General features: G+C 72.1%; 54 protein-coding genes and 1 tRNA gene (2 of these 55 running past the window's edge). 23 read left to right on the forward strand and 32 right to left on the reverse strand.

What is annotated here, in order from left to right; translation table 11 throughout:
- Positions 1-69 carry the 5' end (the start) of a PH domain-containing protein gene (locus tag DFQ13_RS18455; protein WP_233438474.1) on the reverse strand. Its footprint begins 342 nt before the window's first position, so the window shows 69 of its 411 coding nt (coding positions 1-69); the start codon lies at positions 67-69; its stop codon lies off the left edge, out of view.
- 156 nt (positions 70-225) lie between these two features.
- On the reverse strand, positions 226-495 hold the full coding sequence (crgA, locus tag DFQ13_RS18460) for a cell division protein CrgA (protein WP_035289778.1): 270 nt from the start codon (positions 493-495) through the stop codon (positions 226-228).
- A gap of 190 nt (positions 496-685) precedes the next feature.
- On the opposite strand from crgA, the gene DFQ13_RS18465 reads away from it, so the two are divergent.
- The 3 genes from DFQ13_RS18465 to DFQ13_RS18470 are packed head-to-tail and all read left to right on the forward strand — an operon-like array spanning position 686 to position 2392.
- Complete coding sequence (locus tag DFQ13_RS18465; RefSeq protein ID WP_233438475.1) at positions 686-1558, forward strand: class E sortase; 873 nt, start codon at positions 686-688, stop codon at positions 1556-1558.
- On the forward strand, positions 1558-1713 hold the full coding sequence (locus tag DFQ13_RS33925; protein ID WP_181400039.1) for a hypothetical protein: 156 nt from the start codon (positions 1558-1560) through the stop codon (positions 1711-1713). The genes DFQ13_RS18465 and DFQ13_RS33925 overlap by 1 nt, the downstream gene beginning before the upstream one ends.
- A gap of 28 nt (positions 1714-1741) precedes the next feature.
- The gene (locus tag DFQ13_RS18470) at positions 1742-2392 is read left to right on the forward strand and encodes an aminodeoxychorismate/anthranilate synthase component II (protein WP_110080698.1); all 651 of its coding nucleotides are present in this window, start codon (positions 1742-1744) and stop codon (positions 2390-2392) included.
- A gap of 60 nt (positions 2393-2452) precedes the next feature.
- Here the strand turns inward: DFQ13_RS18470 and pknB are convergent, their stop codons facing one another.
- The 7 genes from pknB to DFQ13_RS18505 all read right to left on the reverse strand — a co-directional run bounded on the left by pknB (position 2453) and on the right by DFQ13_RS18505 (position 12185).
- Positions 2453-4450 (reverse strand): Stk1 family PASTA domain-containing Ser/Thr kinase, encoded by a 1998-nt coding sequence (pknB, locus tag DFQ13_RS18475; RefSeq protein ID WP_052022038.1) that lies wholly within the window; start codon positions 4448-4450, stop codon positions 2453-2455.
- Positions 4451-4514: 64 nt separating this feature from the next.
- Positions 4515-6002, reverse strand: a complete 1488-nt coding sequence (locus tag DFQ13_RS18480; protein ID WP_110080699.1) for a serine/threonine-protein kinase — start codon at positions 6000-6002, stop codon at positions 4515-4517.
- Positions 6003-6004: 2 nt separating this feature from the next.
- Positions 6005-7498 carry a peptidoglycan D,D-transpeptidase FtsI family protein gene (locus DFQ13_RS18485; RefSeq protein WP_035289767.1) on the reverse strand — a complete coding sequence of 498 codons (1494 nt, stop codon included), beginning with the start codon at positions 7496-7498 and terminating at the stop codon, positions 6005-6007.
- Entirely contained in the window at positions 7495-8964 is a 1470-nt protein-coding gene (locus tag DFQ13_RS18490) for an FtsW/RodA/SpoVE family cell cycle protein (protein ID WP_035289764.1), read from the reverse strand. Before DFQ13_RS18490 ends, DFQ13_RS18485 begins: the two co-directional genes overlap by 4 nt.
- The gene (locus DFQ13_RS18495) at positions 8964-10397 is read right to left on the reverse strand and encodes a PP2C family protein-serine/threonine phosphatase (RefSeq protein WP_110080700.1); all 1434 of its coding nucleotides are present in this window, start codon (positions 10395-10397) and stop codon (positions 8964-8966) included. The genes DFQ13_RS18490 and DFQ13_RS18495 overlap by 1 nt, the downstream gene beginning before the upstream one ends.
- Positions 10394-10852: an FHA domain-containing protein FhaB/FipA gene (locus tag DFQ13_RS18500; RefSeq protein WP_035289761.1), complete on the reverse strand. Its 459-nt coding sequence runs from the start codon at positions 10850-10852 to the stop codon at positions 10394-10396. The genes DFQ13_RS18495 and DFQ13_RS18500 overlap by 4 nt, the downstream gene beginning before the upstream one ends.
- Positions 10853-11015: 163 nt before the next feature.
- Positions 11016-12185 (reverse strand): DUF3662 and FHA domain-containing protein, encoded by a 1170-nt coding sequence (locus DFQ13_RS18505; protein WP_110080701.1) that lies wholly within the window; start codon positions 12183-12185, stop codon positions 11016-11018.
- 142 nt (positions 12186-12327) lie between these two features.
- Here DFQ13_RS18505 and DFQ13_RS18510 point away from each other — a divergent pair.
- The 3 genes from DFQ13_RS18510 to DFQ13_RS18525 all read left to right on the forward strand — a co-directional run bounded on the left by DFQ13_RS18510 (position 12328) and on the right by DFQ13_RS18525 (position 14565).
- Positions 12328-12410: transfer RNA gene (locus DFQ13_RS18510), tRNA-Leu, on the forward strand.
- Positions 12411-13262: 852 nt separating this feature from the next.
- Positions 13263-13886, forward strand: coding sequence for a hypothetical protein (locus DFQ13_RS18520; RefSeq protein ID WP_035290181.1), 624 nt, complete (start codon positions 13263-13265; stop codon positions 13884-13886).
- Between the two features lie 10 nt (positions 13887-13896).
- Entirely contained in the window at positions 13897-14565 is a 669-nt protein-coding gene (locus tag DFQ13_RS18525) for an NAD(P)H-binding protein (RefSeq protein WP_110080702.1), read from the forward strand.
- Here the strand turns inward: DFQ13_RS18525 and DFQ13_RS18530 are convergent.
- On the reverse strand, positions 14535-15854 hold the full coding sequence (locus DFQ13_RS18530) for a D-arabinono-1,4-lactone oxidase (RefSeq protein ID WP_110080703.1): 1320 nt from the start codon (positions 15852-15854) through the stop codon (positions 14535-14537). The two genes, DFQ13_RS18525 and DFQ13_RS18530, sit on opposite strands and share 31 nt — an antisense overlap.
- 50 nt (positions 15855-15904) lie before the next feature.
- Between DFQ13_RS18530 and DFQ13_RS18535 the strand changes: the two genes are divergently transcribed.
- Positions 15905-17143 (forward strand): alanine racemase, encoded by a 1239-nt coding sequence (locus DFQ13_RS18535; protein WP_110080704.1) that lies wholly within the window; start codon positions 15905-15907, stop codon positions 17141-17143.
- On the opposite strand, the gene DFQ13_RS18540 is transcribed toward DFQ13_RS18535, so the two are convergent.
- From DFQ13_RS18540 to DFQ13_RS18550, 3 genes are all read right to left on the reverse strand, one after another.
- Entirely contained in the window at positions 17140-17697 is a 558-nt protein-coding gene (locus DFQ13_RS18540) for a TetR/AcrR family transcriptional regulator (protein WP_110080705.1), read from the reverse strand. The two genes, DFQ13_RS18535 and DFQ13_RS18540, sit on opposite strands and share 4 nt — an antisense overlap.
- 437 nt (positions 17698-18134) lie before the next feature.
- On the reverse strand, positions 18135-18476 hold the full coding sequence (locus tag DFQ13_RS18545; protein WP_035290160.1) for a hypothetical protein: 342 nt from the start codon (positions 18474-18476) through the stop codon (positions 18135-18137).
- Positions 18477-18486: 10 nt separating this feature from the next.
- The gene (locus DFQ13_RS18550; protein ID WP_407643182.1) at positions 18487-18744 is read right to left on the reverse strand and encodes a hypothetical protein; all 258 of its coding nucleotides are present in this window, start codon (positions 18742-18744) and stop codon (positions 18487-18489) included.
- Positions 18745-18979: 235 nt separating this feature from the next.
- Here DFQ13_RS18550 and DFQ13_RS18555 point away from each other — a divergent pair, with 235 nt between their 5' ends.
- From DFQ13_RS18555 to DFQ13_RS18565, 3 genes are all read left to right on the forward strand, one after another.
- The gene (locus DFQ13_RS18555) at positions 18980-20350 is read left to right on the forward strand and encodes a helix-turn-helix transcriptional regulator (protein WP_084176430.1); all 1371 of its coding nucleotides are present in this window, start codon (positions 18980-18982) and stop codon (positions 20348-20350) included.
- Positions 20347-21255, forward strand: a complete 909-nt coding sequence (locus tag DFQ13_RS18560; protein ID WP_233427919.1) for a phosphotransferase family protein — start codon at positions 20347-20349, stop codon at positions 21253-21255. The genes DFQ13_RS18555 and DFQ13_RS18560 overlap by 4 nt, the downstream gene beginning before the upstream one ends.
- 101 nt (positions 21256-21356) lie before the next feature.
- On the forward strand, positions 21357-21653 hold the full coding sequence (locus tag DFQ13_RS18565; protein ID WP_084176431.1) for a hypothetical protein: 297 nt from the start codon (positions 21357-21359) through the stop codon (positions 21651-21653).
- Between the two features lie 237 nt (positions 21654-21890).
- Here the strand turns inward: DFQ13_RS18565 and DFQ13_RS18570 are convergent, their stop codons facing one another.
- The 5 genes from DFQ13_RS18570 to DFQ13_RS18590 all read right to left on the reverse strand — a co-directional run bounded on the left by DFQ13_RS18570 (position 21891) and on the right by DFQ13_RS18590 (position 25418).
- Positions 21891-22913 (reverse strand): copper resistance D family protein, encoded by a 1023-nt coding sequence (locus tag DFQ13_RS18570; RefSeq protein WP_035290164.1) that lies wholly within the window; start codon positions 22911-22913, stop codon positions 21891-21893.
- Positions 22910-23482 (reverse strand): copper resistance CopC family protein, encoded by a 573-nt coding sequence (locus tag DFQ13_RS18575; protein ID WP_035290167.1) that lies wholly within the window; start codon positions 23480-23482, stop codon positions 22910-22912. Before DFQ13_RS18575 ends, DFQ13_RS18570 begins: the two co-directional genes overlap by 4 nt.
- A 3-nt stretch (positions 23483-23485) precedes the next feature.
- On the reverse strand, positions 23486-24250 hold the full coding sequence (locus DFQ13_RS18580) for a YcnI family copper-binding membrane protein (RefSeq protein WP_110080706.1): 765 nt from the start codon (positions 24248-24250) through the stop codon (positions 23486-23488).
- A gap of 78 nt (positions 24251-24328) precedes the next feature.
- Positions 24329-24877 carry a hypothetical protein gene (locus tag DFQ13_RS18585; RefSeq protein WP_052022068.1) on the reverse strand — a complete coding sequence of 183 codons (549 nt, stop codon included), beginning with the start codon at positions 24875-24877 and terminating at the stop codon, positions 24329-24331.
- Positions 24878-24947: 70 nt separating this feature from the next.
- Positions 24948-25418: a DUF6474 family protein gene (locus tag DFQ13_RS18590; protein ID WP_035290170.1), complete on the reverse strand. Its 471-nt coding sequence runs from the start codon at positions 25416-25418 to the stop codon at positions 24948-24950.
- A 106-nt stretch (positions 25419-25524) separates the two neighbouring features.
- Here DFQ13_RS18590 and DFQ13_RS18595 point away from each other — a divergent pair, with 106 nt between their 5' ends.
- From DFQ13_RS18595 to DFQ13_RS18605, 3 genes are all read left to right on the forward strand, one after another.
- Positions 25525-27159 carry a TM0106 family RecB-like putative nuclease gene (locus tag DFQ13_RS18595; RefSeq protein WP_110080707.1) on the forward strand — a complete coding sequence of 545 codons (1635 nt, stop codon included), beginning with the start codon at positions 25525-25527 and terminating at the stop codon, positions 27157-27159.
- A gap of 84 nt (positions 27160-27243) precedes the next feature.
- Positions 27244-28329, forward strand: a complete 1086-nt coding sequence (locus DFQ13_RS18600) for an S-(hydroxymethyl)mycothiol dehydrogenase (protein WP_035290175.1) — start codon at positions 27244-27246, stop codon at positions 28327-28329.
- Positions 28329-28961, forward strand: coding sequence for an MBL fold metallo-hydrolase (locus tag DFQ13_RS18605; RefSeq protein ID WP_035290178.1), 633 nt, complete (start codon positions 28329-28331; stop codon positions 28959-28961). Before DFQ13_RS18600 ends, DFQ13_RS18605 begins: the two co-directional genes overlap by 1 nt.
- A gap of 519 nt (positions 28962-29480) precedes the next feature.
- Here DFQ13_RS18605 and DFQ13_RS18610 read toward each other — a convergent pair.
- On the reverse strand, positions 29481-30239 hold the full coding sequence (locus DFQ13_RS18610; RefSeq protein WP_110080708.1) for an SDR family NAD(P)-dependent oxidoreductase: 759 nt from the start codon (positions 30237-30239) through the stop codon (positions 29481-29483).
- 100 nt (positions 30240-30339) lie between these two features.
- On the reverse strand, positions 30340-31266 hold the full coding sequence (locus DFQ13_RS18615; protein WP_325050938.1) for an aldo/keto reductase: 927 nt from the start codon (positions 31264-31266) through the stop codon (positions 30340-30342).
- 135 nt (positions 31267-31401) lie between these two features.
- Between DFQ13_RS18615 and DFQ13_RS18620 the strand changes: the two genes are divergently transcribed.
- On the forward strand, positions 31402-32349 hold the full coding sequence (locus DFQ13_RS18620; protein WP_052021637.1) for an oxidoreductase: 948 nt from the start codon (positions 31402-31404) through the stop codon (positions 32347-32349).
- Positions 32350-32456: 107 nt separating this feature from the next.
- Positions 32457-34217 (forward strand): long-chain-acyl-CoA synthetase, encoded by a 1761-nt coding sequence (locus tag DFQ13_RS18625; protein WP_110080710.1) that lies wholly within the window; start codon positions 32457-32459, stop codon positions 34215-34217.
- Between the two features lie 54 nt (positions 34218-34271).
- On the opposite strand, the gene DFQ13_RS33930 is transcribed toward DFQ13_RS18625, so the two are convergent.
- Both DFQ13_RS33930 and DFQ13_RS33935 read right to left on the reverse strand, forming a co-directional pair.
- On the reverse strand, positions 34272-35096 hold the full coding sequence (locus DFQ13_RS33930) for a helix-turn-helix domain-containing protein (RefSeq protein ID WP_181400040.1): 825 nt from the start codon (positions 35094-35096) through the stop codon (positions 34272-34274).
- 50 nt (positions 35097-35146) lie between these two features.
- Positions 35147-35530 (reverse strand): hypothetical protein, encoded by a 384-nt coding sequence (locus DFQ13_RS33935; protein WP_161784500.1) that lies wholly within the window; start codon positions 35528-35530, stop codon positions 35147-35149.
- 215 nt (positions 35531-35745) lie between these two features.
- Here DFQ13_RS33935 and DFQ13_RS18635 point away from each other — a divergent pair, with 215 nt between their 5' ends.
- Genes DFQ13_RS18635 through DFQ13_RS18645 form a run of 3 tightly spaced genes read left to right on the forward strand, consistent with a single transcriptional unit; the run spans position 35746 to position 37346 of the window.
- The gene (locus tag DFQ13_RS18635; RefSeq protein WP_233438477.1) at positions 35746-36642 is read left to right on the forward strand and encodes a helix-turn-helix domain-containing protein; all 897 of its coding nucleotides are present in this window, start codon (positions 35746-35748) and stop codon (positions 36640-36642) included.
- A gap of 4 nt (positions 36643-36646) precedes the next feature.
- The gene (locus DFQ13_RS18640; RefSeq protein ID WP_110080712.1) at positions 36647-36808 is read left to right on the forward strand and encodes a DUF397 domain-containing protein; all 162 of its coding nucleotides are present in this window, start codon (positions 36647-36649) and stop codon (positions 36806-36808) included.
- Between the two features lie 4 nt (positions 36809-36812).
- Complete coding sequence (locus DFQ13_RS18645) at positions 36813-37346, forward strand: DUF1697 domain-containing protein (RefSeq protein WP_110080713.1); 534 nt, start codon at positions 36813-36815, stop codon at positions 37344-37346.
- 3 nt (positions 37347-37349) lie between these two features.
- On the opposite strand, the gene DFQ13_RS18650 is transcribed toward DFQ13_RS18645, so the two are convergent.
- Positions 37350-39152: a gamma-glutamyltransferase family protein gene (locus DFQ13_RS18650; protein WP_110080714.1), complete on the reverse strand. Its 1803-nt coding sequence runs from the start codon at positions 39150-39152 to the stop codon at positions 37350-37352.
- A gap of 130 nt (positions 39153-39282) precedes the next feature.
- Between DFQ13_RS18650 and DFQ13_RS35635 the strand changes: the two genes are divergently transcribed.
- Genes DFQ13_RS35635 through DFQ13_RS18670 form a run of 4 tightly spaced genes read left to right on the forward strand, consistent with a single transcriptional unit; the run spans position 39283 to position 43210 of the window.
- Positions 39283-40548, forward strand: a complete 1266-nt coding sequence (locus DFQ13_RS35635) for a hypothetical protein (protein WP_110080715.1) — start codon at positions 39283-39285, stop codon at positions 40546-40548.
- The gene (locus DFQ13_RS18660; RefSeq protein WP_110080716.1) at positions 40545-42470 is read left to right on the forward strand and encodes a glycosyltransferase; all 1926 of its coding nucleotides are present in this window, start codon (positions 40545-40547) and stop codon (positions 42468-42470) included. The genes DFQ13_RS35635 and DFQ13_RS18660 overlap by 4 nt, the downstream gene beginning before the upstream one ends.
- Before the next feature lie 57 nt (positions 42471-42527).
- On the forward strand, positions 42528-42764 hold the full coding sequence (locus tag DFQ13_RS18665; protein ID WP_146241271.1) for a hypothetical protein: 237 nt from the start codon (positions 42528-42530) through the stop codon (positions 42762-42764).
- Entirely contained in the window at positions 42761-43210 is a 450-nt protein-coding gene (locus tag DFQ13_RS18670) for an Imm1 family immunity protein (RefSeq protein WP_035286207.1), read from the forward strand. The genes DFQ13_RS18665 and DFQ13_RS18670 overlap by 4 nt, the downstream gene beginning before the upstream one ends.
- Here DFQ13_RS18670 and DFQ13_RS33940 read toward each other — a convergent pair.
- The 9 genes from DFQ13_RS33940 to DFQ13_RS18710 all read right to left on the reverse strand — a co-directional run bounded on the left by DFQ13_RS33940 (position 43199) and on the right by DFQ13_RS18710 (position 55634).
- A complete protein-coding gene (locus DFQ13_RS33940) occupies positions 43199-43357 on the reverse strand; it encodes a hypothetical protein (RefSeq protein ID WP_161784501.1) in 159 nt (52 codons plus the stop codon). The genes DFQ13_RS18670 and DFQ13_RS33940 overlap by 12 nt on opposite strands.
- A gap of 750 nt (positions 43358-44107) precedes the next feature.
- Complete coding sequence (locus tag DFQ13_RS35640) at positions 44108-44236, reverse strand: hypothetical protein (RefSeq protein ID WP_267897663.1); 129 nt, start codon at positions 44234-44236, stop codon at positions 44108-44110.
- 325 nt (positions 44237-44561) lie between these two features.
- On the reverse strand, positions 44562-48035 hold the full coding sequence (locus DFQ13_RS18680; protein WP_110080718.1) for a glycosyltransferase: 3474 nt from the start codon (positions 48033-48035) through the stop codon (positions 44562-44564).
- A gap of 16 nt (positions 48036-48051) precedes the next feature.
- Positions 48052-49383, reverse strand: coding sequence for an SHOCT domain-containing protein (locus DFQ13_RS18685; protein WP_110080719.1), 1332 nt, complete (start codon positions 49381-49383; stop codon positions 48052-48054).
- Positions 49384-49478: 95 nt separating this feature from the next.
- On the reverse strand, positions 49479-51410 hold the full coding sequence (locus DFQ13_RS18690) for a hypothetical protein (protein ID WP_146241272.1): 1932 nt from the start codon (positions 51408-51410) through the stop codon (positions 49479-49481).
- A 49-nt stretch (positions 51411-51459) separates the two neighbouring features.
- On the reverse strand, positions 51460-52395 hold the full coding sequence (locus DFQ13_RS18695) for a lysylphosphatidylglycerol synthase domain-containing protein (RefSeq protein ID WP_110080721.1): 936 nt from the start codon (positions 52393-52395) through the stop codon (positions 51460-51462).
- Positions 52388-53089: a class I SAM-dependent methyltransferase gene (locus tag DFQ13_RS18700; RefSeq protein WP_110080722.1), complete on the reverse strand. Its 702-nt coding sequence runs from the start codon at positions 53087-53089 to the stop codon at positions 52388-52390. Before DFQ13_RS18700 ends, DFQ13_RS18695 begins: the two co-directional genes overlap by 8 nt.
- Positions 53086-54021 carry a glycosyltransferase family 2 protein gene (locus tag DFQ13_RS18705; protein ID WP_110080723.1) on the reverse strand — a complete coding sequence of 312 codons (936 nt, stop codon included), beginning with the start codon at positions 54019-54021 and terminating at the stop codon, positions 53086-53088. Before DFQ13_RS18705 ends, DFQ13_RS18700 begins: the two co-directional genes overlap by 4 nt.
- Positions 54018-55634, reverse strand: coding sequence for a hypothetical protein (locus DFQ13_RS18710; protein ID WP_110080724.1), 1617 nt, complete (start codon positions 55632-55634; stop codon positions 54018-54020). Before DFQ13_RS18710 ends, DFQ13_RS18705 begins: the two co-directional genes overlap by 4 nt.
- A 180-nt stretch (positions 55635-55814) precedes the next feature.
- On the opposite strand from DFQ13_RS18710, the gene DFQ13_RS18715 reads away from it, so the two are divergent.
- Positions 55815-56394: the 5' end (the start) of an alginate O-acetyltransferase AlgX-related protein gene (locus tag DFQ13_RS18715; RefSeq protein ID WP_110080725.1), read on the forward strand. 734 nt of this gene lie beyond the right edge of the window; the window shows 580 of its 1314 coding nt (coding positions 1-580); it begins with the start codon at positions 55815-55817; its stop codon lies off the right edge, out of view.

Raw genomic sequence — 56394 nt, forward strand, 5'->3', positions numbered from 1 at the left:
GGCGACCAGGGCCGATGCCCAGGCGACACCGACGACGGCGGGGCGCGGGGACCAGTGCAGGGGGGTCACCCCTCCATGGTGCCGCATAGCTGTCCACAGGAGTTATCCACAATGGGGATGACTTACATCCGTGTGGTTCAATGACGTTGGGCCAAACGGCTCAACCCGTCCGTGCGAGGAGCGCACGACGGGGGAGTCCTGCTCCGCGGAGCGGGTGTCGGAGCGTCAGCGCCAGCGCATCGTCATGAGCAGGCCCGCGATCATCAGCGCGAAGCCGATGGCGAAGTTCCAGTTGCCCAGCTCGGCCATGAAGCCGATCTTCTCGCCCGCGATGTAGTTGACGACCAGCCAGGCGAGCCCGATCAGCATCACGCCCAGCATCACCACGACGTACACCGGGTGCGACGGGCCTGCCTGCTTCACCTTGACCGGCGTGCGCCGGTCGGTGGTGGGGGCGGTGTAGACGGCCTTCTTGCGGACCTTGGACTTGGGCATGTGTCCTCGCCTGACGTGGAGCGTTGGGTGCGGTGCGGTTCGTTCTGGCAGGTCGTTCCGGCAGGTTCGTTCAGCACAGGCGCAACTCCCGCCGGAGCAACACGTTAACGTAAACGGACAGGGCAGCGAATCACCAGTCGCCAACGATCTGACCCCGCCCGCGGGCAGGCCGTGCAGGGAGGAGCCCCGCGTGAGCACGGTGGACCACAGCGATCCCCCGGTTTCCGACACCCGCGTCGGCCCGGCGGGTGGCGGGAACCGGCGCGACCCGGTGCGCACCGCCGTGCGCGCGATCGGTGAGCTGCTGATCACCGCGGGCCTGGTGGTGCTGCTGTTCGTCGTCTACGAGGTGTACGTCACCGACATCACCTCGGCGGCCAAGCAGCGCGACGCGACCGCGGCCCTCGACCAGGAGTGGCAGCAGGGCACCCCCGAGGAGCAGCAGCAGCGCCAGGAGCACTACGACGGCCCGGAGGGCTCCGGCATCGCCAAGATGTACGTCCCCGCGTTCGGCGCCGACTACTCCTTCACCATCCTGCGGGGCACCACCGAGAAGACCCTTGAGGTCGGCCCCGGCCACTACACCGAGAGCGGCGACCCCGGCCTGCCCGGCAACTTCGCCGTCGCGGGCCACCGGGTCGGCAAGGGTGCCCCGTTCAACGACATCGACCTGCTGAACTCCTGCGACGCGATCGTGGTGGAGACGCGTTTCAGCTGGTTCGTCTACCGGGTGCTGCCCAAGGCCGACGAGGTGGCGGACTGGGCGAGCCGGGCGGCGGACCCCCGGTGCACCGGGGTCGGCCCGCTCGGCGCCCCCTACGACCGGGTCGTCGGCCAGGAGATCGTCTCGCCCACCCAGGGCTCGGTGATCCTGCCGGTGCCCAACCGCGACGACGTGACCGACAACGCGGGCGCGACCGCGTCGCTGATGACGCTGACCACCTGCCACCCCCGCTTCTCCGACCGCGAACGGCTCGTCGTGCACGCCGTGATGGTCAAGCAGTGGGCCAAGAACCCGGACAAGCCCGGCGAGACGCCGCCCGAGTTGAAGGAGACGAGCTGATGTACGGGTGGATCTGGCGGCACCTGCCCGGCCCGGTCGCCGTTCGGGCGATCACCGCGGTGCTGCTCGTGGCGGGCGTGGTCGCGCTGCTGATGTTCGTGGTGTTCCCGTGGGCGGAGCCGAAGCTGCCGTTCAACCAGGTGACCACCCAGTAGCGGTGGACGGCGGCGGTAGCTTGTGGGTATGCGCGTTCTGGTCGTCGACAACTACGACAGCTTCGTCTACAACCTGGTGCAGTACCTCGCCCAGTTGGGCGCCGAGTGCACGGTCTGGCGCAACGACGCCCCCGAGCTGTCGGCCGCCGACGCGCTGAGCGGGTTCGACGCGGTCCTGGTCAGCCCGGGGCCGAGCACGCCCGAGCGGGCCGGGCAGAGCATCGACGTGGTCAAGCGCTGCGCGCAGGCCCGGCTGCCGCTGCTCGGCGTGTGCCTCGGGCACCAGGCCATCGGTGTCGCCTGGGGCGCCACGGTCGACCGGGCGCCGGAGCTGCTGCACGGCAAGACGAGCCTGGTCGGCCACAGCGGCGCCGGGGTGCTCGCCGGGCTGCCCGACCCGTTCACCGCCACCCGTTACCACTCGCTGACCGTGCTGCCGGAGACGATCCCGGACGAGTTCGAGGTCACCGGGCGGACCGAGACCGGCATCGTGATGGCCATGCGGCACCGGGAGCTGCCGATCGAGGGCGTGCAGTTCCACCCGGAGTCGGTGCTGACCGACGGCGGTCACCGGATGCTCGCCAACTGGCTGGCGTCGGCCGGGTTCCCGGTCGCCGAGGCCACCGTGTCGGAGCTGGAGCAGGGGATGCGCAAGCTCACCGCCGCCATCTCCTCCTGAACCCGGAACGCGAAGAGGGCCGCCCCCCACCTCGGGGAGCGGCCCTCTTCGCGCGTTCGACTACCGGGTCGGGTTGGTGGAGGTACCGCCGCCACCGCCGAGCGGGGACGTGCCGATCCGGACGTTGATCGTCTCGTCCTTGGCGATCTTGTCGCCCGGCTGCTGCTCCTGCTCGGTCACCTTGCCGACCTCGCGCGGGTCGAGGGTCTCGTCGTCGACCACGTTGAACGAACCGTTCCAGCCCACCTGCTTGAGCGCGGCCTCGGCCTCGGCGCGCGTCTTGCCCACCAGGTTCGGCATGTCGACCTCGATCTTGTCGCCGTTGGAGACGCTCAGCACGATCGTCAGCCCTGGTGCGACGCTGCCGGTCTTCGGCGCCTGGTCGACGACCGTGCCCACCGGCTTGTCCGAGGACACGTCCTTGCGCTGCGGGGTCAGCCCGACCGCCTTGAGGTTCGCCGCCGCGGTGTCGTAGTCCTGGCCGACCAGGTTCGGCACGTCCACCTTGGCGGGCTGCTTGCCGATCGTCAGCCGGACCTCGCTGCCCACGCTGGCCTGCGTGCCCGCCGCCGGGCTGGTCCGCAGCACCTTGCCGTAGAGGTCCTCGTCGTCGGTCTGCTCCTCGTCGACCGTGGCCGACACGGTGAGCTTGGCCGCCTGCAGGGCGGCGGTCGCCTCCTGCTGCGACTGGCCCGCCACGTCGGGGACGGCGACCTTCTGCGGCGACTCGCCGATGCGGACGGTGATCCGCTCGCCCTTGCGCAGGTTGGCGCCCGCGGCCGGGTCGGTGCCCAGGACCTTGTCGATCCGGTCCGGGCCGCACGGGCCCGGGGTGCCCGCGTCGGTCTGCTGGCACGGCACGCCCTGGCGCACCGGCTGGAAGCCGAGCTGGTTGAGCTGGGCGAACGCCTCGGCCTCGGTCTTGCCCGCCACGTCCGGGACCGGGACGTTGTCCCCGCCGGTCTGCTTCTCGTCCCCGCTGGTCAGGAAGAACAGCAGCCCGATCAGGCCGACCACGATCAGGCCGACCAGCACGATCAGCCAGGTCTTGCGCTGCCTGCGCCGCCGCTCCTCGTCCTCGTCGGCGTAGTCGTCGTAGTCGTACTCGTCGGCCATCGACTCCGGGCGGTGGCGCCCGCGCATCTCCGGCTGCGGGCTGCGCGCGCCGAGCACGGCGGTGCGGTCCTCGTCGGTCATCACCATCGGGGCGGCGGGCCGCTGCCCGGACAGCACCCGGACGATGTCGGTGCGCATCTCCGCGGCCGACTGGTAGCGGTTCGCCGCGCCCTTCGACATCGCCTTGAGCACGATCGCGTCGAGCTGCGGGCTCACCCGGGGGTTGACCTGCGACGGCGAGCGCGGGTCCTCGCGGACGTGCTGGTAGGCCACCGCGACCGGGGAGTCACCGGTGAACGGGGGTTCGCCGGTCAGGAGTTCGAACAGCACGCAGCCGGTGGCGTACACGTCGCTGCGGGCGTCGACCGACTCGCCGCGGGCCTGCTCCGGCGACAGGTACTGGGCGGTGCCGATGACCGCCGAGGTCTGGGTGACCGCGACCTGGCCGTCGGCCACCGCGCGGGCGATGCCGAAGTCCATCACCTTGACCGCGCCGGTCTTGGTGATCATCACGTTGGCGGGCTTGACGTCGCGGTGCACGATGCCGTGCCGGTGGGAGAAGTCCAGCGCCGCGCACACGTCGGCCATGATCTCCATGGCGCGCTGGCCGGGCAGCGGTCCCTCGGTCTTGACGATGTCGCGCAGGGTCCGCCCGTCGACGAACTCCATCACGATGTAGGGCAGCGGGCCCGTGTCGATCCGGGTCTCGCCGGTGTCGTAGACGGCGACGATCGCGGGGTGGTTCAGCGCGGCGGCGTTCTGCGCCTCGCGGCGGAACCGCTCCTGGAACTGGGGGTCGCGGGCGAGGTCGGCGCGCAGGACCTTGACCGCGACCTCGCGGCTGAGCCGGACATCGCGGCCGCGGTGGACCTCGGACATGCCGCCATAGCCGATCGTCTCGCCGATCTCATAGCGGTTGGAGAGCAGTCGCGGTGTGGTCATCAGTGCGTAGTCCCGCTCCTAGTCAAGTCCTGTCCCATCAAGGTGGTGCCCGGTGCGCCGACCATCAAGGCGGTCCGTCGCGCTGCGGGTCGCAGACGATCCGCACCGAGGTCCCGACCCGCACCATCCCGGTCGGGCTGAGCGAGGTGACGAGGCAGTTCGCCGGGTCCTCCGGGGTGGTGCCCTGGCCCGCGGTGACCACCGTCGACCGCAGCCGCAGCGTGCCCAGCTCCACCACCACGTCGGCGGCGCCGCGGCCGACGTAGTCCTCGCGGACCACGTCGACGAACGGCCCACCGCCGGTCGTCGGGTTGGCGGTCGGCAGTGGCAGCCCGGGGCCGCCCGGCTCGGTGTCCTCCACCGTGGGCTCGGGGAACTCCGTCGGCTCGGGCTGCTGGGTGGTCTCGACCTCGCCGCCCCGGTCGTCGGCGTCGCGCGGGGCCTGGTCGCCGCGGAAGATCGCGGGCAGGCCGAACGCCAGCGCCGTGATCAGCGCGACCGCCAGCACCGCGATGGTGATCCACAGGCCGGTGCGCGACTCCCGCGGCGGGTGCGCGGGCGCCCCGAAGCCGCCGGACGGGCCGCCGGGCTGACCGGGGGGCGGGGTCACCGGGACCATGCCGGGGTGCGTGCCCGGGTGGGCGCCCACCCCCGGCCCGCCGTGGTGCTGCTGCTGCGCGCCCGCCATCGCCAGCCCGGACGGGGCGGGCAGCGGGCGGCCCGCGCGCACCGCGGCCACCGCGGCGGCGAACTCGCCGCCGTTGGCGTAGCGCTGCCTCGGGTCCTTGACCAGGGTCGCCTCGATCAGCGCCCGGGTGCCCGGCGGCACGTCCGGCGGCAGCGGCGGCGGCAGGTCGCGGATGTGCATCATCGCCACCGTCACCGCGTTCTCCGACAGGAACGGCCTGCGCCCGGTGAGGCACTCGTAGCCGACCACGGCCAGCGAGTAGACGTCGCTCGCCGGTTCCGCCTCGTGCCCGAGGGCCTGCTCGGGGGCGATGTAGTGCGCGGTGCCCATGACCATGCCGGAGCGGGTCACCGGGGCGGCGTCGGCGGCCTTGGCGATGCCGAAGTCGGTCAGCTTCACCACGCCGGTCGGGGTGATCAGGATGTTGCCGGGCTTGACGTCGCGGTGGACGTACCCGCGCTCGTGGGCGGCCTGCAACGCGTGCGCCGACTGCTCCAGGACGTCCAGCGTCCGGTCCGCGGCCAGCCTGCCCTCCTTGGCCAGGATCGCCGCCAGCGGGTCGCCCTCGACCAGCTCCATCACCAGGTAGGCGGTGTCCTCCGGGCCGTCGAGGACGGCCGCGGTCTCGCCGTAGTCGTGCACCCCGGCGATGCCCGGGTGGTTGATCGAGGCGGTGGTGCGCGCCTCGGTGCGGAACCGGTGCAGGAACTCGCCGTCGCCGGACAGCTCCGGCTTGAGGACCTTCACCGCGACCCGCCGGTCCAGCCGGGTGTCGGCGGCCTCCCACACCTCGCCCATGCCGCCGACCGCGATCCGGCGGGTGAGCCGGTAGCGGTCGGCGAGCAACTGGCCCGAGGTGAGCATGGTCAGCTCCCCCCGGCCAGCGCCGCGTTGATGGTCGCCCGGCCGACCGCGGCCGACAGCTTGCCGCCGGTGGCGGCCACGTCCTTGCTCTCCACCACGACGGCCACCGCGACCTTGGGGTCGTTGGCGGGGGCGAACGCCACGTACCAGGCGAACGGCGGGGTGTTCTTCGGGTCGTTGCCGGTCTCGGCGGTACCGGTCTTGGAGGCGATCACCAGGTCGCCGCGCTTGCCCGCGCCGCCGGTCTTCGCCTCGGACTCGACCATCATGTCGCGGAGCTGCTCGGCGGAGCTGCGGGACATGGCGTCGCCGAGGCTGTCGGTGTCGAAGTCGGAGATCTTCGACAGGTCCGGCGCCAGGATCGACTTCACGAGCTGCGGGCGCATCCGCTCGCCGCCGTTGGCGATGGTGGCGACGATCTCGGCGTTCTGCAGCGGCGTCAGCCGCACGTCGCGCTGCCCGATCGCGCTCTGGTAGATCGCGTTCGAGTCCGACAGCGACATGCACTCGTCCGGCTTCGGGCCGACGCAGGACTGCACCACCGGCATCGGCACGGTCAGGTTGTCCTCGCCGATGCCGAACTTCTCCGCCTGCTCCAGGAACTTCTCGTCGCCGAGGTCGTGCGCGAGCTGGGCGAAGGCGGTGTTGCACGACAGCGCCAGCGCGGTCGTCATCGACACCGAGTCCCGGTTGTTGTCGCAGAAGCCGCGGTTGTAGTTGCGCAGCTCCGACCCGCCGACCGCGATCCGGTCGGTCGAGGTGACCGGGTCGTCCTTGGTCCGGCCGTCCTCCAGCGCCGCCGCGGCCACCACCAGCTTGAACGTCGACCCCGGCGGGTAGCTTTCGGCGATCGCCCGGTTCAGCATCGGCTTGGCCGGGTTGTCCTTGTTGTAGCCGTTCCAGGCCTGCTCCTGGGCGTCGCCGTCGTGCGCCGAGAGCGGGTTCGGGTCGTAGGACGGGGTGCTGACCATGGTCAGGATCTCGCCGGTCTTCGGGTTCAGCGCCACCACCGCGCCCTTGAACCCGTTGCTCTCCATCGCCTGGTAGGCGGCGGTCTGCGCGGCCGGGTTGATGGTCAGCTCGACGTTGCCGCCGCGCGGGTCGCGACCGGTGATCAGGTCCGACAGCCTGCGCACGAACAGCCGGTCGTCGGAGCCGTTGAGGATCTCGTCCTCGGCCTTCTCCAGGCCGCCCGCGCCGTAGCGGGTCGAGTAGAAGCCGGTGACCGGGGCGTACAGCGGGCCGTTGGTGTACTGGCGCAGGTAGCGCAGGCGGTCGTTGGTGGCCTGCACCGTCGCCAGGATCTCGGGGTTGTCGCCGGAGCGGACGAGGATCTTGCCCCGCTCGCGGGAGTACTCCTCCAGCGCGATCCGCTTGTTGTTGATGTTCTTGCGGTAGTCGTCGGCCTTGAAGATCTGGATGTAGGTGACGTTGGCCAGCAGCAGGATGACCATCCCGAGCATGGCCAGGCCGACGCGGCGCAGCGGGGTGTTCACGACGGCCGCTCCACCATGACCGTGTGCGCCTCGGCGATCGGGGCCTGCGGGACCGGCCGGGGCCGGGAACCGCTCTGCGGGCGGCGGGCGGCGTCGGAGATGCGCAGCAGGAGGGCCACCAGGATGTAGTTGGCGAGCAGGGACGAGCCGCCGTAGGACAGGAACGGGGCGGTGATGCCGGTCATCGGGATCAGCTTGGTGACCCCGCCGACGACCACGAACACCTGCATGATCAGCAGGAACGACAGGCCGCCGCCGAGCAGCTTGCCGAAGGTGTCGCGGACCGCGAGCGCGCTGCGCATCCCGCGCAGCGCCAGCACCGCGTAGATCAGCAGCAGCGCGGCCAGGCCGATGAAGCCAAGCTCCTCGCCGATGGCGGCGACGATGAAGTCGGTGTTGGCCAGCGGCACCAGGTCCGGGCGGCCCGCGCCGAGGCCGGTGCCGCCGACCCCGCCGGTGCCCAGGCCGAACAGCGCCTGCGCGATCTGGTAGCCGCCGCCGATGTCGTTGTAGGTGGCCAGCGGGTCGAACCAGTTGGCCACCCGCTGCTGCACGTGGGTGAACAGCTTGTAGGCCACGAACGCGCCGCCGACGAACAGCGTGACGCCGATGCCCACCCACACGCCGCGCTCGGTGGCGACGTAGAGCATCACCAGGATCGTGCCGTAGAACAGCAGCGAGGTGCCCAGGTCCTTCTGGAAGACCAGCACGCCCAGCGACATCGCCCAGGCGAACAGGACCGGCCCCAGGTCGCGGGCGCGCGGCAGGTCGATGCCCAGCACCCGGCGGCCCGCGGCCATGAACAGGTCGCGCTTGGAGACCAGGAACGCCGCGAAGAAGACCAGCAGCAAGACCTTGGAGAACTCACCTGGCTGGATGGAGAACGGACCGACCCGCAGCCAGATCTTCGCGCCGTTGATGGTCGGGGCGATGAAGCCGGGCAGCACCGCGGGCAGCGCCAGCAGCACCAGCCCGGCCAGGCCGAAGGTGTAGCTGTACTTGGTCAGCGTGCGGTGGTCCTTGATCAGGATCAGCACCGCGAGCAGCAGCGCCAGTGCGACCGTGGTCCACAGGATCTGCTTGGGGACGTCGTTGTTGAACTCCCGGCCCGCCTGGATCGCGCGCTCGCTCAGCGCCAGGTCGATCCGGTAGATGATCACCAGCCCGAGCCCGTTGAGCACCGCCACGCAGGGCAGGATCAGCGGGTCGGCGTACGGGGCGAACCGGCGCACCGCCACGTGCGCCACGCCGAACAGGGCCAGGAAGGCCAGGCCGTACCAGACGATCCGGAAGGTGAGCGTCTGCTCCTGGTTGGCCTCCACCAGCATCAGCGCACCGGTCACCAGCGCCGCGGCGAAGCCGAGCAGCCACAGCTCGGTGCCGCGCCGCGTCGGCGTGGTGCTCTCGGCGGCCGCGCCCTGCCCGACCGCCGGACTCCCCACCGCGCCCTGGGCCGGTGATGCCATCAGCCGCCGCCCTTGTCCTCGTCGCGCGGCTGGCGGCAGGCGCCCGCCGGTGCGGGGTCGGTGGAATCGGTGGTGCTCGTGGCGCTGTCGGTCGTCGTGGTCGGGCCCACGGCTGTGGTCGTGGCGACGCCGGTGCTCGGCAGGGGGGCCGCGGGCGGGGCGCCCGGGGTCTCCGTCGGGGTCGCCTGGTCGGCCGGGTCCTCGCACAGCGGCAGCCGGTTCGTGCGGAGCTGGCTGAGCTTCTCCCTGGCGTCGGACAGGTTGTCGGCGGTGTTGCGGCCCGAGCGCACCACGTCCTGGCCGATGGAGTTCAGGTCGTCGACGTAGAGCCGGTCGCACGGCACCGGGTCTTCCGGGCCGCAGCTCCCCTGGACCTGGCTGTTCAGCGACAACCCCAGGACGCTGCCCTGGATGCCCTGGAAGATGGCGACCTCACCCGCGCCGCCCTCCCCGATGAAGTACTGCGTGTTGACCCAGTACCGGACCCCCACCGCGCCCGCGCCCAGCAGCAGCGCCACCAGCAGCAGGACCAGCAGCGCGCGCAACCGCTTGCGCTTCTTGATCTTGGGGTCCGGCGGCTCCGGCTGGGCCTGCGGCCGGGGCGCCGGGCGCGGCGCGGTGATCGCCCCCGCGCGCGACGCCGGGGAATCCGGCGGCGGCCGCTCGTCGGAACCGTTGCCCGCGGCACCGCCGACGATCGGGTTGTTGTCGCCGTAGTCGATGTCCACCACGTCGGCGATGATCACCGTGACGTTGTCCGGCCCACCGGACTTCAGCGCCAGCTCGATCATCCGGTCCGCGCACTCCTGCGGGTCCGGGATCTGGATCGCCTCGCTCAGCGTCTCGTGGCTCACCGGCCCCGACAGCCCGTCCGAGCACAGCAGGTACCGGTCGCCCGGGCGGGCCTCGCGCACGGTCAGCGTCGGCTCGACCTCGTGCCCGGTCAGCGCCTTGAGCAGCAGCGAACGCTGCGGGTGCACCGCGGCCTCGTCCTCGGTGATCCGGCCCTCGTCGATCAGCGACTGCACGAACGTGTCGTCGTGCGTGATCTGGGTGAACTGGCCGTTGCGCTGCAGGTAGACGCGCGAGTCGCCGACGTGCACCAGGCCCAGGCGGTTCCCGGCGAACAGGATCGCCGACAGCGTCGTGCCCATCCCGTCCAGGTCCGGGTCGCCCGCGACCAGCTCGGCGATGGCGCCGTTGCCCGCGAGGGTCGCCTCGCGGAGCTGCCCGAGCAGGTCGTCGCCGGGCTCGTCGTCGTCCAGCGGGGCCAGGGCGGCGATGACCACCTTGCTGGCCACCTCGCCCGCGACGTGGCCGCCCATGCCGTCGGCCAGGGAGAGCAGGCGGGGGCCCGCGTACACGGAGTCCTGGTTGTTGGAGCGCACCAGGCCCCGGTCGCTGCGGGCCGCGTAACGGAGTACCAGGGTCATGAGCGCAGCTCGATCACCGTCTTGCCGATGCGGATCGGGACGCCTAGCGGCACCCGGAGGGGTTGGGTGACCTTAGCCCGGTCCAGGTACGTCCCGTTCGTCGAGCCCAGATCTTCCACGTACCAGTCCGTTCCGCGCAGCGACAGCCGGGCGTGCCGGGTCGAGGCGTAGTCGTCGTCGAGCACCAGCGTCGAGTCGTCCGCCCTGCCCATCATGATCGGCCGCCCGTCCAGGGTGATCCGGGTGCCCTGCAGGGCCCCGTGCGTCACCACCAGTTGCCTGGGCGCCTTCCCGCGCACTTTCTTCTCCGACGACCTGCGGAACCCGGGCACCGCCACGCGGAGCCCGGACGCGGCGTACAGGTCCGACCGGACCACCCGCAGCGCGGCAAGCACAAAGAGCCAGAGCAGGGCAAGGAACCCCGCTCTGGTCAACTGCATGACCAACTCTGGCACTTGTTGTTGCCGCTCCCGCTTCTCACCGGCAGGTCCGCTCGCGCCGGACCCACCCCACCGGACCAGATCCAGCACGAGGACTGCCCGGGCCCACGAACCCCCGGACAGCCCCCCAGGACGTCTGGCCCCTCTCGGACGTTGCCCGCCCCTGCGGGCAGGCCGGTCAGCCCTGCGTACGGAACACCAGCGAAGAGTGCCCGATGCGCACCACGTCGCCGTCGGCGAGCTGCCAGGTCTGCACCGGGGTGCCGTTGACCGTGGTGCCGTTCGTCGAGCCCAGGTCCGCCAGCGTGGCGCTCTGACCGTCCCAGGTGATCTCCAGGTGCCTGCGCGACACGCCGGTGTCCGGCAGCCGGAAGTCCGCGTCCTGGCCCCGGCCGACGACGTTCCCGCCCTGCTTGAGCGAGTAGTTGCGGTTGGAACCGTCGTCGAGCTGCAGGCTGGCCGAGAGCTGCCGCTGGGTCTGCACCGCGGGCGGGGCGTAACCGCCCTGCTGCCCGTACGGGTCCTGGCCGTACCCCTGCTGCTGGCCGTAGCCCTGCTGGTCGTAGCCGCCCTGCTGCTGGCCGTAACCCTGGTTGTAGCCCTGGTCGTACCCCTGCTGCTGGCCGTAACCCTGCTGGTCGTAGCCGCCCTGCTGCTGGCCGTAACCCTGGTTGTAGCCCTGGTCGTAGCCCTGCTGGCCGTAACCGGCGCCCTGCTGGTCGTAGCCACCCTGCTGGCCGTAACCCTGCTGGTCGTAGCCGCCTTGCTGCGGCTGCTGGCCGTAGCCCTGCTGCTGGCCGTAGTTGGGATCGTTGCCGTACTGCCCCTGGCCGTACCCGTACTGCTGTCCGTAAGGGTCGCCCTCGGGCGCTTGGCCGTAGCCGGGAGGCTGGCTCATGGATGGGTCTCCTGCGTTGCGGGGTTGTGCCGACCGTCTGCCTGCCTGGTGGCCTGCGCCCGAGACGTGAGCCTTCACGTCGGGGTCGACGGACGAGCGGGTTCGGAACTGTCCGGTGTGCAGCGCGTCGGAGCGCTCCAAGGAGACTACGACGTCGCCGTAGGTGTCCCAGCCGTGCTCGCTGAGATGCTCGGCCACGCAGTCCGCGAGCAGCGCCTTCATGCGGTCTTCATCGCCCGCGAAGTTGTCGTGGTCGCCGGGCCCGAGCTGAACCACGTAGTGGTTCGGCGCCAGCATCCGGCCACCAGCCAACTCGCGGACGTTGTCCTCGCTCTCGCGCTGCAACGCCTGCGCCACCTCCTGGGGCACCACGTTGCCACCGAAGACACGCGCGAAGGAGTTGCCCACGATGTCCTCCAGCTTGCGGTTCAACCGCTGCCCGATGCCCATGGACCCTCCTTCCCGTGCGTGCTCCTGTGCCGATCGTATCCGGGTGCGCCAGGCACGACACGGGGATGTGCGAACCCCGTGCGAGGCCCCCCGCGGACCGTGCTAGTGTTCTCCCCGTTCCCCCCGGGGAACACAACCACTCGGGCGAGTGGCGGAATGGCAGACGCGCACGGTTCAGGTCCGTGTGTCCGAAAGGACGTGGGGGTTCAACTCCCCCCTCGCCCACGTTGCGAGGCGAGTGCTCATGTAGAGCACTCGCCTCTTTCGTTTTCGCACTGGGGGGCGACCCCCCAGACCCCCACGGTGCGTGCTCCCTGGGTTGGCGGGCGCTGGGCGCGATCGTGTTGACCAGCGGGGATCTCCTGCGGAGAGTGATTTGGCGACCTTGTTCGGCGACCTTGTCTGGAGACGGGGCTCGGGGTGGATGCGCGGTGGGGTGTTGGGCGCAGTGGGGGTCATCTGTGGGGATGGGGTGGATGGTGTGGTGGGGGTGGGTGAGTGGTGGGTGAGTGGTGGTCGGGGGGTTTGGGGTGGGGGTGGGTGGGGGTTTGCGTTGAGTGGTTGGGGGGTGGGGGGTGTGGGGTGGTGGTTGAGAGGGGTGTCTGAATTTGTTGCTGTGTGTGGTTGGTCGGGTGCTTAATGGAGTGTTGTTGTGGGGGGTGGAAATTTGGGGGGTGGATTGGCTGTGGGGGCGGAAAACGGGGGATGAGTGGTCGGCGGGAGTGGGAATGTGGGTGGGGTGGCGGTGTCGCGTAGCCCGATTGGGGGACTCTGTTTTTGCGGGTTTTCCTGGGGGTTGGCGAGTGATGATCTAGGTCACTGCACTGTGGGTAGTTTTTGTTGTCGTCGCTCAACCTGGTGCTCACCCGGATGGCGGGACAGTGGGGGTGAAGTCGGATTACCGGTCGTCGACCGGTCGCCGACGATGGATGGCCGCCGGTCGCAGGGGTGGGTGTCGAGGGTCTTATCGGTGGGGGTCGGACTGGTACTCAATTGAAGTACCAATCGACACCGCCCGAGCGGGGAACGCGAGTTCACCGGAGCGGGGGGAGAGAAGGGCGGAAGTTTGTGAGCGGCATTCCAGGGCGCACGGCGGTAACCGAGACTCTCAAGGCGCTGCCCGCTCAGCTCACCCCGCCGGTGGAACTCCCCGCCAGTGTGGACGAGTTGGCCGTTGGCGCGGTGGCCGCGCTCGGCTGGGTGGGGACGGTGCTGCCGGAGATGACGCTCTTCGGCCGCCGCGTCTGCCTGGTGGCCGACCTGCTGGCCGACGTGCACGCCGAGCGGATCTGCCTCGGGCAGGAGCCGGTGACCGACCGGGCCAGCGTCTCCACCTGGGCCTGGCCGGAACTGGCCGGGCGGGTGCCCGAGCCCGCGGTGCGCATCGTGGGCGCCGTCGCGGTGGCCCGGCACTGGCGCACCGGCCTGGCCAACGCGGTGCCCTTCCTGCGCTACGGCGAGGCCGCGATGGTGCTGCCCACCTCCGCCGTGCTCACCCACGACTACCTGGCCAACTGCCTGCCCCGGACCCGCGCCTACGGCGTCGCGGTGGCCAGCGCCGAGCCGGACGGCCAGGTGCAGGTCGACCTGCCCGCGCGCACCGAGCGGGCGGTCCCCGAGGCCGACAGCCTCTACCGCTGGGTCAGCGAACTGGCCTACGACCAGATCCTCGACTCTGCGGGACCGGCGCCCCGGTCGTAGCCTCGGCCCCATGCGCATCGTCATAGCGGGTGGCCACGGCAAGATCGCGCTGTTGCTCACCCGGCTCGCCGCCGGGCGCGGCGACACCGTGGTCGGGCTGGTCCGCAACCCCGACCACGTCCAGGACGTCCGCGACCACGGTGGGGACGCCGTCGTGCTCGACCTGGAGTCGGCTTCCGCCGAGCAGGTCGCCGCCGCCCTCGCCGGTGCCGACGCCGCAGTGTTCGCCGCGGGCGCCGGGCCGGGCAGCGGCACCGCCCGCAAGGAGACCGTCGACCGCGACGCCGCCGCACTGCTGGCCGACGCCGCCCTCATCGCGGGCGTGCGGCGCCACGTGCAGATCAGCGCCATGGGCATCGACCGCGCCGACGACCCCGGGGTGGACGAGGTCTTCGCCGTCTACCTGCGCGCCAAGAACGCCGCCGAGCGCGCCCTGCGCGACCGGGACCTCGACTGGACGATCCTGCGCCCCGGCAGGCTCACCGACGACCCGGCCGTGGGCGCGGTGGCCCTCGCCGAGTCCGTCGAACCCGGCGCGGTGAGCCGGGCCGACGTGGCCGCGGTCGTGCTGGCGCTGCTCGACGCCCCGGGCACCGCCGGGCTCACTGTGGAACTCGTCGGCGGTGGCACCCCGGTCGCCGAGGCGGTTCAGTCGCTGCCCAGGACCCGCGCCGAGTAGGGGTTGCGGAACCGGCCCTCCGGGTCCACTTCGGACCGCACCCGGCGGAAGTCGTCGAACCGGGGGTAGCGCCCGCGCAGCGCCTCGGCGTCGAGGGTGTGCACCTTCCCCCAGTGCGGCCGACCGCCGACCTGGGCGACGACCGCCTCGAACAGGTCGAAGTACGCCCGGTACGGCATCCCGACGTACTGGTGGATGGCCAGGTACGCCGAATCGCGACCGTACGCGGTGGACAGCCAGATGTCGTCGGCCGCGGCGACGCGCACCTCCACCGGGAACATCACCGGGTCGGCCAGCCGGGGCACCCGGGCGCGCAGCTCGCCGAGCACGTCGGCCAGCGCCTCACGCGGGATCGCGTACTCCGACTCCACGAACCGCACCCGCCTGCTGGTCACGAACACCCGGTGCGAGACGTCGCTGTAGGCGCGCGGGGACAGCGCCGAGGCCGAGAGCCGGTTCAGCGGGCGCACCAGCCGCGGCACCGCGCGCCCGACGCGGCACAGCGCGCCGAACGCCACGTTCTCCATCACCTCGTACTCGGCGAACCTGCGCACCGGTCCGAGCGGCCGGGGCCGCGCACCCTCGGGCAGCCGGTTGTTGCGCTTGGTCAGGGCCTTGTGGCCGTAGGGGAACCAGTAGAACTCGAAGTGGTCGTTCTCCGCGCAGTGCTCGTCGAGCCGGTCGAGCACCTCCGGCAGCGGTTCGGGCCGCTCCTGCGCGGAGAGCACGAACGCGGGTTCGGTCCGCAGCGTCACGGTGCTGATGACCCCGAGCGCGCCGAGGCCGACGCGGGCCGCGGCGAACAGGTCCGGGCGCTCGGTGTCCGAACAGGACACCGTGGAACCGTCCGCCAGCACCAGTTCCAGCGCCGACACCTGGGTGGCGAGACCGCCGAGCGCGGCGCCCGTGCCGTGCGTCCCGGTGGAGATGGCGCCGGAGACGGTCTGCGCGTCGATGTCGCCGAGGTTGGCCAGTGCCCGGCCGAGTCCGTCGAGTTCGGCGTTGAGGGCGGCGATCGTCGTGCCCGCGCGGACGGTCACCTCGCCGGTGCCCAGGTCGGCCGCGCACACCCCGGTCCACCGCGACAGGTCGAGCGCCAGGCCGTGCGCGGCGCCGATCGCGGTGAACGAGTGCCCGCTGCCGCGCGTGGTCACCGTCGTCCCGTGGTCGGCGGCCCACCGCACCGCCTCGGCGATCTCCCCGGGGTCGCGCGGGGAGCGCACCGCGGTCGCCGTGGCGGTCTCGGTGCCCGCCCAGTTGCGCCAGGCGAGTGCCGTGCTGCGGCCCATCCGAAACCTCCCGGTTCGACGTGAATGCTGTTCGCTTCACAGTCTGACCCATGTCGTACGGTGATCGGGTGGACCCCGAAGCCCAGCGCGCCCGGCTCGACACCGCCACCGCTGACCTCGACCCCCCGGTGGCGGTGGTCGACCTCGACGCGTTCGACCGCAACGCCGACGACCTGGTGCGCCGCGCGGCCGGGCGCCCCATCCGGGTGGCCAGCAAGTCGATCCGCTGCCGGTCGCTGCTGGAGCGGGTGCTGCGCAAGCCCGGCTTCGCGGGTGTGCTGGCCTACGCGCTGCCGGAAGCCCTGTGGTTGCACGGGAACTGGGCGGGCACCGACCTGGCGGGCACCGACATCCTGGTCGCCTACCCGACCGCCGACCGCGCCGCCCTGCGCGCCCTGGCCGCCGACGAGAGCGCCCGGGAAACCGTTGCTGTCATGGTCGATTCGACCGCGCACCTCGACCTGATCGACGCCGCGCTGGGCGCCGACCACCCGCCGATCCGCGTCTGCGTCGAGCTGGACGTGTCCTGGCGCCCGGTCTTCGGCGACCGCCGGGTGCACATCGGCACGCTGCGCTCGCCGGTCTTCACCGCCGCGCAGGCCGCCGCGCTCGCGGCGGGAATCCGCGCCAGGGCGGGTTTCCGGCTCGTCGGGGTCATGGGCTACGAGGGGCAGATCGCCGGTCTGGGCGACGCGCCGGTGGGCAACCCGGTGCTCGGCGGGCTGCGCCGGGTGCTGCGCCGCGGTTCGGTGCCGGAACTGGTGCGCAGGCGCGGGGAAGCGGTGCGCGCGGTGGCGGCGGGCGGTGCGCTGGAGTTCGTCAACGGCGGTGGCACCGGCAGCATCGAGGAAACGGGGACCGATCCGGCCGTCACCGAATTCGCCGCCGGTTCCGGGCTGATCGGCCCCACGCTGTTCGACAACTACCGCTCGTTCACCCCGGACCCGGCCGTGCTGTTCGCGACCCCGGTCGTGCGCAGGCCCGCGCCGGGCGTCGCCACGCTGCTCGGCGGCGGGTTCACCGCGTCCGGCCCGGCGAACTCGTTGCGGTTGCCCAAACCCCACTTGCCGCGCGGTTTGAAGCTGCTGCCGATGGAGGGCGCGGGCGAGGTGCAGACGCCGGTGACCGGCCCGGCCGCCGACGCGCTCGCGGTCGGTGACCGGGTCTGGTTCCGCCACGCGAAAGCCGGTGAACTCGCCGAGCGGTTCACCGGCTACCACGTGCTCGAGGGCGACCGGATCACCGGCACCACCCCGACCTACCGCGGTGAGGGGCAGAACTTCGGCTAGGCGGCGGCCGACGTCGTCTTGCCGGACAGGTAGCTGCGGACGACCGCCTTCGCCTCGGCGATGACGGTGTCCTCCGGGAACAGGCCGCGGCGGAACGCCAGGTTCAGTATCCCGTCGGCGATCTCGTTGGCGACCGCGACCGGCAGGCGGATCTCCTCGAACGCGACGTCGAACCGGTCGGAGAGGAAACCGGCCATGCCGTCGGCGATCACGGTGTTGTTGTCCCGCTCGCCGTCGATCAGCCGCAGGTCCACCACGTCGCCGAAGCGGAGCCTGCGGAAGCCGGGGACCTCGCGGTACATCTGCACGTAGATGTCGAAGATGAGGTCGGCGCCGTCGTACCAGTGCGCCAGGTCGGCCTCGTCGAGCCTGCGGCCGATCTCGGTCATGAAGTAGTCCAGGTTCCGCTGCGTCAGCGCCTGCACGACCGCCCGCTTGTCGGGGAAGAACTGGTAGAGCGAGCCCACCGCCACTCCGGCGCGCTCGGCGATCAGCGTGGTGGTGACCCCGTCGTAGCCGAGTTCACCGACCAGCTCGGCGCACGCTTCCAGCATCTTCTCCACCCGCTTCGCACTGCGCTGCTGCACGGGTTGACGGCGAAGGGGGGTAAGGGTGGCCACCGTGTCTCCTCCAGGTCGCTGAGGTGGGTTGACTGACTGCTCACCGTGTTCAACGACCGAGTGGCGCGGGGGAAGCGGGTTGTCCCGAGATTTCCGGAACTGATTTCACATATTACCCAGCGGTAACCTGGTTGTCCGGGTGGTACCCGCGGGCGGGCGCCGATCGCGGGTGGCACCCACACCCGCCCTGACGCCCGCCCGCGGTGCCGAACCCCCGTCGCGAGGCCACGTGCTCGCCTCGCGGGGGAAACTCGCGAGCGGCGGATCACCCGGTCCGCCCAGTTCGGGGGAATGCGCGGACCGGGTGACCAACCATCCGGCGACCGGGTCTCCGACGTCCGGGGGAACGGCGGAAACCCCGGTGCCAGCTCTTACCTGGCCGCCGCGGGCATCCGGCGCGGGAACGCGTCGAGCGCGTGCCGCGCGGGCTTCTCCGGGGCCAGTCCACCTGCGACGAGGTGCTCGTAGGCGGCCCGCCACACCGAGCACGGCGCCTTCTGCTGGCGCCAGCGGCCCGAGCAGGTCGGGCAGTTGCCCCGGTCGTCGGGCTCGTGCGCGGCGAGCATCGACCGCCAGCCCTCCGTCAGCCGGGGCAGTTCGGACCGGGCGACCGACAGCAGGGACGGTGCGTCCGCGCGGTCCGCCAGTTCGGTGAGCATGTCCAGGCGCTCCCACACGGCGCTGCGCAGGACCTGGCCGAGTATCTCGTCCACCTCTACACCGTCACCTCTCCGCCTGTTCGGCGGCTTCGCGGAGGGCGGCGCGCAACTGGCCGAGCTGGCCGGTCGTCAGTACCGCCGTCTCCCCCGGGGGTCCGACCAGGACCACCTTGTTCCTCTCCACGAGCACCGTCAGGCACCGGTCGCGGTTGACCACGTCGCCGCAGCCGATCCGCCACACCCGGCGCCCGCCGACAGATCCGGCGAGCGGGCGCGCGTCCTCGGGCGGGCGACCCGGCGCCGCGGCGCCCGGGTTGTGCACCGTCCTGAGGAGTTCCACGTCCGCTGTCCCTCTCCGTGCTCGTACGCTTACAACGAACTACATTGGGGCTTGAGAATCGGGAGCGGGTCGGCACAGCGCCGATCGGCGCCCGATCGCCGTTAAGCGGTCGCGGGAGTTCGGTCGGGCCGATCAGGCTCACCGATCCACTCTTCTCGCGGCTCGTGAACTGCGCTTACGCTGCGTTCGACGCCCAGCGGAACTGTGAGGGGCCGGAATGAACTCGATCGGATCTCCAGGTTCTCCCATCCCTCCGGACACGTGGGAAGAACCCGAGATGCGAGCCGCGCTCGCCGCGCGGGAGGTCAGCTCCGTCTACCGGCTCCTGCGCCGGACCGGTGTGTCGCAGCGCCAGATCGCCGCGATGACCGGCCAATCGCAGTCCGAGGTGTCGGAGATCCTCAAGGGCCGCCAGGTCATGGCCTACGACGTGCTGGCGAGGATCGCCGACGGGCTGGGCGTCCCGAGGGGATACATGGGTCTCGCCTACGACGAGGTGACCGCGGTGCGAGTCGCGGTTTCGCGCGAGGCCTCACAGCCTGAGGAGAGCGAAGAGGTGAAGCGTAGGGAGTTCCTGGCGCACGCCGCGGCCGTCACGGTCGGGGCCAACGTGCTGGGCACGAACTCCGGGTCGTGGGTCGCCAATCCGGTGCAGACCCCCGCGCCCGGGCGCATCGGCATGACCGATGTGCGACAGGTGGAGGCCGCCACGCGGGCACTGCGCTCGCTGGACTACCAGTACGGCGGCGGCTTCTGCCGCGACGCGGTGGTGGCGCAGTTGTCCTGGGGGCAGCAGATGCTCGGCGCGTCGGGCCCGGAGCACGTCAAGCAGCGCTTGCACGTGGCCCTGGCCGACCTGCACAACCTGGCCGGGTGGACGTCGTTCGACATCGGACTCACCGACTCCGCCCGCAACCACTTCGGCAAGGCGCTGGAGCTGGCCAAGGCGGGCAAGAGCGAGCCGCTGGTGGCCAACATCCTGTACCGGATGGGCCGGGTCTACCTGCACAAGGACTCCCCGGACGACGCGTTGAAGATGTTCCAGCTCGGCCAGATCGCCGCCCAGGAGTCCGGCTCCGAGCTGGCGGTCGCGGTGATCTGCGCGAACCAGGCGTGGGCGTACGCGCTGATGGGGCACCGGGAGCAGACGATGAAGCTCATCGGCCGCACCCGCGACGAGTTCGCCCGCGCCAACCACGCCGACGCCGAGGACTGGGTCAAGTTCTTCAACGAGACCGACGTCTACGCCATGATCGGCACCGTCCACACGGTGCTGGCGCAGACCGTCGACCCGAACCACACCAAGTTCGCCATCCCGGCGCTGTCCAAGGCGATCGACACCTACGGCGACGAGATGAACCGCAGCAAGGCGTTCAACCTCGGCGCGCTCGCCACCAACCACCTGTTGGAGGGCGACATCGACCACGGCGCCCGGGTGGGCCGCCAGGCCGTCGACCTGGCCGAGACGCTCAAGTCGAGCCGGGTCAAGGACCGCCTCCAGCCCCTGCTCGACGAGGCGAACAAGCGGCGCAACAACGCCGACGCCCGCGACCTCGCCGAGCAGATCACCAACCTCAACGTGGCGTGACGACCGCGCCCGTGGCAGGCGACGGGCTGTTCACCAGGGAGAACCTGGATTCGACCCTGGCGCGGGTGTGCGCGGCGACGGGCCTGGACCCCGGGGGCGCGCGGCTGCTGCGGTTCACCAACAACGCGGTGTTCCTGCTGCGGTCGCGGCCGGTCGTGGTGCGGATCGTCGGGTCGGTGTCGCTGCGGCACCGGGTGGACAAGGTGGTGCGGGTGGCGCGGTGGCTCGCCGAGCACGACGTGCCCGCCGTCCGGCTGCACGGCGGCGTCGAGCAGCCGGTGCGGGTGGGCCCGTACGCGGCGACGGTGTGGGACGCGGTCCCCGGGGGCGGTGCGCCGCCCCGGCCGCGCGACCTGGCCCGGCTGCTGCGGCGGGTGCACGCGCTGCCCGCGCCGGACGGCCTGCCCGCGTGGGACCCGCTCGACGACGTGCGGCGGCGGGTCAGCGAAGCCGAGGGGTTGGACGAGGAGTCGCTGGACTTCCTGCGGCGGCGGCTGGCCGAGGCCGCGGAGCGGGTCGCCGCGCTGGACTTCCCGCTGGCCACGGGGTCGGTGCACGGCGACGCGCACCTGGGCAACCTCATCCCATCGCCCGCCGGGCCGGTGCTGTGCGACTTCGACTCCAGTTGCGTCGGCCCGCCGGAGTGGGACCTGACGCCGTTCGCCGTCGGGGTGCTCCGGTTCGGGGAGTCCGCGGCCGACTACCGTGAGTTGTGCGACAGCTACGGTTTTGACGTCACCCGGTGGGATGGTTTCGCCGTGCTGCGCGAGGTGCGCGAGCTGAAGCTCATCACCAGCGTGCTCCCCATCATGGGGAGCAGCCCCGAAGTGCGGCCTGAACTGCTCAGACGCTTCCGCGACTTCCGGGCGGGCGACTCGGCGGCGCAGTGGGCGCGCTACACCTGAGTCGGGTGGTTGTTCGTTGAAATTGGTAACGCAGAGTTCATCACGGACGAAGAGAGGACATCGGGGCCGACGGTGACCCCGCGCGTCGTCCGAGGTGGCTCATGATGGTTTTCACCCGCAAGGCCGTGCGGCAGCGCCGGGCCCTGGCGACCGCCTCGTCCATCGAGCGCCTGGTCGGCGACCGGGTCGGCCAGGTCCGCGACCTGCCGGAGGACGCCCGCGGCAGGCACGCCGACCACATGGCCGAGCTGGTCCTGCTGGCGCAGGCCTACCGGCACTTCGGCCGGGGCTGGATCAGCAAGCGCGAACTCGACCGCCGGGCCGCCGCGGCGACCCGCGAGCTGACCCGGTTGCGCCGTGCGGCCGCTCCGGCGGCACACCTCACCGATCGGGACTGACCACTCGCCGTTGCCCCATTCGGGTTACGTGGAGGCGGTTCCGGTTGCGCGGGGCACCGTTCAGCGCGGTGAACGGGCACTTCGCCGCGCTGAGCGTGAGTTGTCCCCGTTTGCCTGTGGACAACTACCGTGATCCATCCACAGGTGTGGACAACCTGGGTGGGGATAACCACGTGTAGCTGGGCGAACACCCGATCCAGGGGTTGTGGACAACTTCTGTGGACCACTGGGGACAACTCAGTTGATCGGTGCCCTGGTCAACACGGTGGCGAGGCCGAAGGCCAGGCCCATCACCCCCAGCTCCACCGCCGCCCAGGTCACCAGGGCGGTCGGCTTGTGCGCGGTGACCGCGGGCAGCAGCCTCCAGCGGATGCGGGCGCCGAGCGCCGCCAGGGTGAGCAGGCACAGCGTCTTGAGCACCAGCAGGATGCCGTAGCCGGTGGTGAACAGACCCCCGAGCACGGTGAGGGTCGGGCTCACGGCCAGCTCGACGAACCCGTTGAAGGCGCCGGTCACCGTCACCAGCACCAGGCAGACCGTGGCCAGCTTCGAGAACCGGGGCAGGGCGTGCGCCAGCAGCGCGCGGTCGGCCGCCAGCACGACCACGACCGCGCCCAGCCCACCCGTCCAGGTGGCGGCGCTGAGCACGTGCAGCTCCATCGAGATCATCGTGAAGTCGTGCATCCGCCAGTTGGTGGCGTGCCCGGTGACCGGCAGCGGCAGCAGCGCGAACAGCGCCACCGCGGCGCGCAGCTCGGCGGGCACCGACTCGCCCGCGACCACCGCCCACAGCGCCAGGCCGAAGCACAGCAGCGCGAACACCGCGACGAACACCAGCGCCTTGCCCGCGCCGATCGTCGACACGTACTCCGCCACCGCCGCGGCGGACACGTCCGTGCCCGGCCGCAGCTCCGCGGTCTGCATGACCAGGGTGACCAGCGCGGCGACCAGCCAGACCAGCGAGGAGTACATCGAGGCCCGGCGGGCGCCGAGCATCAGCGGCTCGGTGAGCCGGGGCCGGTCGAAGCCGACCAGCAGCGGCAGCAGGCACAGCCCGACGGTGACCACGGCGGCCACGTCGAGCAGCACCCGCACCACCGGCAGCCCGACCCGGACCACCTCGGCGGGCTCCGGCAACCCGGGGACGGGGCTGGTCGCGGTGAGCGCGAGGCCGACGAGGACGCCGACGACCGCACCCGCGACCAGGACCGCCACCAGGTGGTACCGGTTCCCGACCGGGGTGGTCCGGGTGGTGCTCACTTCTCCGTGCCCCCGACCCGCGCGGCCAGCACGATGCCGCCGCCGAGCAGGACCACGGCACCCGCGATCCACACCCAGATCGGCACCCCGCCGCTGTCCTCGGTGTCGGTGCCCGCCTCGGCGCCGTTCCCGGCGCCACCGGCCGGGGCCGCGGCGTCGGCGGTGGCCTCGGCCGGGGTGCCGGTGCCCGCGGTGGTGAGGTCGAACTTCAGCTCACCGGTGACCGAGTGCCCGTCGGCGGAGAGGATGCGGTAGCCGATGGTGTAGGTCCCGGCCGGGCCCAGTTCGCGCAGGCCGACGCTGACGACGTTGCTCTTCACCACCGCCGCGCCGTCCTGCCACCGGCCCTTGCCGTCGGGGCCGACGACGACGATCGTGTTCAGGTTCTCGCCCGCCTGCACCGGCTGGTCGAACGTCAGCTCGACCTGCTTCGGCCCGACCGCGACCGAGGAGCCGTCAGCGGGGTTGCTGCCCACGAGCTGGTTGTGCGCGAACGCCGTCCCCGCCAGACCGACGAGGGCGAGCAGTGCCACCACGGCGGTGGCGAGAACCCGACCGAGGGTGCGCATCGGCTACTCGCCCGCCTTCGCGGCCGCGATCGCCTTGCGCGCGCGCAGCGTGGCGCCCGCGGCCAGGCCCAGGCCCAGCGCGCCGACGACGAGCCCGGCGCCGCCCAGCCAGCGGGCGGTGTTGTCCGAGCCGCCCGCCGCGGCGGCCTCGGTGGTGTCGCCGCTGTGCTCGGCGTGCTCGCCCGAGGCGCCGTGCTCGCCTGCCTGGGCGGCCGAGAGGGCCAGCGCCGGGGCCGGGTGCTCGGGCTCCTCGGCGCCCTCGGCGGGCGGCGGGGCGTCCCAGGCCACGACCTTGCCGCTGTCGTAGGTCTGGATGGCCGGGGTGACCAGGGTGTCGGTGTTGTCGGGCAGCTTGCCGACCGACAGCTCGAACTCCTCGAACTGGCCGGGGGCGATCTTCGCCGGGGACACCGCGGTCCAGGTGACGGTGCTGAACGCCTCGGTGATCTCGGTGTTGCCGGACTTCACCGGCTGCGGCATCTTGATCTTGGTCAGCTCGGAGGTCCACCCGGCCATCGGCTTGGTGCGCACCGAGGTCAGCGGGTACTCGGCGGGCAGCTTCACCTCCACCTTGATGGTGCTGGCGGCGGCGTCCTCGTTCGGCACCCGATAGGTGATCTTGGTGTAGCCGCCCTTGGCGGCGGCCTCGCCGAGGACGCGGGCGGTGACGTGCGCGGAGGCGACGCCGGAGGTGAGCAGGGCGGCTGCGCCCACGGCGGCGAGCAGCACGCCCGCGCGCGCTGCGGTGCGGGAAGACCGGGATGACATGGTCGGGTTCTCCTGGAGGGCGAATTCGGGGAGGCCCGGGTCGCGGGGCGACCGGGCGTCGGGGGGTGTTCGGGTTCCTCAGGAGAGGACGGGTGGGCCGCGGCGCCCCAGGGACCGGCGCAGGACCGCGCTGATCAGGTGTTCCGGGTCGGGTTCCACCGGCGCCGGGGACGGTGCGGGCGACCACGTGGAGAGCACCACGGCGATCGCCCGGACGAGCCCGCGCAGCGCCGCCGCGACGGCGGCGAAGGCCGTGGACGCCCTGGTGAGCAGGACGGCGGTGAGCAGCGTGGCAGCGGCGTGCGTGGCGAGCATGAGCGGCGTCGAGAACGCCGGTCCGCCCGGTTCGCCGGGGTGCGCGTCGGCGACGTCGGTGAGCAGCACGTGCAGGCTCAACTGGCTGGTGCCGAGCAGGGCCAGCATCGGGACCAGCCCGTGGTGGCGCTCGGCGACCGCGGCACCCGCCCACCCCACCAGCACGGTGAGCGCGGCGGTGACGGCGGCGTCCGGGACCCGCCCGCCCGCCATGCCGTGCGCGGCGACGGCGAGCGCGGTCGAGGAGAACCCGAGCAGGACCGCACGCGGCGCGCGGAAAGCGCGGGCGTTGCTACCTGCTGCGATGGTCACGGTCAAAGGGTATGCGGCGCTGTCTAGACCCCCCGCCCACACTTCGGGAATTTGTAACCCCGAGCACCCTTCAAACGCCGAGCGCGGCCAACAATTGCTCTTCGATGCGGTCCAGCTCACCCGAGACGGCCCGGTGCGCGGCCTTGCGGCGGGCCTGCGGCATCCGCTCGGCGGCGCGCACGGCCGCGGCCAGCTTGCGCAGGTTGCCCTCGGCCTCGTCGGCGAAGGCGAGGTCCGCCGGGGTGGCGCCGCCCTGCTTGGCGCGCACCTCGGCGAGGCCGCTCGCCGCACCGGCGATCCGGGCGTGCAGCGCCCCGCCCCGGCCGGTGTAGTGCCCGAGGTCGTCGACCTCCACCCCGAGCCTGCGCGCCTTGCGCCGCTCCAGCCGCTCGCGCACCACCGCCGCGCCCTGCATGACGTACGGGGTCACCACCGGCAGCACCGCGGGTCCGAGGACCTTGGCGAGCGCGAGCGCGTTCTTGGCCCTGGCCGGGGTGAACCCGCCCGCCTCGACCGCTTTCGCCGCCTTCTTCCGAGCCACCTGCGCCTCCCCGGATATCTGTTGGTCAAGAACCTAGCGGCGCCGCCCGACCAGGGCACGCCGGACCTGCCGTAGTCCGTGGCGCGGTGCAACTAAGCTGCACTGCGTGACGACAACGGTGCTCCTGGAATCCGGCGTGGTGAGCCGGTGCAGGCGCCGAGTGCACCTCGAGCACGACCCGGACTTGCGCGAGGCCCGACGCGGCGCCCCCGACCCCACCGCCGAGCTGCGCAAGGCCGACGCGGCCGCGCACCGGCGGGCCATCGCCGACCGGCTGGCCGCCCACTTCGGCGCCGACTGGTTCGAGGTCCCGCCGGGCCGCGGCGCCGAGCGGGAGGCGGCCACCACCGCCGCGCTCACCGAGGGCAGGCGGCTGATCTGGGGCGCGCAGCTCCCGCGCGACCCCGACGGCGGCCGCCGCGGCTCGATCGACCTGCTGGTGCGGACCGCGGGCGGGTACGTCCCGGTGCTCGTCGTCCGGCACAAGGTGCACGACCCGGGGGTGGGCGCGCGCACGTCCCCGCTGTTCGGGGTCGTCGACGTCGGCGGCGGCACCGACGCCAAGCGCAAGGTCCGCCCGCAGCCGCGCGACCAGCTCCGGCTCGCGCACGCCCGGCTGCTGCTCGGCGCCGCCGGGTACGCCGACGAGCGCACCGGGCACGCCGGGGTCGTCGGCATGGACGGCGACACCGTGCTCTGGCACGACCTGCACGCCCCGACCTGGCCGGGCGGGCGGACCGCGCTGGCCGAGTACGAGTCCCGCTTCGCCGACCGGCTGGCGGTGGCGACCGCCGCGGCCACCGGCGGCGAGCCGCTGGCCCAGCCGTCGCGGATCGTCGAGTGCCGGAGCTGCCCGTGGTGGGCGGTGTGCGACCGGCAGTTGGTGCAGGCCAGGGACGTGAGCCTGGTGGTGCGCGGCGAGGACGCCGGGCTGCTGCGCACGGCCGGGGTGCGGACGGTGGACGAGCTGGCCGTGCTCGACCCGGAGGACCGGGAGGCCCCGCCGCTGGTGGGGATGCCGATGGCCGACGCGGTCGGGTTGGCGAAGGCGTGGCTGGCCGACCTGACCCTGGTGCGGCGGCACCGCGAGGTGGCCGTGCCGCGCGCCGACGTCGAGGTCGACGTGGACATGGAGAGCTTCGGCGACGCGGGCGCCTACATGTGGGGCACCCTGCTCAGCGGCGCCGACGTCGGCCAGGCCCCCGGCTACCGCGCCTTCGTGAGCTGGGACCCGCTGCCCACCGACGACGAGGCCCGCTCGTTCGCCGAGTTCTGGCAGTGGCTCGACGGCGTGCGCGCCGCCGCCGCCGAGCGCGGCCTCACCTTCCGCGCCTACTGCTACAACGAGCTGGCCGAGAACCGCTGGCTGCTGGCCTCGGCGAAGCGGTTCGCGGGCAGGCCGGGCATCCCCACCCGGCGCCGGGTGCTCGACTTCATCGAGTCCGACCAGTGGTTCGACCTGTTCGGCAGCGTCCGCGACAGCTTCCTGTGCTCGCACGGCAAGGGCCTCAAGACGATCGCCCCGGTGGCGGGCTTCTCCTGGCGCGACCCGGAGGCGGGCGGGGAGAACTCCATGCGCTGGTACCGCGACGCGGTCGGCATGGACGGCACCGAACCCGACCTGCCCCAGCGCACCCGGCTGCTGGAGTACAACGAGGACGACGTGCGGGCAACGGCGGTGCTGCGCTCCTGGATGTCCTCGCCCGCCGTGGGCGAGATCCCGTACGTGGGCGATATCTGAGCGATTTCGCGGGTCGTGCGCTCGCATGCGCATGTGACCTCGAATACGGTTGGGGCAGCAACCGGCTCAGCGAGGAGTGTGCGCATGGCACAGCAGGTCAGGGGCGTGGTGGCGCGTTCGAAGGGCGCGCCGGTCACGGTCGAGACGATCACCGTGCCGGACCCGGGTCCGGGCGAGGCGGTGGTCGCGGTCCAGTCCTGCGGGGTGTGCCACACGGACCTGCACTACCGCGAGGGCGGCATCAACGACGAGTTCCCGTTCCTGCTCGGCCACGAGGCCGCCGGGGTCGTGGAGTCGGTCGGCGAGGGCGTGACCGACCTGGCCCCGGGCGACTTCGTCATCCTGAACTGGCGGGCGGTCTGCGGAAAGTGCCGCGCCTGCCTCAAGGGCAAGCCCTGGTACTGCTTCGACACGCACAACGCCAAGCAGCCGATGACGCTGGAGGACGGCACCCCGCTCACCCCCGCGCTGGGCATCGGCGCGTTCATCGAGAAAACACTTGTCCACAGTGGACAGTGCACGAAGGTCGACCCGGAGGCCTCACCCGCCGCCGTCGGCCTGCTCGGGTGCGGTGTCATGGCGGGCATCGGCGCCGCGATCAACACCGGCGGGGTCGGCCGGGGCGACACGGTCGCGGTCATCGGCTGCGGCGGCGTGGGCGACGCGGCCATCGCGGGCGCCAAGCTCGCGGGCGCCACGAAGATCATCGCCGTGGACGTCGACGACCGGAAGCTGGAGTGGGCCAAGGGGATCGGCGCCACGCACACCGTCAACGCCGGGTCCGGCGACCCGGTCGAGGCCATCCAGGGCCTGACGGAGGGCTTCGGCACCGACGTGGTCATCGACGCGGTCGGCCGCCCGGAGACCTGGAAGCAGGCGTTCTACGCCCGCGACCTCGCGGGCACCGTCGTCCTGGTCGGCGTCCCCACCCCGGACATGAAGATCGAGATGCCGCTGATCGACTTCTTCTCCCGGGGCGGCGCCCTCAAGTCGAGCTGGTACGGCGACTGCCTGCCCTCCCGCGACTTCCCGTACCTGGTCGACCTCTACCGCCAGGGCCGCCTCGACCTCGACGCGTTCGTGTCCGAGACGATCACCCTGGACCAGGTCGAACAGGCCTTCGACAAGATGCACCACGGCGACGTGCTGCGCTCGGTGGTGCTCCTCTGATGACCGGCACCCCCCGCATCGACCGCGTCGTCACCTCCGGCACATTCAGCCTCGACGGCGGCACCTGGGACGTGGACAACAACGTCTGGATCATCGGCGACGACGACGACGTGGTGGTGGTCGACGCCGCCCACGACGCCGAGGCGATCCAGGAGGCGGTGGCGGGCAGGCGGGTCACCGCCATCATCTGCACCCACGCCCACGACGACCACATCAACGCCGCCGCCGCCCTCGCCTCGGCCACCACGGCCCCGGTCAAGCTCCACCCCGCCGACGACGAACTCTGGCAGCGCGTCTACCCCGGCACCACCTACCAACCCCTCACCGACGGCGAAGAGATCGACGTCGCCGGGCTCACCCTCAAGGTCCTGCACACCCCCGGCCACGCCCCCGGCGCGGTCTGCCTGCACATCCCGGAACTGTCCGCCCTGTTCAGCGGCGACACCCTGTTCCAGGGCGGCCCCGGCGCCACCGGCCGCTCGTTCAGCAGCTTCCCGACGATCATCGACTCGATCACCGACCACCTGCTGACCCTGCCCCCGGACACGGTCGTCCACCCCGGCCACGGCGACACCACCACCATCGGCGCGGAAGCCCCCCACCGCCAGGAGTGGATCGACCGGGGCCACTGACCCACCGCCCGCCCCGGTCGGGTGCCCACGTGGGCACCCGACCGGGGGCCGGAACCAACGGCCAAGCCCTGACCACACGTCCCACCAGCGCAGCGGCGACCACCCCGCCACCGCCGGCCGGGCGGCCCGCCACGCCGAACACCACCGGCACAGCCGCCGACCACCCGCCAACTGCCGGCCGGACGGCCCGCCACGCCGAATCCCATGGGCGCGGCGGCGACCACCCCGCCAACCACCGGCCAGGCGGCCCGCCACCAGCAGCCCCACAGGGCGCAGCGAAAGCCGGCCACCCAACGAACCGCCGGCCCGGCTACGGCTCTGCCCGGGTGGGTGGATGTGCTTGGGTGGGGAAGGCGATCATGTGCAAGCCTGCCCGGGCTGTGAGGCACTCTTTCCGCCTCACTCGGTCGCACTGGGCACATGATCGCCGTAGGGGCCCCGCCCAAGCAGATCCACCCACCCGGGCCCGCCCCGAAAAATCCCGGGCTCTAAACACAGCCACAAGGCAACGGAAGAACCCTACCGAGGCGCCATCCGCAGCGACCCGTCGAACCGGATCACCTCACCGTTCAGGTAATCCTGGTCGATCAACGACAACGCCAGCGCCGCGTACTCCTCCGGCTTGCCGAGCCGCTTCGGGAACGGAATCCCCTCCGCCAGCGCCGCCCGGAACTCCTCGCTCACCGTCGCCAGCATCGGCGTGTCGATGATGCCGGGAGCGATGGTCAACACCCGGATGCCGTGGCTGGCCAGGTCCCGAGCCGCAGGCAGCGTCAGCCCCACGATCCCACCCTTGGAAGACGAGTAAGCAGCCTGCCCGATCTGCCCGTCGTACGCCGCGACGCTGGCCGTATTGATCACCACGCCCCGAGCCCCGTCCTCCAGCGCCTCCGTCTTGGCGATCGTCTCAGCAGCGATGGTCAGCACGTTGAACGACCCGATCAGATTGATCTCGACCACCTTGCGGAACAGCCCCAGGTCGTGCGGCCCCTTCCGGGAGAGGATGCGCGCCGACGGACCGATTCCCGCGCAGTTCACCACCACGCGCAGCGGCGCCGACCCAGCAGCGGCCTCGTCGACCGCCGCCTGGATCTGCTCCGGCTCGGTGACGTCGGCGGGCAGGTAGGTGACGCCCTCCAGCTTGGGGGCCGTCTCGATGGCGCTGGGCAGGTCGAGGGCGAAGACGGACGCGCCCTTGTCCGCCAGGGCGGCCGTGGTGGCGCCACCGAGGCCGGAAGCGCCACCGGTGACGATGGCGGCTACGCCGTTGACCTGCATGGGGTGATCCTCTCTCGCGGGGTGCGTGCGGGGAGAGGTTAACGGTCGTTCATCTCCGGGTTGCCGGTGATGTGGTGGACACCGCTCGGTCGGGGGAGCCCTACCGCCGTCCCGGTGGGCAGATTTCGTCGATCGCGGCCAGGTCCTCCGCGGTGGGGTGCCAGGCGGCTGCTGCCGCGTTCTCCTCGACCTGCTCGGCGGTGGTGGCCCCGGCGATGACCGAGCCGACGACCGGTCGCGCGGTCAGCCAGCCGATGGACAGGGTGGCCATGGAGATGCCCCGTTCCTCGGCGAAGGCGCGCAGCTTCTCGATCCGGGCCCACGGGGCGTCGGCGAGCAGGCGGGGGCGGCCGGCCAGGCGGCTGCCCTCGGGGGGTGCCCCGCCCTGGGAGTACTTGCCGGTGAGCAGGCCGTTGGCCAGCGGGAAGTACGGCAGGACGCTGACGTCGAAGCGGTTGCCTGCCGGGAGGATTTCCCGCTCGACCTCGCGTTCGAGCAGTGAGTAGTGGTACTGGGCGGCCACCGGTTGGCCGATCCGCTCGGTGCGGGCGGTCCACACCGCGTCGGCCAGTTGCCAGCCGGGGAGGTTGCAGACGCCGGTGTAGCGGACCATGCCCGCGCGGACCAGCTCGTCGAGGGCGGCGAGGGTTTCCGCGAGCGGGGTGCCGGGGTCGGGGCGGTGCAGTTGGTAGAGGTCGATCCAGTCGGTGCCCAGGCGGCGCAGGGACTGCTCGGCGGCCTTGCGGACGTAGCGCCGCGACCCCCTGGCGCCGAAGTCGGGGCCGTTGGCGCCGTGCATGTCGACGCCGAACTTGGTGGCGATGACCGCCTGGTCGCGGCGGCCCGCGAGGGCGTGGCCCAGCAGTTCCTCGCTGCGACCGCGCGGTGCGCCGTAGACGTCGGCCACGTCGAACAGGGTGATCCCGGCCCCCAGGGCGGCGGTGACCAGCTCGCGGGAACCGCCCAGGGACTCGGCGGCGGTGCCCGGCCTGCCCAGGTTGTTGCAACCCAGGCCGACGGCACTCACCACGAGTCCCGAATCGCCCAGGTGACGCAACTCCACAGAACAGACAGTAAGCGGCGGTCAACCTGTGATCCAGATGTTCCGGTCGATCCCGGTCCACAGCCTGTGTGCGCGACGGCCGTGCGCCATGCTGTGCCCATGAGCACCGAACCCGAGGGCGATCCCGCGCCCGCGGCCCCTGGCTGGACCGCCGCCGACCTGCCCGACCTGGGCGGGCGCACGTTCATCGTGACCGGCGCGAACAGCGGCCTGGGCTTCGAGACCAGCCGGGAGCTGGCCAGGCACGGGGCGCACGTGATCCTCACCGCACGTGACACCGCCAAGGGCGACGCCGCGGTCGAGGCGATCAAGGCCGAGCAGCCGGGGGCCAGCGTCGAGGCCCGGTACATGGACCTGGCCGACCTGGAGACCGTCGCCGACTTCGCCGAGTCGGTGGAGCGGGTCGACGTCCTGGTCAACAACGCCGGTGTGATGATGCCGCCGCACGAGCTGACCAAGCAGGGCTTCGAGCTGCAGTTCGGGGTGAACCACCTGGGGCCGTTCGTGCTGACCGCGATGCTGTTGGACACGCTCAAGGTGGGGGTCGACCCGCGGATCGTCACGGTCAGCTCGTTCCTGCACAAGCGCGGGCGCATCTACTTCCACGACCTCGACGGCACCCAGAACTACGACCGGACCAAGTTCTACGCGCAGTCGAAGCTGGCGAACGTCGTGTTCGGCCTGGAGCTGCACCGGCGGCTGCGGATGAACGGGTTCCAGGTCGACAGCGTCCTGGCCCACCCCGGCTACGCGGCCACGAACCTGCAGACCAACGGACCGACCGGCGTCGCCAAGCTGGCTCTGCGGGTGTCCAACCGGTTCTTGGCCCAGGACGCCGCCATGGGCGCGCTGCCGCAGCTCTACGCCGCCGCGCACCCGGGGGTGGAGAGCGGGCAGATGATCGGCCCGGACGGGCGCAAGGAGCAGAAGGGCTACCCCAAGGTGGTCTTCCCGCTGGAGGCCGCCCGCGACCGGGAGCTGGCCAAGCGGCTCTGGGACGTGAGCGAGGAGCTGACCGGGATGGACTTCGGGCTCGCCGCGCGCTGAGACGGGCGCGCAGAACGCGGTTCGGCGATCTGCGAAGGTGGATGAAATCCCAGCTCAGCGGCCTCGGGTCTGGCCCTGCGAACCTACCTCTGAGTAGCATCGGTCACATGGAAGCAACGGAGCAGCAGGCGGCGCGGCGGGTCACCATCACCGACTTCCTGCGCGCTCTGCCGCCGATGGCCTTCGACGCGCCCAAGATGGCCGCGGGCGCGGTGGGCCTGCTGACCATGCGCCCGGTCACCCGGGAGTCGATCGGCCACATCTTCCAGCGCATCGCGGGCAAGCACCCGAACCGGCCGTTCATCCGGTTCGAGGACACCGAAATCAGCTACGGCGAGGCCAACAAGATCGTCAACCGGTACGCCTCGGTGCTGGAGGCCAACGGGGTGCACCCGGGCCGCACGGTGGGCATCCTGGCGGGCAACCGGCCGGAGACGCTGCTGGCGGCGCTGGCCGCGGTCAAGCTCGGCGCCGCCGCCGGGATGATCAACACCAACCAGCGCGGCGACGTGCTCGACCACAGCGTGCGGCTGCTCGACAGCGCCGTGCTGGTGGTCGGCGAGGAGTACCGGCACGCCCTCGACGGCGTCGAGACGCGCAACGTGATCGACCTGGACTCGCTGGCCGACGGGGCCACCACCGACCGCAACCCGTTCGCCACCGAGCGGATCATGGCCGGGAGCACCGCGTTCTACATCTTCACCTCCGGTACCACCGGCCTGCCGAAGGCCAGCGCGATGTCGCACTTCCGCTGGCTCAAGTCGATGACCGGCCTCGGGTCGATGGGCGTGCGCCTGACCCCGAAGGACACGCTGTACTGCTGCCTGCCGCTCTACCACAACAACGCGCTGACGGTGTCGCTGTCGTCGGTGCTCGCCGCCGGGGCCACGCTCGCGCTGGGCAAGTCGTTCTCCGCCTCGCGGTTCTGGGACGACGTGGTGCGAACCAAGTCGACCGCGTTCTGCTACATCGGCGAGCTGTGCCGCTACCTGCTCAACCAGCCCGTGCGCGACGCCGAGAAGCAGCACAAGGTGCGGGTCGTGGTGGGCAACGGGCTGCGCCCGGAGATCTGGGACGAGTTCGCCGAGCGGTTCCGCATCCGGCGCATCGCCGAGTTCTACGGCGCCTCCGAGTGCAACCTGGCCTTCATCAACGCGCTGAACATCGACCGCACGGCGGGCATGTGCCCGCTGCCGTTCGCCATCGTCGAGTACGACGCCGACACCGGCCGCGCCGCCCGCGACTCCTCCGGCAGGCTGACCAAGGTCAAGTCCGGCGGGGTCGGGCTGCTGCTGACCAAGGTCACCAGCCGCGCCCCGTTCGACGGCTACACCGACCCGGAGGCCACCGAGAAGAAGCTCGTCCGCGACGGGTTCAAGGACGGCGACTGCTGGTTCGACACCGGTGACCTGGTGCGCAACCAGGGGTTCAAGCACGTGGCGTTCGTCGACCGGCTCGGCGACACCTTCCGCTGGAAGGGCGAGAACGTCGCCACCACCGAGGTCGAGGGCGCCGTGGGCGAGCACCCCGACGTCGAGCAGGCCGTCGTCTACGGGGTCGCCGTGCCCGGCACCGACGGCAAGGCCGGGATGGCGGCGGTCAAGCTGCGCGACGGCGCCAAGTTCGACGGCGCCGCCATGGCCGCGCACCTCACCGACCGGCTGCCCAGCTACGCCGTGCCGCTGTTCATCCGGGTGATCAGCGAGGTCGAGCAGACCTCCACGTTCAAGTCCCGCAAGGTCGACCTGCGCGACGAGGGCTACTCGGACAAGGTCAGCGACCCGATGTACGTGCTGCAAGAGGGCAAGTACGTCTACGCCTACTCCGGTTACGCCGACGACGTCGCGGCGGGCAAGATCAAGGTGTGAGCGGGCACTTCGCTCTGGAGCAGGCGCTGAGGTCGGCTCGGTTCCGCGCGCCCGTCATCCGTTGTCGCCGCGCTCGCTGAGCGCCCGGCGGGTGTCCTCGCGGCCGAGGGACACCGCCTCGACGTCGCGGAGGAACGCGGTGTGCGGGGCGGTGGCGTCGGGCCGTTCGAGGATGACGGCGGTGGTGTGGTGCTCGATGTGCACCACGGGTGGGAAGTGGGCGATCCGCAGCGTCCGGAACTCCGGGTGCGGGGCGACCGTGTGCGGCAGCAGCCGGGTTGTGGACAGGTGCGCCTCGCGCAGGTGGCGGACCTGTTCGCGCATCACCGCCTCGGGCACCGTGGGGTGGCGCAGCGCCCGGGGGTGGATGAGGAACCGGTTGATCACCTCCGTCGGCGCGGTGTCCCGGGTGGCCGGTGCGGGGGTGTCGGGGTGCGCGCCGGTGGCCGTGAGGACGGCGCGGGAGTAGGCGGTGGTGCGCAGGGGCCGGGGGATGAGGTCGGGGGCGAACCAGGTGGCGCTGTGGGCGGCGGCCTCGATCTGGGCGAGGTGCTGCTCCCCGTCGGCGGGGGTGGTGATCCAGTCGGTGCGACCGCTCTCGCGGACGAGCCGGTAGAGGACTGGGCGGTGGGGTGCGGGGATGTCGAGCACCGCGCACAACCCGCCGATCTCCAGCGGGGTGGGGGTGCGGCGGCCGGTCATGACCCGGTTGAGCATCGCGGGGGACATCGACATGGCCGAGGCCAGCTCCCGGGTGGTGAACCCGTGGGCCCGGCGGGCGTCGTCGAGCGCGCGGGCGAGCAGCAGGCCGCGCAGGGTGGCGGCGCGGACACCCCCGTCGCTGCCCGGGCGGTGCAGTGGGGTGATCGTTGCGGACACGGGGGTTCCTTCTGGGGATTCGGGTCGGGGGTGGTGGGCCGGTGCCGTGGTCACCGCGTCCGCCTGCCCGCCAGCCGGGCGCGGACGACCGGGACCGCCGAGCGGGCGAACCCGGCCAGGCTGTCGGTGTCGGCCCAGTCGAGCCACTTCGGCTTGGGCAGCGCGACCGCGATCGGCTGCGACTGGTCGAGCACGGGGCCGGGCCAGGTGCGGTCGCGCAGGACCAGGTGGCGCCGCTGCTCGACGTACACGCCGATGAACACGGCCACGTGCGTGTCGCCCTTGGCCAACCGGAACGTGAACCCGCCCTCGAACACCCGCGCGTGCGCCGTGGCGCCCACGTGCTTGGTCTGGGTCAGCTTCATCCGCGCGGGCGGGCGGACTCCTGCCGTGCCCGGTTCGGGTGGTGGTGGTTGTTCGGGGGCTGCGGACATGGCACGGTTCCGATCTGTTGCCTGGTCGGGTTTTCGCCCGTTCCGCCGTGGAGTTGCCGCCGGTGGGATGGCTGCGTAGTTTGTCGGGCGTTGGTTTGCCAAGCTTGTGTTTGGCAGGAAATTTCTGCAACTGACTTGCGTCAGCGCAAAGGGTGAATCTGTCCGCAAACCGGTAGCGCTATGCTGTTACCGGCCGACAACTACGGAGATTGACAGTGGCGCGAACCCCGAAGGCCCGTGCCTTGGGTGCGGCTCTCCGACAGGCCCGCCAGGACAAGGGCCTGCTGCTGCGCGAGTTGGCCTCGGCGATCAAGCGCGATATCGGTGTGCTGTCGCGGTGGGAGACGGGTGAGCGCATCCCGAAGCCGGAGCAGGTGGCCCAGATCCTGACCAGGCTCGACGTGGGCGGCGACCGCTACGACGAGATCATGACCCTGGTCTACGGCACGGACGAGTCGCAGTGGGTGGCGATGACCCTGCCCGAGCGGCGGCAGCAGATGGCCGCTTACGTGCACTGGGAGCAGAACGCCAGCCGGATCGTCGCGGTGGCGCCGCTGCTGGTGCCCGGCCTGCTCCAGACCAGCGAGTACATCCAGGCGATCATGACGGCGGCCGGTGTGCCGACGGGGGAAATCGCCTCCCGCGTCACCTCGCGCCTCGGCCGCCGAGAGGCGATCACCAGGAACACCAACCCAGCGGAACTCGTGGTGCTGCTCGGCCAAGGCGCGCTGAATCAGGACATCGGCGGTGTGCGGACGACGATCGGCCAACTCGATCATCTGCTCGACATGGCCACTCGTTCCAATGTTGAGCTGCGCATCGTCCTCGACCGCAGCGGGTGGCACCCCGGGCTCGATGGCGCCTTCGAACTCATCGAGTCGAGCGCGGCGATGCCGATGAGGAACAAGGGTGGCAGGCATGGTGCGGTCGAACTGGACTCCATCGTCTTCGTCGGCGCACGACGATCGGTGCTCATCCTGCATGAAGAGGAGGACATCAACGCTTACAAGCGCGCCGTTGACAGTATCCACCGGGTGTCCCAATCGCCGGATGCCTCCACCAATATCATTTCCGAAGTGCGCAACCGATTGGAGAAGCAAGGTGTCCGGTAACCAGATGTGGCGAAAGTCCAGCCGCAGCGAAAACAACGCCAACTGTGTCGAGGTTCGATACGCGTTGGACGGTGTGCGCGACTCCAAGAACAGCGGTGGGCCGAGTCTGCGCGTCGACGTGCGGTCGCTGGTCTGGAGCGTGCGATCGGGCCGGTTCGAGCGCTGACCCCGTGAGCGGATACGCGGCCCTGCTGCGCGGGGTCAACGTGAGTGGCCACCGCAAGATCGCCATGGCCGACCTGCGCGAGCTGCTGACCGGCCTCGGCTTCGCCGACGTCCGCACGCTCTTGCAAAGCGGCAACGCCACCTTCTCCGCCGACGGCACGGACGCCGCCGCGCTGGAGGGGCTGCTGGAGGCCACGCTCCTGGAGCGGCTGGACCTGACCACCCGGGTCCTGGTGCGCACCGGGGACGACCTGCGGTCGGTCATGGCGGTGCACCCGTTCGCGGCGAAGGCCGACAACGGGTCCAAGATGGTCGCCCTGTTCCTGTCCGAGGACCCGGCACCCGAGGTCGCCGCCGAGCACGACCCCCGGGTGCTGGACCCGGAGAACATCGCCGTCGGCGACCGCGTGGTCTACCAGTGGTGCCCGGACGGCATCTCCAACGCCCCGGTCCTCGGCCCCTGGCTGGAACGGCGGTGGAAGGTCGCCGTCACCGGCCGCAACTGGAACACCGTGGGCAAGCTGGCCGCCCTCCTCTGAACCTCAGCGGCCGACCGCGTACCCCTGCATCCCGCGCGGGTTGGCCGCCGCGCGCAGGCGGCCCTCGCGGTTGGCCACCGCTGACAACCGGCCCAGCGCCCACGGCCCCATGTCGACCAGCTCGTGCCCGCGCCGCGCCAACTGGTCCAGTGTGGACTGTCCAAGGCGGGACTCCACCTGGGCCTCGTTCGGCGTGAAGTTCCTGGGGTAGAAGGAACTCGGGAACGCGGTGGAGTGCCAGGCGGGGGCGTCGATCGCGGCTTGGAGGTCGAGGCCGCCGACGGTGTGCGCGAGCCAGAAGCACAGTTGCCACTGGTCCTGGCTGTCGCCGCCGGGGGTGCCGAAGGCGATCGTCTCCTCGCCGTTCAGGGCCAGGGAGGGCGACAGCGTGGTGCGCGGGCGCCTGCCCGGCACCAGGGAGGCGGGCAAACCCGGTTCCAGCCAGAACATCTGCGCGCGGCTGCCCAGGCAGAAGCCCAGACCGGGGATGGTGGGGGAGGACTGGAGCCAACCGCCGGAGGGGGTGGCGGAGATGGTGTTGCCCCAGCGGTCGGTGACGTCGATGTGCACGGTGTCGCCCCGGGTGGTGCCGGTGCTGCTCACCGCGGGGTCGGTGGGCCTGCCGGTGGCGACGGTGGGTTCGCCCGTGGTGCCGGGCAGGCGCGGTTCGGTGGCGTCACCGGTGGTGCTGGCCTGCGGGGTGCTGAGGTAGCGGGGGAGGACGGGCGTGCGGCCGTCGGGGGAACCGGGGCGCAGGTCGGGGGAGGCGGTGTCGGTGATGAGGGTGCGGCGCTCGGCTGCGTAGGCGGAGGAGAGCAGCGTCGCGGTGGGCACCTCGGCGGAGTCGCCGTACCAGGCCTCCCGGTCGGCGAAGGCGAGCTTGGACGCTTCCAAGGCGAGGTGGACGGTGTCGGCGGTGGGGACGCCGTCGACGTAGGAGAGGTCCGCGCCGTCCAGGAGTCGCAACTGCTGGAGGAGCGAGGGACCCTGCGACCAGGGGCCGCACTTGGCGACGGTCCAGCCGCCGACGTCGGCGGTGACGGCGTCCTCGAACGACGCCGACCAGCCCGCCAGGTCCGCGCCGGTCAGGACACCCGCGTGCACCTCGCCGGAGTCGTCCAGGTGCGGCCTGCGGGCGAACTCGTCGACCGCCTCGGCGACGAAACCCTGCGACCAGGCGCGGCGGGCGGCGTCGATCTCCGCCTCCCGGGTGGGGCCGGTGGCCTCGGCCAGCAGGCGCTCCCAGGTGTCGGCCAAGGCCGGGTTGCTGAACCAGTCGCCGGTGGCGCCCAACCACTGCTCGCCCGAGGTGGGCCAATGGGTGGTGAACAGGTCGCGGACGGCGTCGATCACGGCGGGGACCCGGGTGGGCAGCGGGAAACCGGAGCGGGCGTAGCCGATGGCGTACTTGAGCACGTCCGCCAGGCGCTTGGTGCCGTGGTCGCGGAGCAGCAGCAACCACCCGTCCCAGGCGCCGGGGATGGTGGCGGCGAGCAGGCCGCTGCCGGGGACCAGGTCCAAGCCGAGGCCGGTGTAGTGCTCGGCGGTGGCCCCCGCCGGGGCCACGCCCTGCCCGCACAGGACGCGCGGGGTGCGGTCGGCGGCGGTGACGAACACCGCCGGGACCTCCCCGCCGGGGCCGTTGAGGTGCGGTTCGACCACCTGGAGCACAAAACCGGCGGCCACGGCGGCGTCGAAGGCGTTGCCGTCGTCCTCCAGCACCGCCATGCCCGCCGAGGAGGCGAGCCAGTGCGTGGAGGCGACCATGCCGTGGGTGCCCGTCAGTTCGGGTCGCGTGGTGAACACCCGGCCAAATTACCCCCAACCGGGACCGGCTACCGAGCGTCATTCGAACACTTGTGCACAATGTGGGCAACTCCTGTGGACAACTCGATCCCCGGCCGGTCGCCGCAGGTCGTTCGATACAGTCGCGGCCGTGCCAGCACCTTCGACGCCGGGAATCGGCGCGGTCGCCATCTGGAGCACCACCGACCTGCCCGGCTGGGGTGACCAGGTGCTCGGCCGGGTCGTCGAGCAGGCGCTCACCAGCAGGCTGCCCGGGTGGCGGGCCACCCAGTTCGCCCCCCTCGGCTGGTCGCGCCCCACCCGCGCCGACGGCGGGATCGCCGCCGAACCGCTGGGCACGCCCACCCCCACCCGCATCGCCGACATCACCGCCTCCGCCGACGCCTCCGTGCTGGCCCCCGCCGCCCCGATGGGCACCGACCCGTACGACGGCGAGGCGCCGGGCGTGCGGTTCTTCGACACCCCCGGCGTCGGCCACCCCATCGCCTACAGCGGCGTCCGGTTCACCCGCTGCGACGGACCCGTCACCGCCGAGGTTATCGCCGTGCGCGACCAGTCCTCCCGCGAGCTGCTGCGGGCCAAGGGCGTTGACGCCGAGGTCGTGCCGCACCCGGCCATCGCCGTCGCCGCGCTGGTCGACCCCGGCACCTTCGCCGAACGGCTGGTGCAGCTACGCACCCTCGGCCTGCTCCCCGAGGGCGACTACACCCTCGCCACCAGCCCCGGCCTGGCCGCCGACGCGGTCGAGGTGCCGGGGGACTGGGTGCTGGAGGACCGGCTGGCCGCCCTGGTCGGCGCCAGCCTGGTGCTGACCGCCGACGAACACGCGGCAGCCGTCGCGGCGGGCATCGGCGCCAACTGGCTGCTGGTCACCGATCCCGGCAGCCCGGACGCCGCCGTGGCCGCCGAATTCGCCCCACCCGCCCGCATCGCCACCACCGGGCAGCGCACCGTCCCCGAGGACACCCCCACCTGCGACCCGGCCGCCCACGACCGCCTTGCCGCCCACTTCGACCACCTCGCCGCCGCCGTCGAAGCCGCCCGCGCGAACCGCGACGGCGAACTGCACCGCAGGCTGTCCGCGCTGGCCGGGGAGAACGCCGCCGTGCGAACCGCGCACTGGCGGCTGCGGCAGCGGATGCTCGTCGAACGCCGCCGCGTCACCGAGCCCTACGCCACCGCCGTCCGGGACCTCGCCGACAGCCGCGCCACCGTCGCCGAGCGAGACGCGACGATCGCCGCCCAGCAAGCGCACATCGCCGAACTGGAGCGGACCAACGCCGACCTGGTTGCCCGGCTCGCCGCCGCCGAACGCGAACTGACCGCCTGGCAGGACACCAAACTGGTCCGCTGGAGCGAACCGCTGCGCCGCGCCTACGGGAAGGCGCGCGGGTGAACACCCCCCGGATCACCTTCGTCCTGGTCACCTACGGCGGCCGGGACCTGGTGCGCACCTGCCTGCAAGCCCTGGCGGAACACACCCCGCAGCCCTACCGGGTGGTCATCACCGACAGCGCCTCCCCCGACGGCACCGGCGAGTGGCTGACGGCGAACCTGACCGAGGAAACGGTCCTGCGCCTACCGGAAAACCTCGGCTTCGGCGTCGGCGGCAACCTCGGCGTCCGCCACGCCGACACCGAGTTCGTCTGCTTCCTCAACGCCGACATCGAGGTCACCGAAGGCTGGCTGGCCCCACTCCTGGACTTCCTCGACCGCACCCCCGAAGCAGCAGCGGTGTCCCCCCTGCTGCTCAACGCCGACGGCACCGTGCAGGAAGCGGGCAGCCTCATCGGCGGCGACGGCTGGTGCCGGGCCTACGACGAACCACGCGAAACACTGTTCGCCCGCGAGGTCGACTACGCGTCAGCGGCCTGCCTGGTGGTGCGCCGCAGCGCGTTCCACCAGGTCGCGGGCTTCAGCAGCGAGTACGAAATCGCCTACTTCGAAGACGTGGACCTGGCACTGCTGCTGCGCCAAGCGGGCCACCAGACGTGGGTCCTGCCCTCGGTCGCGGTCCACCACGCCCGCCACGGCAGCTCCTCGTCGGCCCGCGCCGAAGAGCTGATGCGCCTCAACCACCGGCACTTCCTCGACCGCTGGGGAACCGAACTGGCCGACCGCCCACCGGTCGTCGGCCTGGACGCCCACCCGCACCGCCGCTGGTCCCTGCGCGACACCAGCGCCCCCTACCGGGTCCTCCTGATCGACGACCGGGTGCCGCAGGCCGACCGAGGCCGAGGAGACCCCCGCACCATGGCGGTCGTCGACGCCTGGCGCGCGGGCGACCCGAGGGCCAGGGTCACCTTCTTCGCCGCCTCCCCGGAACGGGCAGAGGAGTACGCCCCCGCCCTGCAGGCCAGGGGCATCGAGGTCGTCTGGGGAGTGACCGACGCCGCCGCCTGGTCCCGAGAACACGCGGGCCTGTTCGACGTTGTGTGCGTGTTCCGCCCACACAACTTCACCGCCCTGGGCAAACCGATCGCCGAGTACCAACCACAGGCAGTGCTGGTGTACGACTCGGAAGCCCTGTTCCACCGCCGCCCCGCCCAACACTTCGAAACCGCCCTCGACGCGGCAGAGCGCCGCCGGTTCGCCATCGAGGGCGTGCGACTGCGCAAGGAAGAGGTCGAGGCCTTCACCTGGGCCGACGTCGCCGTCTGCGTCAGCGAGGAAGAGGCCCAGTGGGCCCGCCGAATCGCCCCGGAAACGCTGGTCCACGTCGCCTGCTACCCGGCCAAGGTCCCCGAATCCGTCCCCGGCCTGGAGGGCCGCCACGGCATCGTGTTCTTCGGCGGCTTCGACGGCCAACCCCGCACCCCCAACGAGTTCGCCGTCCTAGAACTCGCCGACGAGGTCCTGCCCCCGTTGCGCGAACGCCACCCGGACCTGCGCCTGAGAGTCGTCGGCGCCGACCCGTCCCCCGCGGTCCTGGCCCTGGAAGGCCCGGCGATCACCGTCGTAGGCAAGGTCCCCGACCCGGCCCCCGTCCTCAGCACGGCCCTCCTGCACGTGGTCCCCATGCGCTACGGCGCAGGCGTGAAGATCAAGTTCGTCGACTCCATGGCCGCAGGCCTCCCCTTCGTCACCACCCCAGTCGGCGGCGAGGGCCTGCACCTCGGCTGGACAGCCCGCCACCTGATCGGCAGCTCCCCCGCCGAACTCGTCGACCTCTGCGACCGCCTGCTCACCGACAAACCACTGTGGACAGATGTGCAGCAGGCCATGCTCGACATCTGCCGCGAACACTTCTCCACCACCCACTTCGCCAACCAAATGCGCGCAGTCCTGGTCGACTGCGCCATCGCCCCCACCGCCTGACCCCCACCACCGGGCGCAACCGCGTCCGGCCCCGTCTTCCGCGTCGCCCCATCGAGGGTGGAGAACAAGCACGGCGACCGATACCCGGTGGCGGCGTTGCCCTACTGCGACGACCTCCTACCACGGGTGCGCCGGGGCACCGGCAACGTCGCCATCGTGGGGCGCGTGGAGATCGACGGCCGCGACTTCGGCACGCTCAGTGCCCACCGGTCGGACGGGTGGGCGCAGGACGCGGCACAGCGAGCCGTGGGAAACCCGTTCGAGCGGGAGTACGAAGGAAAGGCGCCGCTGTGATCGAACCCGTGCTCCACACCGAGTACCTCGACCGCGAAACGATGCCGCCCGGGGTCGACCTGGTCGCGGAGGTGCGCGCGCTCAACGACGCCGGGGTGGAGATCCCGTGGTGCTGGAAGCTCTCACGAGAACCGGTGGAAGCGGACAACCAGGACCACGTGACGCTCACCTTCGGGGTCAACAACGACGTCGGTGTGGTGAAGTGGACCCGGGGCGCGACCAGCCACGTCCCCACGACCGGGACGAACACCGAGTGGCTGACCTACTACCTGGCCGGATTCCACGACTTCGCGATACCCCCGCACGCCGAGGTCCCCGTGGAGACGGTTTACGCCGCCGTGACGGAGTTCCTGGCCACCTGGCAACCTCCGACGTGCATGCAGTGGCAGGAAGCCGCATCGGTGCTGTCCCCGATTCGCCTGATGCGGACAGCCTCAAGCGCGTAGCTCCCGCTCGGTGGACTCCACGTACCGCAGACCCCAGTGCGCCACCGGTTGCCCCTGCGCCCCCCCTTCGACGGACAGCCCGTCGCGGTCGAGCACAAACAGCAGATCCGCCCGCCGGTCGTGAAGTTCGGCATACCGCTCGATCACCAGGCGATCCGTTCACGGGATACCTCCGTTCGAGTTCGGTGCCTTGTATCGAATGGAGCACCCCCGAGCGTGCTCCAGCAGAAGAATCGCCGTGCCTTCCCAGACGCGTAGTCACCAACGACGCGCATCCGGGTGGTTCACTCGGGTGGCCCACATCTGTTGATGACAGACTCGGTGCCGAAGGTGCAGGCTGTATCCATGAACGAGATGCGGGCAGTTCTCCGCTGTACCTGATCAGCGATTTACAGAACCGTAGTCCACGGTGATGCGAGTCGCAGGACCGAAATTGGGTATTGTCGACCGCCAACCCTGTTGTCTAGAGATGATCAAGCGGCACGTAAGGTTGCGAACGCGTCACCGGAATGCGGTTATCACCCCTGTTTTCAGTCGGGTTACCCATCAATCATCCGACCGCGCCCTATCGCCCCGGAGGGCGAAGAAAGCACCTGGCCTCGCATGGAAAGTTCACCAATCATCGCTGGTCCGATGGCTTGGAGGGGCCGCTCCAAATGGATATCAGCCGCATTCTTATAATTATTCCTTGGGTTCCGGTAAGCGGAATCTTGGCAGTTCTTGCAATCGTGTGGATGGTTCGCACGGCGCGACACGACATGACTGTCCGTTGGCGTTGGTTCGGACTGCACGTAACCCGCGATCGGACCAATAGGGTCTCGAACGAAATGCAGACCGATCGCGCAATCCGAACTACTATCACTTCGCCTTCTCAGTCTGAACCAGCGGGCAAACCGCCTACTCGGACGCGGCGGCGGCGCTCCAAGCGGACCGGGTGACGGTGCGCGTCTCGACCCGATACTCGGGGAACGCGGCACGGTCGCGCGCGACCTCGTCGCGGTACCGGCGGCGGTCCTGACGGATCACGGCGTCCGCGTGGTCCCCAGTGTGGTCACCACGATCTGCTCGACCTGATCATCGGAGATCGTGCGCGGCCGACCCGGACGGGGCTCGCACGCCAGGTGCCCACCGTGTGACGACTGAGGTCCAACCGTTGCGCCACAACGGTGTTCGACTCAGCGGACTCGGCACAGGCCAGCACGATCCGCGCTCGAAGCGCCAGCGCGGTCGTCCGCCGACGCGTCCACCCTTCCAGGACCCGGCGCTCGTCCTCGGGCAATACCAGCGGCACCAATTTCGGATTCGGCACCAACACAACCTGCAGTTGGCACCGAATTAACGACTCCGGACACTAGCTCGGCGGTGTCAGCGGCGGAATCCGCAGCCGAGCCGCCCGCAGAGCCCGCCGCCGCAGCGCCGCAGCCAGCATCCGACGCTCCGCCCCCGCAGTCACCCGCCCACCGTCCCGGCTCGCCTTGGCCACCGTCGGCAGCAGCGCACGCACCGACTGGTCCGCCGCGCTCAACCGCCGCAGCACCGCCTTCGTCGCCTCATCCGCCGTGTCCTCGTTGCGCAGCAACAGAACCCGCGCGTACTGCGCGACCCGGCGCAGTTCGAACTCGGCCACCGCCTCCAGCTCAGCAGCCAGCGCGGGGTCGATGTCGGCGCCGTTGGCCAGCTTCACCAGGGCCAGGCCGGACGGCAGGTCCTTGTCCAGCCGTTCGTCCTGCCTGCCGGTGACGTTGGTGGAGTGCTGGCGGTAGGAGTGCAGGGGGCGGTCGATGAACTCGATTCGGCCGTTGACCAGGGCGGTCGCGGCGAACCAGTGGTCGTGGAAGGCCGAGGGGGTGCCGGGGGGCATCGGCAGGGCGCGGTTGAACACCAGGTCGGCGCGGATCAGGGCGGAGGCGCCGGTGACGGTGTTGAGCAGCAGCAACGACTCCAGGTCGTCCTGGTGGTTGACGCGGTTGAGCCAGAACGAGTCGGCGAGGTGGTTGTCGTGTTCGTCGATCAGGCGCATGTCGGCGTAGACGAGTTGCACCTCGGGGTCGGTCATGGGGGCGAGCAGTGAGCTGAGCTTGTCCTCGTGCCAGACGTCGTCCTGGTCGCAGGGGGCGATGGCGTCGGCGTCGGCGGGGGCGAGTTCGGCGGCTCGGCCGAAGTTGGCGTAGAAGCCGACGTTGTCCTCGTTGACCACCAGGGCGAACCTCGGGTCGTCCTGGACGAGGGCGCGGACCTCCGCCAGGGTGTCCTCTGTGGACCCGTCGTCGCAGAGGACGCAGAACCAGTTGGTGTGCTGCTGGGCGCGGATCGAATCCAGTTGGGCGGCGAGGAACTTGATGTCCGGTTCGTACAGCGCCAGGCACACGGCGACCTTCGGACCGGTGCCGGTCCAGTGGCCGACCAGCCGTTCCCGGCTGCTGCCCGGGCGCACCGGCAGCGGCGGCAGGTCGCGGTGCAGGACCGTGCCGTCGGTCAGCTCCACCGCCATCGACAGCGGCACCTCGCGCGCCGCCGCGGTCCGGACGGCCAGCCGCGCGTGCACACCGCTGCCCTCGGGGGCGCGGACCCCCGCCGCGTGCAGTGCCGCCGACACGTCCGGCCTGCTCAGCCCGTACTCCGCGGTGACCTCCGCGCCGTCGGCGGTGAACCGCACCGCGCGCACGCCGACCGCGGCGTGCACCACCCACCCGGTCAGCTCGACGACCTGACCGCGCCCCACCGGCACCGGTTCGGCCGGGACCGGGACGTCGAAGTGCAGGCCGGACTCCCGGGCCCCCGCCGCGGCCCGCCGGTAACGGGTGGCCAGGCCCGCGCTCACCACGGGCGACTTGGCGCCGACCCGGCGCAGCACGCCGTCCGACTCCTCCCCGGGGCGGCCCAGCGCCAGGTCGCGCACCCCGCGGGCCACGCGGGCGGCGGGCCACAGCGTGCGGTGCGCGCGGCGCACCAGCTTCGAGTTCTCCAACGCCGCCAACCGCAGCGCGGTCCGGGTCAACCGGTCCGACAGCGACGCCGCGGTGTGCTCGGCCCGCTCCGCCGCGCGGGCGGCCTCGGCGGCGGACTCCCAGGCGGCCCCGGCCTCGGCCACCGCACCGGCGACCTCCTCGAAGGCCAGCGCCAACCGGTCGTCCATGGTGTCCAGCGCCGAGTTCGCCGACGCCAGCGCGTGCTCGGTCAGCGCGAGCCGATCGGCCAGCTCGGCCTGCTCGGCCCGCACCCGCGCCAGGTCCCGCTCGCGGTCCTCGATCACGCCCTGAGCGGCGGCGACGGCCAGGTCCGCCCGGTACCGGCGCTCGCGGTCGGCGCGCAGCTCGGCCAGGCCGCCGGGGATGCGCCACAGCGGTTCCGGTGGCACCGCGTGCGCGCTGGCGGCCAGTTCCTCGGCGATGCCCGAGGCGTCCCGGCCGTAGACGGCCTCCTGCAGGCTCGCCTCGGCGGCGAGGAGTTCGTCCCACCGCCGGTCCCGCGCCCCGGTCAACCCGACCAGGTCGCACAGGCCCGCCAGCACCTCGTGCACGGTCCGCGCCGACCGCCACGGGTGCTCGGCGGCGCTGCCGACGATCTCCCTGGCGAACTCCACCAGCGCGCGCAGCAGCACCAGCTCCGCGTCGACGCCCGCACCGGCCCGCCACTCGTCGTCGACGAGGGTCAGCACACCGTCCGCGCCGACGATCAGGTTGCCGGGGTGGGCGTCGAGCCGGTCCGCGGGCAGCACCGGCACCCCGGCGCGGCCGGGCAGGAACGGGTGCCTCGGGTGCGCGTCGGTCAGGTCCTCCGCGCCCTGGGCGCAGTGCTCGCGCCAGGCCACCAGCAGCGTGCGGGCCTGGTCGAGGTCACCGGCGCGCAGCGCGTCGAGCACCAGCGCGTCCATGCCCCGGCCGGGGACCAGCGGTTCGGCGGCCACCACGCGCTGCCGCAGCCACCCCGCCGCACCGCCCTCGCCGCGCACGGTGCGCAGGGTCAGGTCCCCGTCGAGCAGCCGGGACCGCCGCCACAGCGGCAGCCGGGGGTTCGCGGGCAGCCACGCCAGACCCGCCTCGACGCCCCGGGCGAGCGCCTCCGCGTCGCGGGCGGCGAAGACCACGTACCCCGGCGCGACCGCCGCGCCGGAGCCGTTCGCCACCGCCAGCCGGTGCGGGTGCCGGGCGGGCACCAGCGGGTCGACCGCCGCCGCGCTGCCCTGCACCGGGTTGCGCACCAGCTTGTCGACCAGCTCGGCGGCGTCCGGGCGGTCGAACGCGGACTCGTCGAGCAGCACCCTCGGCAGGACCTCGTCCGGGTAGGCCATCAGCGTGCGCCGCGCGGTCAGCCCGGCGGCGGCCAGCGACTCGGCCACCGCCGACCGCGACCACGCCCCCGGCCGGGCGGGCGCGCCCAGCACGTGCGCCAACCCCAGTTCGTTGCCGAACACCAGCACGGCCAGCCCGCCGGGGGCCAGCAGGTCGGCGATCCGCTCGTCCGGGCCGTCGGCCAGCACCAGGTCCCAGGTGCCGTCGAGGACCTCGGCGCCACCGACCACGACCCCCGTCAGGTCCCGGCAGCGCTCCCGCGCCACCGCGGCCATCCCGGCGTCCGGCTCGTACCCGGTGACCACCAGCCCGGCCTCGGCCAGCGCCCGCAGGAACGCCCCGGACCCGCAGCCCAGGTGCAGGGCCCGCGTCCCGGCGCGCAGCCGCAGCGGGTCCAGCACCCCCAGCCGGGCCGGGGAGAAGTGCTCAGCCGCTTCCCACGACCGCACCCCGACCGCCAACTCCGACGACCCCGCTGAGACGTCGGTGGCGGCGCGCAGCACCGCCAGCAGCGCGTTGCTGTGCTCAGTCATCCCTGCCGTCAGTTCCCTAGGCCGCGGGCGGGAACTTCTTGACCTGGTCGGCCACGATCTTGTCGAACGCCTCCTTGGCCGCTGCCTGGTCGGGGCCGTAGGCCTCGATCTGCAGGACCACGCCGTCGGCGATGTAGAAGCCGCGGAAGCTGGCGCGCTGGCCGGGGGCCGGGTCGGGCAGCGCGCGGCCGAGGACGCCGTCGGGCAGCCCGCTCAGCTCGGTGTGGTTGTGGTTGGCGAAGTAGCCGTCGAGGGCGGTCAGCAGCACCTTGGGGTCCGCCCCCGCGGCGGGCGTGAACGACCACACCGCGCGGACGAGGTCGCTCTCCTTGGTGACGTACATGCCGACGTTCGTCACGCCCTGGGCCTTGAGGAACGCGGCCTCGGCCTCGGTCGGGACCTTGCCCTTGACCGCGGTGTCGATGGTGATGTTCTGGTTGTCCAGCTCGGTTCCGTCCAGCACGACGAACGGCCCCTTGGGCAGTTTCGGGCCGGTCGGGGTGGCCGGGGCGGTGCTCGACGCCGCGGGCGGGTTCTGGCCCCCGGGGTCGGCGGTGTCCGAGCCACCGGGTTTGAATAGGAAGAACGCCGTGATGCCCGCGGCCACCAGGACCACCACGGCGGCGATGATGGCGATCTTCTTGCCCTTGCCGCCGCCCCCGGACTCGGTGAAGATCTCCGGGCCCTGCCGGGGCCAGCTCTGCGCCGAGCCGAAGTCCGGCGGCAGGCCGTCGTCGTTCATCCACGGCGGCGGGCTCTGACCCTGGTTCTGCTGCGGCCGGGCGGTTTCCCAGGCGGGGCGCGGCTGCGGCGGCGGGAAGTGCGGCTGCCCGCCCATGCCCTGCGGCACGCCGTGGGGGCCGGTGTTCGGGCCGGTGTTCATGGTGCGGCCGGGCACGACCTGGGTCCGCTCGCCCGCGTCCCCGCCGTTGCCACCGGGGTTGCCCGGGTTGCCGCCCATGGCGCTGCCGGGGACCACCTGGGTGCGCTCGGCGGACTCGTTGCCACCCGCCTGCTGCGGCGGCGGCTGCTGCCCGGGGACCACCTGGGTGCGCTCGGTGGTGCCCGGCTGCTGCTGCGGTGGGGTCGGGAAGCCGCCGGAGACCGGAGCGACGATCTGCGTCGACTCCATCGCGTTCGGCGGGGGCGGGGTCGGTTGGGGTGGGGTGGGTTGGGCCGGGGCAGGCTGGGCCGGGGCGGCTTGGGCCGGGGTCGCCGGTTGCCCGCCCTGGTTCTGGCCCGCAGCCTCGACCATCACGCGGTCGCGGCGCTGGCGGTACTCGTCGGCGGTCAACTCACCCGCCACCAGCGCGCTGTCGAGCTTCCGCAGCTCGTCTTGCCAGGACATGCAAATGCCTCCAACCGCGTCAGGACGCGCTCATTGTGCCTAAGTCGCATGACGTCCTGCGGTGCGGTCGCCAAATGGATACGTGCGGGAAAGGATCAGGTCACCGGCAGGGTCTTGCCGACGGTCTCCACCAAAGTCCGCAGTTGCTCGTCCAGCACCGCCGGATCACCGGACGGCGACTGCAGAACGCTCACCTGCACCGTCCAGGTGCCTGCGGTGTAGACCGCTCTGGCCAGGGACGACTTCGGTCCCTGGGTGCCGACGGCGCGCGCGGCGGGGGGCAGGCCCTCAACCTCCTTGTCGGCGAAGCTGAGTTTGCGGTTGGCGTCGAGCACCCCCGTGGTCGTCGTCGCCGCGGCGGCGGCGTCCGAATTGGGGAACGCCTGGACCAGGTAGGCGGTCGTCCCCTCGTACGAACCGACGTACGTGACGGCGTTCACCCCCACCGCGGACAGCAGGCCGACCTCGCGGGCGCTGAACACGTTCGCCGACTGCGCCTGCGACAGGCTCATGGTGCCGCTGCGCGGGTCCGGCGTGCCGGGCAGCGTGATCGTCGCCGGGTCACCGACCTGGACCGCGGGCGGGGCGGCCTGCTGCCGGTCGCCGGGGTCGCCGGAGAAGGCCAGCCACCACACCAGCCCCGCGATCACGACCAGCGCACCGAGCGCGACCAGTACCCGGTTGCGGTTGCCCCCGGTCCCGTCCGCCGCGACGGCGAAGACCTCGTGGCCCTGCATCGGGGTGTCGCGGGGCAGGGTGACCATCGGCGGCAGCGACGCGTGCGGCCCGCCTGGTCCGACTGGTCCGCCTGGTCCGGGCGGCTGCCCCGCGGCGGTCACGACGGCCCGCTGGATCACCTGCGTGCTGCCCACGTCGCCGATCACCTGGGTGGTGTCGGCGTCGGGCTTCGGCGGGTCGGCGGGCTGCTCCGGTTGCGCCGCGGGGGGTTCCGGCTTCGTCAGGGCGGGCTCGGCACCGCCCGGCCGCGCCGGTTCCGCCGCGGAACCCTCCCCCGGAGCCCGGGGCCCGGCGTCGGGCTTCCCGGCCGGGACCGGCTTCTCGGCGGGCCCCGCCGGGGGAACCGGCGGCTTGTCCTGGTTCGCGGGCGGCTTGTCGGGGCCTGCCGTGGATGGCCGCGCCTGATCGGCCGCGTTCGGGGTCCGGTCCGAATCTACCGAGGTCTTGTCCGCGGCCCCACCCGAGGTCGCGGCGGGTGGCTGTGCCGAGCCCGCCGGTGCGCCCGCCGTATCCGGGTTCTGCGCCGGGTTCGCCGGGACCTCGTCCGTGACCCGCCTCCCGGTCGGGCCTGCGGCGGGCGGCTGAGCCGGACCTGCCACCGGCCGAATCGGGTTCGCCGATGACGGGGCCGAGCCCGCCACCGGTTGGGTGGGCTCCACCGATGGCTGAGCCTGCTGCGCCGATGACTGGGCCTGCTGCGCCGATGACTGGGCCTGCTGCGCCGATGACTGGGCCTGCTGCGCCGATGACTGGGCCTGCTGCGCCGATGGCTGAGCCTGCTGCGCCGATGGCTGAGCCTGCTGCGCCGATGACTGGGCCTGCTGCGCCGTTGGTCGGGCTTGGTCCGCCGGAGCCTGCGCCTGCCCCGCCACGGGCTGCGCCGGGTTCGCCGAGGGTCGGGGTGGCCCTGCCATCGGCCGGGCCTGCTCCGGCGTCGGTCGGGGAGGTCCCGCCACCGGCTGGATCGGATTCGTCGGGGACTGGGCCTGTCCCGCCACCGGCGGGGTCGGGTTCACCGGGGGTACCGGGAACCGGGGCGGACCCGCGACGGGGCCGGGCGGGCGGGCCGGTCCCGGGGGCGGCTGCGGGCCGCGGCGGTCCACGGGGATGGCACGCTCCTCGACGGTCCTGGTGGAGCCGACCGCGGTCGGGCGCTTGGACTGCGCGGGCGCGGGTGAGGTCGACGCCGCGATCAGGATCTCGTCGCGGCGCTTGCGGTACTCGGCGAGGGTGACCGCGTCCTTGGTCAGCGCCTCGTCCAGCTTGCGCAGATCGTCTTGCCAGGTCATCGGTTCCCCGTTCCGGCTGGAGCTCTGTCGAATCGTGCCACCCGCACCGTCATCCCGGCGCGCCTTCCCCGTATTCGGCGACGGACCGTGATCCGCCGAACACCCCGTGCACCAGGGCCAAACCCATGTCGGCGACGGTGTGGCACACCCGCAGCAACAACCCCACCGCGGTTGCGGCCACCACCCCGAGCGCCGGCCCCAGCACCAGCACCAGCACCGCCTCCCGCGCGCCCAGCCCGGCCGGGGCGAAGACCACGACCAGCCCGACCAGCCAGCTCAGGGCGAACCCGCTGGTCGCCAGCCCGCCGAGTCGGGCGGTCGCGCCGGTGAACGGTGCCGCCGCCAGCAGCCCGGCCGCACCGTAGGCCAGCCAGGCCGGGACCATCCACCCCATCGGCCGCAGCAGCGCCGACCAGGTCAGCGCGGGCAGCCCGCTGTCCTTGCCGAGCCTGCGCACGATGGCGGTGACCACCGACGGGTGCAGCAGCGGCAGGACCAGCACCGCGGCCAGCCCCGCCCAGCCGTACCCGGAGAGCAGCCCCCGGTCGGCGAACAGCAACCCGGCGGACACCACCACCGAGGTCACCACGTGCACGGCCAGGAACACCGCACCCGCCACCAGCGCCGAGCGGGCGGGCACACCGTACCGGCGGGCGAACCGGGCCTGCGCCAGGAGTGGCCACACCGCGCCCGGCAGGTACTTGCCCACCTGGGCCGGGAAGAAGATCGTGCGGGCGGCGGCCCAGCCCACCCGGTGGCCCAGCGCGTCCAGGCACCGCCGCCACACCTGCGCCGTCGCCAGCAGCCCGAGCACCACCAGCGCGAACGCGCCCGCCGCCCGCCACCAGCCGATGGTGCCGATGGCCGCGCCCAGGGCGGGCAGGTCCTCGCGCAGCGCCCAGCCCGCGACCCCCACGGCCAGCAGCACGAACCCCACGGCCAGCACATCGGCCGCGCGGACGCGTCTGCCCGCCCCCTCAGCCACGGCTGATCAACCCGGTCGTCGTCGGGTAGGGCAGCGCCGGGGTGCCACCGCGCAGGTACTCCACGCGGGTGCCCGGGGTGGTCGTGGCCTCGGCGTAGCGCTTGCGGCGGATGTTGTCGAAGACGACCACCCCACCCGGTGCGAGGTGGTCCAGGGCGCGGCGGAAACACTCCACCCTGGCCCGGCCGTCCACCACGACCAGGTCGAACTCACCGCCGACCGCGTCGATGGTGGCCGCGTACGCGCCGAAGTCCAGGTGCTCGTGCCCGGCCCGCTCGGACCGGACCACCGTCGAGGCGTCGGCCGGGGTGGCGGGCACCGCGTGCAGGGTCACGTGCGGCGCGTCGGCCAGCAGCGCCCGCACGTGCCCGGCGAACCCGGCGTCGTGCTCCACGCTGTGCACCTCGGCGGCGCGGCGGGCCAGCCACGCCGTGCTCGCCCCGGCGCCGAACTCGAACACCCGCGGCGCGTCCCGGCCCGCCAGGAACCGCTCGACCCGGGCCATCGCCGGGTAGCTCCACCAGGCCAGGTCCAGCCCGGCGAGGTCCACGACGTCGTGCACGGCGAACAGGGTGCGCAGGTGGCGGGCGGTGTGCGCGTCGCTGCCGCCGAGCCGGTCGAGCAGCCCGGTCCGGTCGGCGAGCCTGCGCGCGGCACGGACCCCGCCGACGTAGGCGCCGCGCAGCCCGCTCATCGGCTGTCCGTCCGCTCGGACACCAGCTCGCGCACCTCGTCGCGCCGGGCGGTGCGGTGCAGCAGGATCTCCGCGATCAACCCGAACGACACCATCTGCACGCCCAGGATCACCAGCAGCACGCCCAGGTTGAGCAGCGGTCGGGTGCCGATCGGGTCGGCGGTGAACAGCCACACGCCGGTCAGGTAGAGCAGCACCAGGAAGCCGGCGGCGCCGAACAGGAACCCGATCCCGCCGAACAGGTGCGCGGGCCTGCGGCCGTACTTGGTGATCGTCACGACCGTCATCAGGTCGATCGCGCCGCGCACGTACCGCTCCAGCCCGTACTTCGACACCCCGTGCGCCCGGGCCCGGTGGTTCACCCCCAGCTCGCTCACCTTGTAGCCCTGCTGGTGGGCCAGCGCCGGGATGTAGCGGTGCAGCTCCCCGTAGAGCGGCACCCGGCGGTAGACCTCGGTGTCAGCAGCCTTGAGCCCGCAGTTGTGGTCCTTGAGCGGCAGCCCGGTGATCACCCCGGCCACCTTGTTGAACACCTTCGACGGCAGCCGCTTCGACAGCGGGTCCTTGCGGTCCACCTTGTGCCCGCTGACCAGGTCGACCCCGGTGTCCAGCTCGGCCAGCAGCCGCGGCACCTCGGCCGGGTCGTCCTGGAGATCGGCGTCCATGGTGACCACCCGGCGCCCGCGCGCCTCGGACACCGCCGCGGCCAGCGCCGCCGCCTTGCCGAAGTTGCGCCGCATCCGCACCGCGCGCACCGCGGGCCTGGTCGCGGCCAACTCGCACATGATCTTCCAGGAGCCGTCGGTGCTGCCGTCGTCGACGAAGATCAGCTCGTAGTCGACGCCGCGCAGCGCCGCCGCGACCTCGTCGGCCAGCGCCGTCAGCGTGGCCTCCTCGTCCTTGGCCGGGACGAGCACACTCACCTCGGTCACCGCTCACCCCCACTTTCCGGTTCGGTGGGCATCCACAGCATCCGCCCGCTCGCGCGGACGAACACGACCCTGGTCTGTTCCGCCGCCGTCGGCCCCACCACCGCGAACCCGGTGTGGTTGGACAGCCAGTTCAGCTCCGCGCGCACGTCGGTCCGGATCTGGTCGACCATCCCGCCGCCGACCACCACGCCCGCGCCGTCGACCACGATCGCGCAGCGGATCGGGTCACCGACGCCGCTGGCCCAACCGCGCACGACCACGGCGCCCGCGAGCTCGGTGCTCTCCTCGACGAAGCCGGACGGGTCCTGCTTGCGGCTCTTGTCCGCCGCCGCCACCCGCTCGGCGGAGCCCACGTCGACCCGGTCACCCAGTTCGGGGCCGCCGCAGCCGAGGGTGAAGTCCGGGGTGAAGGGGTAGTGGCCGATCCGGGGGAGCAGTTCCCGCATCTCCTTCCCCTCCGGCATGGTGGTCGGGTAGGCATCGGTCAGGCCCGCCCGCAGGGCGATCGCCTGCAGCGGCACCTCGCGCATCTCGTTGCGCAGGTTGATCGCCGTCGGCACGCCCAGCGCGAACCCGAGGGTTCCCGCCGCGACCGCCGCCACCGCCACCCGCGGGGTGTTCGCCCACGACCGCCGCACCAGCACCGACCCCGCGATCACCAGCAGCGGCACCGCCATCAGCACCGACTGCGAGGTGTAGCGGCTGCTCAACCCGTAGTCGGGGCCGAAGTCGATCCGCGCGACGCCGATCATCGCGCAGGCCAGCAGCGCGTGCAGGGCCAGTGCCCACCACACCCGCAGTTCCGGCGCCCGCGCGCTCCGGGTGGTCAGCAGCAGTCCGTACCCGACCAGCACCGCCATGCCTGCGACAACGGCCATCCCCGCGTTGTTCGCCGTCCACAGGTGACCGACGGCGGACAGGAACGTGTACAGCGCCTGGCTCGGGTCGCTGCCCGGCGCCTGGTCCGCCCCCGCCCCGGGGTACGCGATCTTCCAGACGACGAAGACCGCGGCCAGGACGACCAGCGGCACCACCCGCTTCCACAGGGCCTCCCGGCGCACCCAGGCGAACCAGGCCAGCGCCACCCACACCGGGAAGGCGGTGCCGTAGGACAGGCAGGCCACCACCCCGACCACCCACGAGCCCACCCACCAGCCCCGCCTGGCCAGCAGCAGGGTCAGCACGACCAGCAGGTTCGCCGTCAGCCAGGCCATGCCGCTCATCGACCGGACGAAGTTGTGCAGCCCGTGCGGGCTGAACAGCAGCGCCGACGCGGCCACCACCAGCCCGGCCCGCGCCACCGGGGGCAACGACCTCGGCAGCGCCGCCCGCAACGCCAGCACCGTGAGCACGACCACGGCGACGACCACGCAGCCCAGCGTCCGGTTGTCGCCGTGGGCGACCAGCACGTTCAGCCAGTAGAACAGTGCGGGCAGGGCCACTGGGTGCTCGTTGCGCAACACGAAGAACCCGCCGACGTCCAGCGAGGCGTCCGGGTTGTAGAAGTTGAGCAGGATCGTCCAGTAGTCCAGGAACTGCAGGTGCGGCCCGTTCAGCACGTCGAGCAGGGTCGCGGCGATCGGGAGGAGGGCGAGCAGTTCGAGCGCCCACAACCAACGCGCAGACCGGGCGGCCCCCGTCGTCGGAGGGACTTCAGCGGTTTCGGTCACGGGTGGCGGATCGCTTTCGTGTTCGACTGACACTTTCGGGTGCGAAGCGCAGTCTAGGGAGGGCAACCGCGCGTGTGTTCGGAACGGTCAGTGCCGGTCGCGGGCGCGGGTTACTGTGCTCGGGTGACGGATCAGGCACCCGCCCCGAAATTGCCCCCCGTGCACGAGGCGTGGTTGCCGAGGGAGCACCCGCTGCACCGCCCCCGGCACGGCGCCCGGCAGAAGCTCGCCGTCATCAGCGCCCTGGTCTTCTTCGCCGCCCCCACCCTGCTGTACGTGGTCGGGGTGCGGCCCGCGGAGATCGAGAACCACCCGCTCGCCTCGTTCCCCAGCGTCGGCGACGGCTGGGGCTTCTTCCGCGGCTTCGACGCCTGGGCCACCGACAACCTGTCCTTCCGCCCGGCCGCCATCACCGCCGCCGACGGGGTCAGCCGCGGCGTGTTCGGGGAACCACCCACCTTCGGCGACGAACCCGACACCGGCCCACTCGGCACCGGTGCCACCCCGGCCCCGCCGCCCGACCGGCAGCCGGAGCAGCCCGGCCAGGGCCCGGCGCGGGCCGCGGACGTGTCGGTCGTCGAGGGCACCGACGGCTGGCTGTACCTCGACGCCGACATGACGGCCAAGTGCAAGCCGAGCAGGCCCTTCGCCGAAACGGTCGGCCTGCTCAAGGAGCTCGAGGAGGCGGTGGAGACCTCCGGCC

This window comes from Actinokineospora spheciospongiae (assembly GCF_003182415.1).
Lineage (GTDB): Bacteria > Actinomycetota > Actinomycetes > Mycobacteriales > Pseudonocardiaceae > Actinokineospora > Actinokineospora spheciospongiae.

Bases quoted from the DNA above. Each gene is read 5' to 3' on its own strand.
- crgA (WP_035289778.1), bottom strand. From the start codon at position 495: ATGCCCAAGTCCAAGGTCCGCAAGAAGGCCGTCTACACCGCCCCCACC.
- DFQ13_RS33925 (WP_181400039.1), top strand. From the start codon at position 1,558: ATGTACGGGTGGATCTGGCGGCACCTGCCCGGCCCGGTCGCCGTTCGG.
- DFQ13_RS18470 (WP_110080698.1), top strand. From the start codon at position 1,742: ATGCGCGTTCTGGTCGTCGACAACTACGACAGCTTCGTCTACAACCTG.
- pknB (WP_052022038.1), bottom strand. From the start codon at position 4,450: ATGACCACACCGCGACTGCTCTCCAACCGCTATGAGATCGGCGAGACG.
- DFQ13_RS18480 (WP_110080699.1), bottom strand. From the start codon at position 6,002: ATGCTCACCTCGGGCCAGTTGCTCGCCGACCGCTACCGGCTCACCCGC.
- DFQ13_RS18490 (WP_035289764.1), bottom strand. From the start codon at position 8,964: ATGGCATCACCGGCCCAGGGCGCGGTGGGGAGTCCGGCGGTCGGGCAG.
- DFQ13_RS18495 (WP_110080700.1), bottom strand. From the start codon at position 10,397: ATGACCCTGGTACTCCGTTACGCGGCCCGCAGCGACCGGGGCCTGGTG.
- DFQ13_RS18505 (WP_110080701.1), bottom strand. From the start codon at position 12,185: ATGGGCATCGGGCAGCGGTTGAACCGCAAGCTGGAGGACATCGTGGGC.
- DFQ13_RS18525 (WP_110080702.1), top strand. From the start codon at position 13,897: ATGCGCATCGTCATAGCGGGTGGCCACGGCAAGATCGCGCTGTTGCTC.
- DFQ13_RS18530 (WP_110080703.1), bottom strand. From the start codon at position 15,854: ATGGGCCGCAGCACGGCACTCGCCTGGCGCAACTGGGCGGGCACCGAG.
- DFQ13_RS18535 (WP_110080704.1), top strand. From the start codon at position 15,905: ATGTCGTACGGTGATCGGGTGGACCCCGAAGCCCAGCGCGCCCGGCTC.
- DFQ13_RS18540 (WP_110080705.1), bottom strand. From the start codon at position 17,697: ATGCTGGAAGCGTGCGCCGAGCTGGTCGGTGAACTCGGCTACGACGGG.
- DFQ13_RS18555 (WP_084176430.1), top strand. From the start codon at position 18,980: ATGAACTCGATCGGATCTCCAGGTTCTCCCATCCCTCCGGACACGTGG.
- DFQ13_RS18565 (WP_084176431.1), top strand. From the start codon at position 21,357: ATGATGGTTTTCACCCGCAAGGCCGTGCGGCAGCGCCGGGCCCTGGCG.
- DFQ13_RS18575 (WP_035290167.1), bottom strand. From the start codon at position 23,482: ATGCGCACCCTCGGTCGGGTTCTCGCCACCGCCGTGGTGGCACTGCTC.
- DFQ13_RS18580 (WP_110080706.1), bottom strand. From the start codon at position 24,250: ATGTCATCCCGGTCTTCCCGCACCGCAGCGCGCGCGGGCGTGCTGCTC.
- DFQ13_RS18600 (WP_035290175.1), top strand. From the start codon at position 27,244: ATGGCACAGCAGGTCAGGGGCGTGGTGGCGCGTTCGAAGGGCGCGCCG.
- DFQ13_RS18605 (WP_035290178.1), top strand. From the start codon at position 28,329: ATGACCGGCACCCCCCGCATCGACCGCGTCGTCACCTCCGGCACATTC.
- DFQ13_RS18610 (WP_110080708.1), bottom strand. From the start codon at position 30,239: ATGCAGGTCAACGGCGTAGCCGCCATCGTCACCGGTGGCGCTTCCGGC.
- DFQ13_RS18620 (WP_052021637.1), top strand. From the start codon at position 31,402: ATGAGCACCGAACCCGAGGGCGATCCCGCGCCCGCGGCCCCTGGCTGG.
- DFQ13_RS18625 (WP_110080710.1), top strand. From the start codon at position 32,457: ATGGAAGCAACGGAGCAGCAGGCGGCGCGGCGGGTCACCATCACCGAC.
- DFQ13_RS33935 (WP_161784500.1), bottom strand. From the start codon at position 35,530: ATGTCCGCAGCCCCCGAACAACCACCACCACCCGAACCGGGCACGGCA.
- DFQ13_RS18640 (WP_110080712.1), top strand. From the start codon at position 36,647: ATGTGGCGAAAGTCCAGCCGCAGCGAAAACAACGCCAACTGTGTCGAG.
- DFQ13_RS18680 (WP_110080718.1), bottom strand. From the start codon at position 48,035: ATGACTGAGCACAGCAACGCGCTGCTGGCGGTGCTGCGCGCCGCCACC.
- DFQ13_RS18685 (WP_110080719.1), bottom strand. From the start codon at position 49,383: ATGTCCTGGCAAGACGAGCTGCGGAAGCTCGACAGCGCGCTGGTGGCG.
- DFQ13_RS18690 (WP_146241272.1), bottom strand. From the start codon at position 51,410: ATGACCTGGCAAGACGATCTGCGCAAGCTGGACGAGGCGCTGACCAAG.
- DFQ13_RS18700 (WP_110080722.1), bottom strand. From the start codon at position 53,089: ATGAGCGGGCTGCGCGGCGCCTACGTCGGCGGGGTCCGTGCCGCGCGC.